Here is a 51,911-nt window from a genome sequence, read left to right on the forward strand (position 1 = left end):
GTAGTGCCGCGTCTTCGGGTCGAACGGGCCGCCGCAGGTGATCAGCGTCAGCCGGACGGCGCCGTCGCGGACGAAGTACTTGCCCAGCGGGATCGCCGTCTTGCGGTAGCGCTCACGGGCCGTCACCTGGAAGGTACGGGTCTTCCCGCCCGGGCCGGCCAGGGTGATCTCGTCGCCGTCCTCGAGCGAGCCCAGCCGGAAGAACGCGCCATTACCCTCGGCCGCGCTGTCCACGTGCCCGGCCACCACGATCGAACCGGCCGTGGCGGCGAAGCCGGGCCCGAACCGGTACCAGCCCACCCGGTCGACGCTCGGCGGCACCGCGAAGTCGCCGGTCTTCTCGTCGATGCCGACCGCGTCGACGGTGGCCGACAGCTTCAGAGCCGGGACCTCGAGCCGCGAAGGTGCGTCGGCTGCGGCTTCGGTCGGGGGCCGGCCGTCACTGATGGGTACGGACGGGAGCGCGGCCGCCGGGGCCGTCGGCGCCATGGCTTCCGGCGCGCCGAAGTCCCCGGGCGGCTCGGCGCGGCACGCCACGATCCCGAAGGTCGTGGTCAGGGCCACGCCGAGCACCAGGGGGAGTAACCCCTTCCTCATCGGCGGCCGGTCGCCAGCCGGGTCAGCCCGAACAGGGCGAGGAGGACACCGGCGATGCCGACGCCGTACCAGGGCGGGGTGAGCCCGCGGTCGGCCTGGCCACCGTTGCCGCTGGGCACGCCGCCCGGCGCCGAGTGCAGGCCGGTGATCGTCTGCGACACGATGTCCAGGGTCTTGTCCTCGGCCGAGCCCACGGCGTACACGATCGTCGCCGTGCCCTCCTTCAGGTTCAGGCCGGCCGGGCCGAGCACCCGGGTCGACGAGCCGGCCAGCACGACGTCGGCGGACACCGTACCCGCGTCGATGTCGGCCTTGGCCTCCTTCGGGTTGGTCAGGCCCTCGAAGACCGGGTCGCCGCCGGCGCGGACGTCGACCGCCGGCGCGGCCGCGGTGTGCCGGACGATCAGCCGGGCCTTGCCCGCGGCCAGCTTCTTGGTGTCGTTCACGAACGGGGTCAGCGTCGGCTTGCCGTCTTCGCTCAGGTGGGCGACCAGGCTGATGTTCGCGCCCCCGGGCACCTCGGCGTTGTCGACCTTCAGCAGCGCGCTGCCGATCGCGTCGCCGGGCTTGGTCAGCGCGATGTCGTACTCACCGGCGGGCAGGCTGAGCGGCCCCGCGACCTTGCCCGGCTGGAAGTCCGGGATCGTCTTCTTGCCGTTGACGTAGACGTCGACCGGCTGCCCGGGGATGCCGTGCACGACGGAAACCTTCGAGTTGGCCTTGGCCGCGGCCGGGCCGGACAGGAACGCGCCCGCGGTGCCGAAGGCGATCAGGGCCGCCGCGCCTACCGTGGCGGCGCGGCGGAGGTGCAGGATGCGCATCGGAACTCCTTCGGATGATCACGTGGTTGACTTTCGCCATGTCCTTCGTCGTGGCCGCGGCCGGCGGATGCGCCCCGACGGTGTGAGAAATCGGTGCATCCGGCGGAGGCCCGCCGAACGAAGGACTGGGGAAGGACCGATGTGCGGGAGGGAGGTCGATGGCTTCCGACGACGAGCTCGCCGAGCGTCTGCGCGACGGTGACGAGAAGGCGTTGCGGACGACGTACGAGCGGCACGGCGCCGCCGTGCTCCACCTGGCCCAGCGCCTGCTCGGGAACCGGGCCGACGCCGAGGACGTCACCCAGCTGACGTTCGTGGCGGCCTGGTCCGGGCGCGACTCCTACGACCCGCAGCGCGGCACCATCCTGGCCTGGCTGCTCGGCATAGCGCGGCGCAAGGCGATCGACCGGATCCGGTCGGCGGCGCGGGACGGCCGGGTGGCCGAGACGGTACGCGCGCAGGTCGCCCCGCCGGACGAGCCGGAACGGCCGGAGCGGATCCTCGACCGGCTGGTGGTGGCCGACGAGCTCGACCGGCTGCCGGCCGAACAGCGGCGCACCCTGGAACTGGCGTTCTTCGACGACCTGCCCCATCCACAGATAGCGGCCGTGACCGGGCTCCCGCTCGGTACGGTCAAGAGCCACATTCGCCGTGGACTGGCGAACCTACGTCGCCGATGGGAGGTGGACGGTGCAGCATCTGGATCCCGATCGGCTGGTCCTTCTCGCGCTCTCTGAGGAGCCCGAGGGGCCGGGCGACGCCGGCCATCTGGCCGAGTGCGCGGTCTGCCGGCACGAGCTCGACGCGTTGCGTACCGTCGCCGACCTCGGTGCCGAAGGCCAGGACCTGCACGACCTGCCGGCGCCGCCGGAGCGGATCTGGCAGCGCATCGAGGCCGACATCGCCGACCCCGCTCCGCGTTCCCTCCGGGTGGCCGAGCGGCCCCGGCCGTCACGTCCCCGCTGGCTGACCCCGGTGCTCGCCGCGGCGGCGGCCGCCGTGCTGGCGGTGGCCGGCACGGTCGCGGTCGACCGGTTCGTCCGCCGCCCACCGGCCGCGACGGTGCTGGCCCGGGCGACCCTCGCGCCGCTGGGCGCCATTCCCGCGTCCGCGGAGGGCAGCGTCCGGGTGCTGTCCGACGGCGAGATGCGCATCGAGGTGCGCAACCTGCCCCTGACCACCGGGTTCCACGAGGTGTGGCTGATCGACCCGGACGACCCCACGAAGATGGTCGCGATCGGCAACCTGCCGGACCGGCCGGACGCGGTGCTTCCGGTGCCGTCCGGCGTCGACATGAACCGCTACCGGCTGGTCGACGTCAGCGACGAACCGCACGACGGGGACGCCGCGCACTCCGGCCGCAGCCTGCTCCGCGGAACGCTCACCTATTAGCGCATCGGTTTAGCGCATCGGTTTAGTGCATCCAACGCGGTGCTTCCGCACGAAGGACCGGGTGGTGGCGACGAAGCCACCACCCGAACTTCGGAAAGGACGCACGTAGATGAGGTTCATCCGAGCCGCCGCGGTCGCGGCCGCCACGACTGTCGTCTCCGCTCTCGCTCTTGCCCCCGCTCCCGCCCAGGCGCACGGCCACCCCAAGCCCTTGGGCACCAGGTCGCTCGCCGCGGTGCTGACCGCGGACAAGAGCGGTTTCGACCGTAACGGCGGCGACTACGACATCCTCACCGCCGCCGTGCCGGCCGTCCTGAAGGCCAAGCCGTCCAGCCCCGTCGGCGTACTCACCGACGGCAAGGTGGCGCTGACCGCGTTCATCCCGAACGACCGCGCCTTCCAGACGCTGGTCGCCGACATCCAGAACACCCGCAAGCTGCCCGGCGAGAAGGCGGCGTTCACCGCCGTGGCCGGCCTGGGCATCGACACCGTCGAGTCGGTGCTGCTCTACCACGTCGTCCCCGGCGCCACGGTCGACCGCAGGGCGGCCCTCAAGTCCGACGGCGCCTCCCTGGCCACCGCGGCCGGCGCGTCGATCAAGGTCGACGTGTACGGCGGCTGGTGGAAGCGGGTCCGGCTGATCGACGCCGACCGCAGCGACCGCGACCCGCGCGTCGTCCGGTTCGACGTCAACAAGGGCAACAAGCAGATCGCCCACGGCATCGACCGGGTGCTGCGCCCGATCGACCTGCCCTGACGAAGGAGGTGAGGCGGGCGCAGCGCGCCCGCTTCACCTCCTTCCTCGCTTCACCGTCTTCCCCGCCTCACGTCTTTCCCGGTCGCGTGTTTCCCGGTTTGGAAGGACGCTGCTGATCCCCTGGATCTGGGCGGCGTAGGCCCGGCCGATCCAGGCCGGCGGGATCAGCCGCGTCACCGCGCTCAGCGGCCGGGGGAGGGGCTGGTTGGTGCGCTCGCTCGCGGCCCGGCGGGAAACCTTGCGTACGCGCCTGGCGCTGAGCTTCTCGTAGCGTCGCAACGCGGCCGGGATGTCGGGCGGGTCGGTGCTCAGAATGCGGCGAAGCAGCCAGGCGTCCTCGAACGCCTGGTTCGCGCCCTGCGCCTGGGTCGGCGGGAAGACATGCGCGGCATCCCCGAGCAACGTCGTACCGCCGCGCCCCCACCTCATCGGGACCCGATGCGTGACGTGCTCAAACGGCTCCGGCCCGGCCGGCCCGATCGCCCGGTCGGCCGGCCACCTCGCCGGCGACCTCATCGAGCAGGCGGTCGACGAGAGGGCCGTAGCCGCGGAAGCGCTCACGGTCGAACGGGCCACGGACGTCGAACCACCACATCAGGAGCCCGTCGCCCGCGGGCAACATGCCGACCAGGCCGGCGCCGCCGACGACGCAAACGCCGGTCGTGCCGGAGGCGACCTCGGGGAGGACCCGCGACAGCCCCTGCCACGTCGCCCAGCCGTTGGTCGCGGCGGGCGTGGGGTCGAGGATCGCTCGGCGCACGGCAGACCGGTGCCCATCCGCACCCACGACGACGTCGGCCGGGTGACGGCCGCCGGCGGCGTCGATCGCGGTCGTCCCGTCGATGTCGACGATCTCCACGCCGAACTCCACCGGAACGCCCCGCGCGAGATGGCGGATCAACCGGTCCCGAGGCACCGAGACGACCGGGAAACCGGTACTCCGCGCAAGCACACGCAGGTCGGCCTCGACCACGGTCCGCCCGCCGGCGTCGTCGAAGCGCAACACATCCAGCCGCCCGCCGATGCGCCCTTCCGCGCCGTCGGCGGGTATGGCCTGCTCATTCCCGACCGTTGCGACCTCCCGTCCGCGGACCGTTCCGGCGTTGCCGCCGCCGACCGTTCTGGGCTCACCGCCGACGATCGGCGCGCCGAGGGCGGCCAGGGCCGCCGTGCCGTTGCTGAAGATCGTGACGGCGGCGCCGCCGGTCCTGAGTTGGGGCGCCTTCTCGAGGACTCGGACGGTGTGCCCGTCGGCCAGGAGGCCGCGGGCCAGGGCCAGCCCGCCCAAGCCCGCTCCCACAATCAGGATTTCCATCGGCGGGTCTCCGTTCACTACGATCGTTGTACTACGGATGGTGTCATAGGATGGGAACGTGCCGCCACCCAACGAAGAGCGCCGGGCTCGGCTCGCGGATGCTGCCATCGCGCTGCTCGCCGAGTCGGGGGTTCACGGGGTTACGCATCGGGCCGTCGACAAGCGGGCCGGGTTGCCCGGGGGGACGGCGTCGAACTACTTCCGGACCCGGGAGGCTCTGCTCGTGGCGACCGTCCGCCGGGTGATCGAGCAGCATCGGGCCGACATGGACGCCGCGGTGGCGCCCGCTCGCCCGAGACGGGACGCGGTGTCGCTGATCGCCGAGTCGCTGCTGCTGGCGGCGGGGGAGCATCGGGCGCGGTATCTGGCGATCTTCGAGCTGCGGCTGGAGAGCCTGCGGCGCCCGGCGCTGGCCGCGGCGATCAGCGAGCTGACGGCCGGGATGGTCGCGTTCACGGGCGCGCACCACACCGCGGCGGGGACGCCGATCCCGCCGGCCGCGATCCCGGCGATGCTCGTGACCTACGGGGGCGCGCTCTTCGCCCTGGTCACCGGTCCGCCGGAGATCGTGACCCCTGAGGTGACCCGGCAACTCGCGGTCGCCATCGTGGAGGGCGGCATCGCGGCGGCCCGCGACCAGTCGAAGCGATGACCACCGGTCACATCATCGGCGAGCCGGGGCGGCCGGCACGCGCCTGGGGACGCTCGATGCCTGGGCGCAGGGGCAGAACTTGTGCGGCTGCTAGGCAAGATACTGGGCTAGCCTCCTAGGACGCCAGACACGCTATGCCACGCGACATGAGAGCTTCGCGGGGCTTCGAGACTTCAGCGGGTCTTCGACGATCGGCTGGGCAGATAGATCAGAACCGGGGCACCGAGGTCGAGACGGAAGGCGCGACTGGGCGCGAGTCGAACGACGACGCGGCGGAGCGGAGCGTCATCCGGGCCTTGGTGTCACGCGACGCGGCGACTGAGCGTCTCTGGGGTTCCGACTCGGGCGTGCGGGATTTGCCGGGGCCGGGCCATGCGCGGCGTGGCGCGGCCCTCACGCGAGACACGCGTTCACGGCCTGGGGATTCGCGAAGGTCGCGGTGTGCCACGGCTCCGCGGTGGTGCGTTTGGGCCGGCGAGTTGGGCGTACCCATAGCGGTTGATCTGAGGGTTGTGAAGGAGGGGCGGCGTGGCCAACGTCGCCCCTCCCGGAAGAAGAGCTACAGGCCTGCGGAGTGGGCGGCGGGTGTGCCACCGACGATGGGGAGCAGGATCTTGCTGGAGCGGAGCTGGTAGGTGATGTGGGCGTTGTTCGGGTCGGACTGGCTGGAGTACTGGGGGTAGCTGCCTACGACGATGACGCCGAGGCGGTGGCCGGCGGGGAAGACGTAGTCCTCGGGGAGGAGGGGGAAGTCGTAGTTGTAGGCCGTGCCGGGGGTCAGGGGGGCGGCTACGCGGAGGGACTGGCGGTTGGCGGCGTCGTGGATGCCCTTGGTCACCACCTCCAGGTCGGCGGTGGCCACGCGCTTGGCGGTCTGGCGGTAGCAGCCGTCGTCGGTGGCGCTGGACTCGCCCCAGCAGTCGGAGGTGGTCAGCGTGGTGATGCCCTCGCCGGAGGCTCGGTGGGCCACGCGTTCGGCGGAGCCGTAGTCGACCAGGATGACGCCCAGGTTGGTGTCGGTCTTGTCGGCGGCGGCGCGGACCTGGAGGCGTGCGGTGCCGGAGATGTGCAAGGGTGCGGTCAGCGGGTCCGAGACGTAGGCCAGGCGGTTGGGCTGGACCGTGTCGGGGTTGCGGATCATGGTGTCCTGGGACTGGGTGGTGCTGTCCTGCAGCGACTCCGTCACCGGGCCGGTGGCCGGGACGAGGCCCAGGTCGCCGCCGGGCTGGAGGTAGACCTCGGTGGGGGCGGCGCCGGGGACCGGCCAGTCGGCGAAGGTCTCCCACGTGTCGGCCGAGCGCTCGATGTCGATTCTGGGCTCGTCCATGATGCCGTTGGCCACGCCGTGCAGCCAGAAGTCGAACCAGCGGTGCAGGGTGTCCACCCAGACCGTGCGGCGCACGTCGAACGGGTCGACGTGGCCCTCCTGGGACAGCCAGGCCTTGCGCGGGATGTTGTTCTCGGCGAGCGCCGCCCAGTACTTGCTGAAGTGGTCGGGACGGACGTTGTCGTCGTTGAGGCCGTGGTAGAACAGCACGCTGGCGGTCTGGTTGGGGACCTTCTTGACGTAGCTGCGCTCGTTCCAGAACGCCGTGTAGTCGCCGGTGTCGTCGCCGTCGGCCGCGCCGATCTCGGCCCGCACGGGCGCGCAGTAGGCCCGCCGGTCGGGGTTGGTGACCGTGTTGGCCAGCCCGGACACGTAGTCGTTGCCGCGGGTGACGACGCCGTTGGAGCGGACGTAGTCGTAGTACTCGGTCGGCGGGCTGATCGGCACGACCGTGGTCAGGCCCTTCACACCGGTGACGGCGGTGGCCAGGGCGAGCGACCCGTCGTAGGACTTGCCGACCATGGCGGCCTTGCCGTTGTCCCAGTCGGCCTCGACGACCTGGCCGGCGGCGTTGCGGGCGGTGGCCCGGCCGTTCAGCCAGTTGATCGCCTGCTTGGCGCTGAGGTTGTCCTCGTTGGCGTTGGTGGTCGGGCAGCCGGTCGAGCTGCCGGTGCCGACCATGTCGAGCAGGATCATCGCGTAGCCGCGCGGCACGAAGTAGTTGTCGTAGAACAGCGGCCACTTGTCCAGCAGCCCGTCGCCGTCGAGGTCCTGCTTGCACTCGGACTCGTTGCCGCGGCACACGGTGGTGTAGTACGGGCTGGCGTCCATGATGACCGGCACCTTGAGCCCCTGCTCGGTGGCGCGGGGCCGGATCACGTCGAAGGCGATGATGTCGCGCCGGCCGTCGTGGTCACTGTCGAAGGTGGAGTCGATGAACAGCTTCTCGCGGATCGCGTCGGAGTAGCCGAAGACCGGCTGGGTCACGCCGTTGGCCACCACGATCGTGGGGGTGTCGGCCGCGACCGCCGGTGAGGCGCTCACGACCAGCGCGGCCACCGCGATGATGGCGGTCATCCATGGCAGTCGTTTCATGTACGCAGGCTAGGGGCCACCCCGGACCGTGACCATATGCACGTGTCGGATCAGCCGCGCAGCGAGTCCAACGCTTTGTCGAGCGGCTGATCGGTCTCCACCAGCACCGGATCGGTCCCGACCTGCTTGACGGCGGCGCCGTTCTCGAGATCTTTCGCGGGCAGTTCGACGGGTACGGGCGCAGCCGTCGACCACGCCACGATGCGCGTCCCGTCACCACTGAACGCGACGCCGGTCAGCCCGTCCTGGGCGACCGGGCTCGCCACGGCGCCACGGCCCGCGCCGGCCAGCCCGGCCAGCGCCGCCCCGGCCGGACGTTCCGCGCCACCGGGTTCGAGCAGCCCGGCCCGGACCTCGGCGCCGGCCCGGTTGCCCGGGTTGAACGCCAGCGGCAGCCACACCACGTCGACGATCCCGGCGGCGGCGAGCGTCGCGGTCACCTTGGTCATCTCGTCCGCGACGACCGCGGGGGCGGCGTCGGCCGACTTCTCGAACCGGCCGACCTCCCAGGCCGAGATCGGCACCCCGGCCGGCGTGGTCGCCTTGAGCAGGTCGAGCAGCGGGGGCACGCCGTCCGGGTGTTCGTAGAAGTGCAGCTGGCGCACCTGCACGACCTTGTCGGCGAGCAGCTTGTCGGTGACCGCGAGGTAGGCCAGGTTGCGCTGGTTGACCTGGTTGCCGAGCGCCTTCTGGAGCCCGGCCGGGTCGCTGACCTGCGGGATCTGCCGGCCCCGGGTGCCGACGCGCCGGGCGAAGTAGGCCGTGTACGCCGCCACCGCCTGGTCGTTCTGGCCGGCCTCGAGCAGCCGGTCGGCGATGCCCATGCCCATGGCGACGCTGCTGATGCCGGAGTCGACGACCTGGGCCGCCGGGTCGGCCGCGTGCACCGCCTCGGCGGCCGCGCGGACCAGGGTCTCGTACTCCTCGGGCGTGCCGGCCCAGTACTGCTGCGCGTTGACCTCGTTCTCGATCGCGTAGCGGGTCACGCCCAGCGGCTTGTACCGCTTGACCAGGGTCTCGACGAAGGTCCGGTAGGCCGCGAGGTCTTGCGGCATCCGGGATTCGGTCTTGCCGGCCTCGCCGCGGGTGTGTTGTGCGGTGCCGCCGGTGGCCCAGCAGGTTCCGATGCGGATCTTCAGGTCGAGGTGGATGCCCAGGTCGCGGCTCTTGGCGGCGATCGCGTCGAGGGGCGCCCAGTCGGGCGAGCCCTGGGTCTTCTCGATGTCGCACCAGCTCAGCTCGTAGTAGGTCGAGGAGCCGGCGAGCTTGCGCAGGTAGGGCTCGAACTGCTGGTAGCGGTTCCAGTCCCAGTGGGCGCCGAAGACGGTGCGTCCCTTTTGCGACGGGGCTGGGGCCGGGGCCGGGGCAGCGGATGTGGGAGGCGGCGGCGGGGGAGCGGGGTCGGAGGTGCACGCGGCCAGCAGGAGCAGCGCGAGAACCGGCAGGACGCGCTTCATCGGTAACCCAGCTCCTTGAGCATCGGGCCGGAAAAGACCAGGACCAGGAGGCGGAGGAACGGATCGAGCTCGCGGCGGTAGCTGCCCACGCGCGACGCGTAGATGGCCGCGTCGGTGCCGGCGGCGGCCCGTCGCTTGTCGGCCTCCACGGTGTACTTGTCGGCCACGTCGTGGGTGCGGTCGGCGTACTCGAGCACGCCTTCCTCCCACTCCTCGCCCAGGAACTCGAACAGCGACCGCAGCGTCTTGTCGGGCTGGGCGACCGCCTCCTCGTAGCGCAGCTCGTGGTACTGCCCCGGCGGCAGCTGGGCGCCGAACGCCCGGGCGGTGCGGATGTAGCGCGGCCACTTGACCACGCACTTGACCGCCGACCAGTAGCCGAACCGTTTGCGGTGGGAGACGACCACGTCGCGGGCGTCGCGGATGACGTGCACGATCTGCGCGTCGGGGAACACCTCGGTGACGAAGTCGATGCTCAGCGCGTACAGCGGGGTCTTGTCGGCCCAGCGGACCTTGCCGCGCTTGGCCGCGTAGTCGGCGTGCACCCCGCCGAAGAAGCCGGCGATGCGCCGCAGCCAGTCGGCGCGGTCGAAGCCGAAGCGGGCCAGCCGGGGCCAGTCGCGCTTCTCGTCGACGATGCGCCGCAGGTCGGGCAGGAACCGGGTCTCGGGGCCGCAGCTGATCCGCGAGTGCGAGTCGAGCACCAGCCGCAGCATCGTCGTGCCCGACCGCTGGCAGCCGACGAGGAAAATGGGACTATCCACGCTGTGTCACCCCTGCGGTCAGGCGTCCGGTCAGCTCGTCGCACATCGCCCGGACCCGGGGGTCGATGGTCAGCTTCTCGCGTGCGGGCCCGGCCACCACGCCCGCCGCGAACGACGGGCGGTAGGGCAGGTCGAGGAAGGCGCACAGGCGGCGGGCGGTGGCCTGCGGGTCGCGGACCATCTCGCCGTACGAGACCAGCAGCACGTCGGGCCGCCGGTCGAGGCCGAGGCGGAAGTAGAGGTCGTTGCGCACGTACCAGAACAGCGCGGCCGCCGTGTGGTGATCCATGGTGTCGTAGTCGAAGCTCGCGATCAGCTGCTTGGCGGCCGGGCCGAGCCCGCCGCCCTGCCAGCCGGCCCCGATCGTGCCCTCGGCGATGCCCCGCAGCGCGTTGAGGGTGGCCGGGCCGAACTTGGCCACCTCGGAGCGGGCGCGGTCGTCGACGTCACGCCACATCCACAGCGCCCGGCCCGGCCGCGGCCCGGGCAGGGCCAGCAGCTCGGTCACCCGGTGGCTGTCGCACAGCGGCTTGACCAGCACCACCCGGTGGCGGCTGCGCCCCAGCACCCGGAGCAGCTCGGCGTCGGAGCGCAGCCGGAACCGGCGGAACACGGCCGAGTCGTTCTCGTTGCGGGCCTCCACCTCGGGCGCCTCGTCGAGGCCGCGGACCAGCATGTTCGTGCCCGAGCGCTGGAGACCGACCAGGTAGACCGGCTGGGCCTGACCGGGCGGGGCGCCGTGGGCGCGGCGCCAGCGCCACTTCGACCACGCCGTCCGCAGACGCTCGCGCGGGTCGAGGCGGTCTTCGGCGATCAGCCGGCCCAGCCCCTCGCGTCGGGCCCAGCGGACGTGACGGACCACGCGGCGGGCGAAATATCGCAGCGCGGAAGGCTCGTCGCCGGTCACTCGTCCTCCTCGATGCATCAGGCTTTGGCGGCTGAATGCTAGCGTGACCGCGCTCGATCCCCGCGACCCTCACGACAGGCCTGTGGATAAATGCGCGTCCTGCACGTCAACAAGTTCCTCTATCGGCGCGGTGGCGCCGAGGGCTACCTGTTCGACGTGGCGCGCCTGCAGGAACGGGCCGGCGACGAGGTGGCCTTCTTCGGGATGGCCCACGTCGACAACGACCCTGGCCTGCGGTTCGAGGAGCACTTCCCGTCGCAGGTGGACCTGGATCCGCCGCCTCCCGGCGTGCGCGGCCGGGCCGAGGCGGCGGCCCGGATGATCTGGTCGACGTCGGCGCGGCAGGGTCTCGCCCGGACCCTGAAGCAGTTCCGGCCCGACGTCGTGCACATGCACAACGTGTATCACCAGCTGTCGCCCTCGGTGGTCGCCGCCTGCCGGGACGCCGGGGTGCCCGTGGTCATGACGCTGCACGACTACAAGCTGGCCTGTCCGAGCTACCAGATGCTCGACCGGGGCCGGCCGTGTGACGCGTGCGTGACCGGTGGGCCGTGGCAGGCGGCGCGGCGTTCCTGCAAGGACGGTTCGCGGTCGGCCAGCACGCTGCTCGCGGTGGAGTCGTGGTTGCATCGGCGGTTCCGGGCGTACGACGGGGTCGGTGTGTTCATCGCGCCGAGCGACTTCCTGGCCGGGGTGATGACCCGGGCCGGGGTCGGCGCAGGGCGGCTGCGCGTGCTGCGGCACCCGGTCGACGTGGACACCATCAAGGTCAAGGAGAAGCCGGGCGGCGGCGTGGTGTTCGCCGGGCGGCTGGCCCATGAGAAGGGTGTGGACACGTTGATCGAGGCGGCCGACATCGCGGGTCTGGACATCGACATCGCGGGGGATGGACCGGCGCTCGCGCAGCTACCTCGGACAAAAAGGACACATTTTCACGGCCGCCTGCCGAAGGGCGAGCTGCACGAGCTGATCAGGAGCGCGGCGGTGGTGGCGGTGCCCTCGCGCTGGTACGAGAACCAGCCCCTGGCCGTGCTGGAGGCCTTCGGCTGCGGGGTGCCGGTCGTCGGCACGGATCTCGGTGGGCTTCCCGAGCTGATCACCCCGGGCGTGGACGGCGAGGTGGTTCCCCCGGACGAACCATCGTCACTGGCGAGCGCGCTGCAGCGTACCCTCAAAGATCTTGATCTTGCGTTTTCCATGGGCCGGGCCGGCCGCAGAAAGGTCGAGCAGCACTTCAGCCCGGCCGACCATCTGGCCGGGCTGAACGCGGCCTACGGGTCGGTGGCAGGGTGATCCGCGTCCTCTACCTGGCCGGCAGCGGCCGCAGCGGCAGCACCCTGGTGACCACCGCGCTGGGCCAGGTCGACGGGCTGTTCGCCGCCGGGGAGCTGCGCTACCTGTGGCAGCGCGGGCTGGTCGAGCAGCGGCCGTGCGGGTGCGGTCAGCCGCTGCCGGACTGCCCGATGTGGAGCGCGGTGCTGGCCAAGCTGCCGCCGCGCGAGCCGGCGTCGATCGCGGCCGGCCTGCGGGAACGCCTGCGGATGCGGAACCGGCTGCGGGTGCCGCCGAGCCCCGACGACGCCACCATCACGGCACTGTACGAGGCGATCCACGCGCACACCGGCGGCGCGGTCATCGTCGACTCGTCCAAGCTCCCGCCGTACGGCGTGCTGCTCGCCGGTCTCCCCGGCATCGACCTGCGCGTGCTGCATGTGGTGCGTGACCCGCGCGCGGCCGCGTTCTCCTGGCGCCGCCGCCGCTCGCTGGACGGCGACGACCGCCTGATGACCCGCCACCCGGTGTGGAAGGCGGCGCTGCTCTGGACCGTCTGGAACGGCGCCGTGCTGCGCCGCTGGTCGCGCGGCGCCTACCTGCGCGTGCGCTACGAGGACCTGGTTCAAGACCCGCAGGCTTGGGTACGCCGGATCGCCGCCTTCGCCGGCGCCGCGCCTTCCTCACCACTGCCCTTCACCGAGGACGGCCTGCTCACGCTGGCGCCCACGCATTCGGTCGCGGGCAACCCGGTCCGGCACCGCACCGGCGGCGTCGAGGTGCGCGCCGACGACGAGTGGCGCACGGCCATGTCGCCGCGGTCGTTCGCCCTGGTGACCGCCCTGACCAGCCCGTTGCTGCGACGCCTGGGCTACCCCTTCGGACGGAGGGCTCGATGAGTCTCGCTGTGGTGGCCGGCACCGGCCGGTGCGGGTCGACGCTGGTGCAGGAGCTGCTGTGCCGGCACCCCGGCATCGGCTTCATCTCCGGGGTCGACGACAAGCTGCCGAAACTCAACCTGACCGGCAAGCGCAACGGCCGCCTCTACCGCCGCGGCGCGCCCCGCCCGTCCGGCATGACATCCCTGGCCTACAGCCGCAGGCTGCTGGAACGCGGCCGGGTCCGGGTCGCGCCGTCGGAGGCCTACCGGCTGCTCGACCGGCACGTGACGCCCGGCTTCAGCCGCCCCTGCCGGGACCTGCTGGCCTCGGACATGACGCCGTTCTTCTCTTCCAGAACGCGCGCGTTCTTCGATAGCCGGATCGCCGCCCAGCGCTGTGACCTGCTGCTCCAACACGTGACCGGGTGGCCCCGCACCGGCTTCCTCAGCGCCGCGTACCCCGACCTCAAGGTGGTCAACGTGGTGCGCGACGGCCGCGCGGTGGTCAACTCCTGGCTGCAGATGGGCTGGTGGGACGGCTGGAGCGGGCCGGCGAACTGGTACCTCGGCCCGCTGCCGCGGCCCCTGCAGGAGCGGTGGGAGGCCTCCGGGCGATCGTTCCCGGTGCTGGCCGGGCTGGGCTGGGCGATGCTGATGACCGCGTACGCCGACGCGCGCGCCCAGCTGCCGGGCCAGTGGCTCGACCTCCGGTACGAGGACGTGGTGCTCGACCCGCGCAAGGAACTGACCCGCGCCCTGGAATTCCTCGGCCTCGACTGGACCCCCGAGTTCGAACGAGGCTTCCAGAAGCACCAGCTGCACGGCGGCCGAGGCGACGCGTACCGCCACGAACTGACCCCGCGCCAGGTGACCGACGTCGAATCCGTGATCGCCGACCACCTGACCCAGTGGGGTTACGCCGTCTGACCCAGGCAGAGGACGTAGTCCAGGTCGTCGGTGTCGCTGTCGTAGAAGTACCACTTGTCGTAGCCGGAAACGCCTTGGCACGCCTCCTCCGAGACCGACTGCCCGCGTCACCACAGCCTGCTCGCGCCGAGCGGCCTGCTCGCGCCGAGCGCCGGCCAGGTGGCGGAAGGTGCTATCTCGTTATCCGGCAAACACATGCTCGAATATTTGCGTCGAGATGTTATTCGATCGCCGGCTTGGTGTCAGCAAGTGCGGACATTCTTCAGGGCAGCGGCCGACCCGCACTGTGGTACATGTATCGAAGCGAGGCCTAGGCGCAAGGGAACTCGCTGCACCGAAGGGCTACCCCACCCTACATTGCGCCCACGCCGCGAATAGCGCTTGAGGACGACTACTGGACCGAGCGCGAGACTGTGGTCCGCATTGTCACGAGCACTCAAACAAGAGATTGGCCGACAGCTATCAGGGCGCCGGAGAGTTGACCTATTGCTGGAGTCACCGATCCGACACTCGAGACGCATTGACTGCGCAGCTCCGATGTGGACTGCACGCAATAGATCATGAGGCAGCGGTCGCCGATCTTGGCCGGCAAGCCGAGAGCGCGCAAACTCTGGAAGCGTGTTCGACGGCGTACTAATATGACCTCTCCCCATGGCCATCACTGGACCGGCTGTGAAGATCTATTCTGCTTAGGGAGTCTGGCAGTCGATGAGGGTCGTTACATTCATCGCGATTGCGGTCGTCGTGATGGCAGCAGTCGCGACCTTGGTCGGCAGCCAGGCCCCGCTGAGCAAGCCTAGTGCGGTTGCCTCTGCGGCATTGGTGGCTGCGGTTGCCGTTCAGCGGATCAACGGCGTACAGCGATGGCTGGGCGCTCCGAAATCCCGGCGTCGAGAGCAGGTGGACGTCTTGGCGCAGCAGGTCCTTATTGATCTATGCATGAACCGCCTCGTCACCGCTGAGCTCTTGGAGCTCCGCGTTCACGTATGGGAGGTTCCGTTATGGTATCGCCGGATTTTTCCCTACGCCCTGCGTCTGCGATTTAAGGAAATGGCAAAGAAGCGACAATTCAGATTTTTGGCGACCTGGGCAATTACTCCGACTTTCAAGCGAGTGGCCGCCGTCGGACTCTACAAAGCGCCGCCGAGTGGTGTTCGCTTCCAAAAGGGCGTCGGAATCGTCGGCGTGTGTCTCGCCAACAACGACCGGGCAGAGGTTTTGACCGTGAGTACCGCAGACCGACGGTACCGACATGCCTTGCAGGCGGCCGATGAGGCCAAGTGGCAGACCTATGATCCGAAGCTAACACACAGACTGCCCTTGCGTGACGCCCAGAAACTGGCCCACTCGTATGGTCAGGTAATTGCCAGGGTCGTGCAAGATGCAGAATCAGGGGAGGCGATCGGATGCGCCACGATCAGTCTGAAACAGGCGACTCCAGCAACCATCGGCCTTACAACTGGAGAGGAGTTCAAGCGCAAGCTTATTGATCTAGCACGCGGAGTAGCGACCCTGCTGCGGTAGGACTACAATCCATACCATGCCTCTAGACTAAGGATGCTCTGTTGATCCAGATAAGGCGGCTGTTGCCCGGAGAGCTCGAAGGGAACGTCAACCCGGAGGACTACGGATTTGATGTAATCGACGATCTTCCCCCATCAGATGACGAGGCTGATCGCCGAGTGGGCGAGCTCTATGCGCGGGCGAAGGAACGTACTGGCATCGTCATCCCGGCGCTTGAGCCTTACCTTCAGATGATCAAAAGCATGACGACAGTTCCTCGTCCACCCGGTCGGCGCTCCGGCGGGCGGCGTCGGCGTGGAGACGATCGCCGCCGCTAGTTGGCCCCCAACGCGCCGCGCGGGTGCTTGCAATCTGATGATGGTTCCTCATAATAATGCCCATGTTTCGTGGGCATTGTCCTTTTCTGGAATTGTCGTCGCCGTGTTGAGCTGTGAGCATGGGCGACCGACGAGCCTTGGCGGGGTCTCAGGAGTGTTCAACTATGACCGCGCGCCAGCTACGGCTCTCATCGCCCGACACGCAGCCGCCACGTATCCATACGAGTGCGACTTTGGCGGCGCCCGACTCTCTATCGACGAGGGTGTGTTCTGCCCGACACTAACCAATGCGTCGCCATTGCTTCTGCAATCTCTGCAATTTGCTCCTTTTCAACGTGTGATGGACGTCTTCGCCGGCTGCGGCGCTTTCGGCATCGTTGCTGCGATGCACGGCTCGTACGCGGTTACGATCGACGTGTCGGTCAAGGCGGTAGCATGTACGCTGCGAAACGCCACGATGAACAGCGTAGAGGACCGCGTTGATGCCCGCGTTGGAACGCTGGCTGACTGCGTAGCGCCGAACGAGACTTTCGATCTCGTCGTCGCCAATCCACCGCTGCTTCCGGGACAGCCGTTCGATGACCTGACCGGTGCCCTCTTTGATCCTGGTCTCCAGGCCACGGTCGATCTGGTAATGGCGCTTCCTTCACTCCTGAGCCTGTCAGGCCGGTGTTATCTGTTGACCTCGGACGTAGCAGACCGTCATGGGTGCGACGTGGCGCAGTTGTGCGCCGAGGCTCGACTCAAGCATGCTGTTGTTCAAACCGCTGATGTTGGGTACGAGCGGTACCGTGTACATCTTATTGAGCGAACCCAGAGCGGCCTACGAGCGCATTCTCCAGGACGTGACACCTTTAGAGACTGCTGCTCAGCCCGGCGTCCCTGAGTGACCAAGTGTTAGCTCGATGTTCCGTGGAGCGGCAATAGCCGTTGCGATGAGCCGAGCGTTCGGTGGCATGAGTAGCATCGCAAGTCTGAGTGTCCGGAGAGCGGCGGCGGAGGCCGGCATCGGGGCGACCCGCGCTAAATCCGCCGTGGGCTTGCCAGCCGGTAGGAGTCCTCTGACCGGCCGGCTGTCCGGCTAAAGCCTTCCCTGGGCTCGGAGCAGTAGTACGGCCAATAACCCGGCGACCGATCCGGCGCCGATGATTGATCCATCGTCCAAGTGCCGCTGTACATCGGTGAGCGGAATCCACGAGATCCGCTCGGCTTCGTTGATGTCCGAGGTTGAGCCGGTGTAGTCCGCGCCCCGGGCGAGGTAGACCACGTTCTCTTGGTCAATCGTGCCGATCATGGGCTGGAAGGTGAGGACCTTCTCCATGCCTCGTGGCCGCCACCCGGTCTCTTCCTCGACTTCGCGGGCAGCGCATGTCTCGGGACCCTCCGCTGGATCCAGGTAGCCACCCGGCAGCTCCCAGACCCACCGGTCGGCAATGAAGCGGTGCCGCCAGATCATGAGGACTCGCTCGTCGTCGATGACGGCGACCATGGCGGCTCGAGGAACCCTCAGGACGTACTGCTCGAATCTGACGCCGTCGGGAAGCTCCACGTCGGCGATGCTCAGGACGGCTTTGCGGGTGTCGTCCAGAACTCGCTCTCCGTGGATGGTCCATTCGCTTGCCCGTTTCGGTCCCGTGCCCATGACCGGAACCTAGCCGCACCGCCACCCGCGCGCGGACGCGGCCTGACCACACCGACATGCGGTGATACGAACAACGAGGTTTGCGTCACCGCCGACACTGCGGGGGCTCAAGGCCCGGTCACCCGGCATCGAGTGTGGTCAGGCAGAGGACGTAGTCCGGTTGTAGTAGCCGGAAACGCCTTGGCAGGCCTCCTCCGAGACCGACTGCCCGTCACCGTCGGCGATCGTCACGGAGACGCGTTCCAGCACTTCGTACGTCGTTCCCTCCTAGTCACACGGCACGACCGTCATCGACGGGCTGTCCTCGCCGCCGTCGTTGATCACACAGTCACCGGGCTGAGGTCCGGCCGCCTCCTCTGGCTTCTCGGCCTCTTCGGTCTCGGCCGGCTCCTCCGTTTCCGCCGGCTCCTCCGCTTCGGCTGGCTCCTCGGCTTCGGCCGGCTCACCGGGCTCGTCGGTCGCCGTCAGGGCGATCTCGGCGGTCGTGCCCTCCGGGACCGTGACGTCGAGGCGGCCGGTCCCGTTGCCCGAGACGGTGACCTCGCCGCTCAGCCTGCTGTCGATGGTCAGCGCCTCGGCGCTGCTGACCTGGTAGACCTTGGTCTTTCCGGCGTGGTTCTCGTCGGTGTAGCTGACCGCGACGGTGGGTTCGCCGGTGCGCTGTCCGTCCAGCTTCTCCCGGACGTACTCCGCGCCCCTCGGCGATGACCACCCGGGTGCCGACCTGGAGAACGATCCGGGCCGCCGCGGCCACGACCGGACACCCGGACAGCATGATCAGGGCCACCGCGCCGAAGATCAGGAGGGCGGCCCGGCGCCATCCGTGTTCTGCTCGCACGTGAGGTACTGACGGACGGCGCCGGGTGTCCGAAAGCTCGCTCGGGCCGGTGCGGCCGTCGGTATGGTGGCGGCACTGATCATGACGTCCGGGACCGCGGCGCTCGCCGCCCCGACCTCCTTCGGCACCCAGCTGACCCACTCCACCGGCGTCATCGCGGTGCAGACCACGGGTTCGGTCGGTTGGTCGTCGTCGCTCAAGACTGTCACCATTTCGAACACCAGGTTCTTCGTTCGCGGTGGCGAGTGCGCGACGTTGTACATCGCCGGCTACCAGGGCGCCAACACGCGGGTGACCAACTACTACCGCTACCCGACGCTGACGGCAGCGACTACTGCCCGGCCAACAACATCTGGATTCCCGTCGGGACGGTCAACTTCACGTCAACGGTGCCCGGCGGTGTCACCTACCTTTTGATCGAGCTCCAGGACAAGAGTCACCCGACGACCCGCTGGGATGAGTGCCACGAGGCCGAGTTCGATCCCAAATGCAGATCCACCAAGTGATCGGCGGCCTTGCGGGGGTTCCCCACCGGAACCCCGACGAGGCTGACGCGTCGTCTGTCCCACGGAGTCACCGTGGGGCAGACGGCCGGCGTGGCCCCGAGCGTCATCCGGCCGGCTGGTCGGCGAGGAGCGCGGCGCGGACGCCCGCGGCGCCCTGATCGACGTCCTGGCCACGGCCGATGGCGAGGGGAACCGGCCGGCCGACGGGATCGGGCCGGCGGGCCGGGATGCGGGTCAGGGCGGTGGCCGCGGCCAGCAGGCCCGCGGCGCCGGCCAGGATGAAGGCGGCGGCGGGAGACACCGCGTCGATCAGGGCGCCGCCGGCCGCCGCGCCCAGGGCCGAGCCGACGGCGGTTGCCGTGGCCAGCCAGGAGAAGGCCTCGGTCGCGGTGCCCTCGGGGGCGGCGTGGTCGACCATGCCGTAGGCGCTGGCCAGGATGGGGGCGATCATCGAGCCGGCCAGGGTGATCAGCACGGCGAAGGCGACCGTGCCCAGCGAGCCGGCCACCAGGGCCAGGTGACCGGCGCCCAGGCCGGCCAGCAGCAGCACGAAGCCGCGTCCGGCGGCCGCGCCACCACCGAGCCGGGTCACCACCACGCCGCCGGCCAGCGAGCCGACGCCCCACAGGCCGAGCAGCAGGCCGGCCGACGAACCGGCGGCGGCCGCCACGCCCACCTCGGTCGCCCCGAAGACCACGCCCACCGCGACCAGCACGACGACCAGGACGCGCATGGCCGGTGAGGAGAGGGCGCCCTGGCCGGCGGCGACGCGTGGGCCGGGGCGCCAGGCGCGGGATGCCGGAGCCAGCGCGAAGAGGCCGGTCGCGACCACGAGCACGACGGCGGCGAAGGCCAGGGCCGCGCCGGTGCCGGCGAGCGCGCCCAGGGACAGGGCCAGGGGCGGGCCGGCCACCCAGGTCAGTTCGGTGGCGGTGGCGTCCGCGGCGTACGCGCGCCGCTGGCTCTTCAGGACCGGGAAGCGGGACGGGATCAGGGTGCGCATGCACGCGCCGACCGGCGGGGTGGCGAAGCCGATCACCGCGGCCAGCAGCAGCAACGGCAGCAGGGCAGTGCCGACCGGCAGCGCGGCCGCGGCGAACAGGGCGCCGCCGGCGACCAGGGCCGAGGCGAGCAGCACCGTGGTCTGGCCGCGGCGGTCGACCAGCCGGCCGAGCAGCGGGCCGCCCGCGCCCTGGGCGACGGCGAGGGCTCCGGCCACGGCGCCGGCGGCGGCGTACGAGCCGGTCAGGTGGTGGGCGTGGACGAGCAGGCCGATGCCGAAGGTGGCCAGCGGGAGCCGGGCGAGGACCGAGGTGGAGAAGAGCATGTAGCCACGATCGCCTCGGACTGGTACCAAAGACAGGTCCAGTCACACGGTCGAGGAGGGGACCAGTTGGAGTTACTCCTCTCGGTGTCGCGCGAACGGCCGGGCACGCTCCGCAGCCAGGTGGAGAACGACCTCCGAACGGCCGTCCGCGACGGCAGCCTGCGCGCCGGCGTCGCCCTCCCGTCGACCCGCGACCTCGCCGCCCAGCTCGGCATCTCGCGCAAGGTGATCGTCGACGCGTACGCCCAGCTCGCCGCCGAGGGCTACCTGACCATGCGGCAGGGCGCCCGGCCGCGGGTCGCCTCGGGTGAGATCGTCCGCACGGCCGAGAACGGCCCGCCGCGGGAGGACGCCTACCGGTTCGACTTCCGCCCCTCCCGCCCGGACGTGTCGGCCTTCCCGCGTGAGGCCTGGTCACGCTGCCTGCGCGAGGCGGTCGGCGAGATCAACACCGAGGAGCTGGGGTACGGGGACCCGCTCGGCGTCCCGGCCCTGCGCGCGACCCTGGCCGGCCATCTCGGGCGTACCCGCGGGGTCGTGGCCGCACCGGCCCTGACCGTCGTGACCAGCGGTTATCTCCACGGCCTGGGCCTGATCTCGCATGCCCTGAGGTCCCGCGGGGCGCGGAAGATCGCGATGGAGCACCCCAGCAGCGCGGACATGGCCGTCATCGTCGCCCGGGCCGGCCTGACCCCGGTCCACGTGCCGGTCGACGACCTCGGCCTGCGCGTCGGCGACCTGCCCGCCGACGTCGACGCGGTCGTGCTCACCCCGGCCCACCAGCACCCGACCGGCGTGGTGCTGGCCCCGTCCCGCCGCGCCGCCCTGGTCACGTGGCTCCGCGCCCACCGGGCCCTGGCGATCGAGGACGACTACGACGCCGAGTACCGCTACGACCGCCCCGCCGTCGGCGCGCTGCAGGGGCTCGACCCGGAGCACGTCGTCTACTGCGGCACGACCAGCAAGGTGCTGGCGCCGGCGCTGCGGCTGGGCTGGCTGGTGGCGCCGCCGTGGCTGGCCGCCGCCCTGCGTACCGTCCCCGACCTGGGTTCGGCCCGGGTCGAGCAGCTGGCCTTCGCCCGGTTCGTCGAGCGCGGCGACCTCGACCGGCACCTGCGCCGGATGCGCCTGCGCTACCGCCGCCGCCGTGACGCCATGGTCGCCGCCATCGGAGAACACCTCGGGGCGGCGAAGATCCACGGCATCGCGGCCGGCCTGCACGTGACCGTGACCCTGCCGCGCACGGTCGACGAGGCGGCGCTGCGCCGCGCCGCGCATCGGCGGGGCATCGCCCTGGCCACGATGGCCGACTACGCCCTCACGACCGGCCCGCCGACCCTGGTGCTGGGCTACTCGCAGATGACCGAGAACCGCATCGCGGCCGGCGTGGCCGAGCTGGCACAGTGTTGCCCGTGACGACCATCGAGGAGATCGGGGGAATGCGGGAGCCCGACCCCGGCCCCGGCGCCACCACGCTGATCCGTCGCTGCACCGAGCTGCGGCGCAAGCCCGTGGCCGGCTTCACCGCCGAAGATCTGCGGATCATGCTGGGCCAGCGGATCGCCGTGCCGATCCTGCTGCCCCGCGCCGTCGACGTCCTGGTCCGCGACCCGCTGGCGTCCGGTGACATGTACACCGGCGACCTGCTCACCACGGTCCTGCGGCTGCCCGACACGGATTGGCCCGCCGGCCTCCGCGACCGCCTGAGCACCGCCCTGCGCGGCGTCCGCCTGCCCGGCAGTGACCTGCGACGCGCCTTGGCCGCCTTCCTCGATGCGGGCTGACCTGGGACGGAACAATTCCAGGCATGCCCGCAACCACCGTGGTGACCGTGCTCGAGCTGGTCGGCCTCTACGTGTTCGCCACGTCCGGCGCCCTGCTGGCCATCCAGAAGGGCTTCGACGTCGTCGGCATCCTGATGCTGGCCCTGCTCACCGCCCTGGGCGGCGGCATCCTCCGCGACCTGATCATCGGCGACACCCCACCGGCCGCGTTCACCGAGGTCACGTACCTGATCATCCCCTTGGTCGCCGCGGCCGTGACGTTCTTCGCCCACCCGCTGGTGCAGCGCCTCTCCTTCACCATCGCGGTCTTCGACGCCGCCGGCCTGGGCCTGTTCTGCGTCACCGGCACGATCAAGGCCCTCGACTACCACCTGGGCCCGATCCAGGCCGTCCTGCTCGGTGTCACCACGGCCGTGGGCGGCGGCGTCCTGCGCGACATCACCGCCCGCGAGACCCCGAGCCTGGTCAAGACCGACTCCGACCTGTACGCCATCCCGGCCGCCTGCGGCGCCACCCTGGTCGCCGTCGCCCATTCCCTCGACCTGAACGTCCCGGCCGTGGCCACCGGCGCCGCCGTCTTCGTCGTCACCTTGCGCATCGTCGCCATCCTGCGCCACTGGCGAGCCCCGCACGCGAAGGTCCGGGTCTGAACTCGGGCGCCTCCGGGCACGTTGGGAGAGGCATGAGTGAACGCGTTCTGGTGACCGGTGGGTCGGGCTTTCTCGCGGGGTGGTGCGTTGTCGCGCTTCAAGAGCGGGGGTACGACGTACGCACGACGGTGCGGGATCGCAGTCGGGCGCCGCAAGGGACCGAAGCGATCGAGGCCGACCTCACCCGGGACGAGGGGTGGGACGAGGCGGTCGACGGGTGTGACTACGTGTTGCACGTGGCGTCGCCGGTGACCACCGGGGAGGCCGACCCGGGTGACCCGGACGCGCTGGTCGCGCCGGCCCGGGAGGGGACGCTGCGGGTGCTGCGGGCGGCCGTCGCGGCGGGGGTTCGGCGGGTCGTCGTGACGTCGTCGGCGGCCGCGGCCTCGCCGCATTCCGAGACGCCGGACGGGGTCACCGACGAGACGCTGTGGACCGACGTGAGCGACCCGCTGTCGACGCCCTACCGGCGGTCGAAGCCGCTGGCCGAACGGGCCGCCTGGGACTTCATCGCGGCGAGCGGCGGCCCGACCGAGCTCAGCACCGTGCTGCCGGGGTGGGTGCTCGGGCCGGTGCGGGGGCCGCTGGCCAACCTCGGGTCGCTGCGGGCGGTCGACGACCTGATCACCGGACGCATGCCGGGGCTGCCCCGGGTCGGGTTCGAGGTGGTGGACGTGCGGGACATCGCCGATCTGCACCTGCGGGCGATGGTCGACCCGGCCGCCGCGGGGGAGCGGTTCCTGGGCACCGGGGAGTTCCTGTGGATGGCCGAGATCGCGCGGCTGCTGCGGGAACGGCTGGGTGACGCGGCGAGCCGGGTGCCGACGCAGCCGTTGCCGGACGAGGTGGTGCGGCAGGCCGCGATCGCCGACCCCGACCTCGGCGCGCTCGTGGTCAACCTGGGGCACCGCCGGATCCGGTCCTCGGACAAGGCGCGCCGCCTGCTCGGCTGGGCGGCCCGCCCGGCCGCCGAGGCCGTCGAGGCCAGCGGCCGGACCCTGCCGGAACACCGGTAGCATCCACCGGCATGAGGGGCCGAAACGCTCGTCGCTCCACGACGGCGACCAGGAACTGACCTCGGCGCCGGTGTCCCTGAACCTGTTCGTGCGCAGCACGGCCGCCGACTTCGACCTCGGCACCGATTAGCATGGCCGGATGCTCGAGCCCAAGATCGGCAGGGTAGCCGCCGCAGCACTCTGCGTGGTTGCGCTGGCCGCCGGATGTGACTCGTCGGACGACGGACCGGACCAGCCGGACGGCGGGACCATCAGCGTGACCACCATGCGGGGGGCGTTGCTGCAGGCCAGTGATGTCGGCGGGTCGTGGGCGGCGCCCGAGGCGTCGACCGACGCGCAGCGGCTGGTTCCGCTCTGCGGCGGGTCGGCCACGGCGCCGCCGGTGCCGCCGGGGGCCGAGGTGGTCAGCGCGCCGCTGGCCGACGAGGGCACGAAGGGCGCGCAGACCCTCAACCAGACCGCGCTGGTGTACGGGGACGCCACCGGCGCCCAGGCCGCCCTCGCGTCGCTGCGGGCGGTCGCCGACAAGTGCCCGGCCACGGTCAGCCAGGGCCACCAGACCACCGCCGACCGCAACGAGCCGGCGTACACCGAGACGGCCAAGACCCAGGACATCAACGAGGGCGGCTGGTCCGGGTTCGTGATCACCCGGCACAAGGTGTACGAGGCGAAGCACCCGGGCACCGCCGATGTCGCGGTGTCCGTCGTCAGCAAGTCGAATGTGCTGGTCGTGGAGGGGTACGCGGTCTACCGGCTGGGCAACGCCAGCGGCTCGCCGCAGTTCGACACCGACTGGAAGAAACTCCTCGGCACAGTCCTGAACCGGGTGGGATAGACAGCGCCGAACCGAGTGGTCTAACGTGGCTCCAACGCCGTTGCGAGTTCTTCCCCCGTGGAATTCGCAGCGGCGCCTTATTTTGTCGAGCTGAGCTAGTTTGTGGCGACCGGCATCTCGGTGTATCCCCGCAAGGTCAGACTGTTCCGCCGCGTCGGCTCGGCGGTCAGCGCCAAATTCGGGTAGGCGGAACGCAGCGCGGGAAAGGCGATCTGCGCTTCGAGGCGGGCCAGGGGAGCACCCACGCAGTAATGGATGCCGCCGCCGAACGACAGCGGGCTGTTGTCCGTACGCCGAAGATCAAGGGTGTTGGGGTGGTCGAACCGCGCGGCGTCTCGATTGCCGGCGCCGAGATAGGCGACCACCCGCTCGCCCGGCTCGATGGTCAGGCCGGCCATCTCGACCGGCTCGTAGACCACACGCGAGACCAGCTGGACCGGACTGTCCCAGCGCAGCAGCTCCTCGGCCGCGAGCCCCGGGTCGGCGATCGTCGCGCCCGGGTTGGCCAGCAGCGCGACCAGCCCGTTGGCCAGCAGGTTGGTGGTCGTCTCGAAGCCGGCCGCGAACAGGAACGCCACCATGGTCAGCAACTCGTCCTCGGTCAGCCGGTCACCGTCGGCCTCGACCGCGACCAGCGCGCTGATCAGGTCGTCGCGCGGGTCCTTGCGGCGCTCGGCGACCAGCCCGGTCAGGTAGTCGCGCAGCGTCGCCGCGGCCGGGTCGGCCTTTTCCAAAGCGGAAGGCTCGACCGTCTCGAGCACCTGTGACCAGTCCCGGATGAGCGACTGGAACTGGGCCCGGTCGGCCGCCGGGATGCCCAGCAGCTCGCCGATCACGTTGACCGGCAACGGGAACGCGAACCGGTCGATGAAGTCGCCGGCACCGGCCAGGTCGGCCAGCAGGTCGTCGACCATCCGCTCGATCGACGGGCGCAGCGCCGCCACCCGCCGGGCGGTGAACGCCGAGCTGACCAGCCGCCGCAGCCGGGTGTGATCGGGCGGGTTGAGCGTCACCAGGCTGGTGAACAGCATGTAGGTGCCGGGGTGGTCGGCCCAGTCGGCCAGGCCGGCGAGCCCGAGCATGTCCGTGGGGAAGTGGCCGAGCCGGCTGTCGCGGACCACGGTCTGGCATTCGTCGTACCCGGTCACGACGAGCGCGCCGTCCTCGGCCCGGATCAGCCGGGAGATCTCGCGAAGCCGGTCGTACCGGGGATAGGGATCGTCCCGGCCGATCGGGTTGGTCAGCTCGTCGAGCAGGCGCGTGGTCTCCGGAGTCTCCACAATGGCGGTCACCCGGCAAAGCCTAACCGTGCTCGTTGGTGCGCGAAGAGAGCGCATTCCGTGCACCTTGAATCTCACACCTGTGGAATTCCGCACGGGCTGGTATTCGTCGGCCGGAAGGTCACCTAGCCTTCGGTTCCCGGGGCGTGAAACCGACCGCGCCGGGGTAATCGAAACCCGGAGGTGCGTTCGCATGGAAGGCAAGGGAGCCGACAAGTTCGTCTACGACTTCGCCGAGGGCAACAAGGACCTGAAGGATCTGCTGGGTGGTAAGGGCGCCAACCTGGCGGAAATGACGAATCTGGGGCTGCCCGTGCCCGCCGGGTTCACCATCACCACGGTGGCCTGTCAGCAATATCTGGCCTCCGGGGCCCATGTCGACGGGCTCGAGGAAGAGATCACCTCGCATCTGGAAAAGCTCGAGGAGGCGATGGGCAAGCGGCTCGGCGACCCGGCCGACCCGCTGCTCGTCTCGGTGCGCTCGGGCGCCAAGTTCTCCATGCCCGGCATGATGGAGACCGTCCTCAACGTCGGCCTCAACGACGAGTCCGTGGCCGGGCTCAGCGCCCAGGCCGGCGGCGACGACCGGTTCGCCTGGGACTCCTACCGCCGGCTGATCCAGATGTTCGGCAAGACCGTGTGCGAGGTGCCCGGCGACGAGTTCGAGCAGGCGCTGCACAACGCCAAGTCGGCCAAGGGCGTACGCGACGACACCGACCTGGACGCCGACGACCTGAAGGCGCTGGTCGGCGCGTACAAGGACGTGTTCGCCAAGCACACCGGCGACGACTTCCCGCAGGACCCGCGCGAGCAGATGGACCGGGCCATCGCCGCGGTCTTCCAGTCGTGGAACGCGCCCCGGGCCGTCCTGTACCGCCGCCAGGAGCGCATCCCGGCCGACCTGGGCACCGCGGTCAACGTGGTGGCGATGGTCTTCGGCAACCTCGGCGCCGACTCCGGCACCGGCGTCGCCTTCACCCGCGACCCGGCCACCGGCGAGCAGGGCATCTACGGCGACTACCTGCAGAACGCCCAGGGCGAGGACGTGGTCGCCGGCATCCGCAACACGGTCCCGCTGCAAGATCTCGAAGGGCTCGACAAGAAGTCGTACGACGAGCTGCTCGGCATCATGGCCACCCTCGAGGGCCACTACCACGACCTGTGCGACATCGAGTTCACCATCGAGCGCGGCAAGCTGTGGATGCTCCAGACCCGGGTCGGCAAGCGCACGGCGGCGGCCGCGTTCACCATCGCCGCGCAGCTCATCGACGAGGGTGTGATCGACCTCGACGAGGCGCTGCGGCGGGTCACCGGCGCCCAGCTGGCCCAGCTGATGTTCCCGCGCTTCGACCTGGCCGGCGACCCCGAGGTGCTGACCAAGGGGGTCGGGGCGTCGCCCGGAGCGGCGTACGGCGAGGTGGTCTTCACCGCGGAGCGAGCGACCGAGCTGGCGGCCCAGGGCAAGGACGTGATTCTGGTCCGCCGGGAGACCAACCCGGACGACCTGCCCGGCATGATCGCCGCCCAGGGCATCCTCACCTCGCGCGGCGGCAAGACCAGCCACGCCGCCGTGGTGGCCCGCGGCATGGGCAAGACCTGCGTCTGCGGCGCCGACCAGCTCGAGGTGTCGCCGTCCGCGTTCTTGGTGAGCGGGCACACCGTGAACGAGGGTGACGTGATCTCGATCGACGGCACCACCGGCCGCGTCTACCTGGGCGAGGTGCCGGTCCGGCCGTCCGAGGTCGTGCAGTACTTCGAAGGCGACCTCGACCCCGCGCTGGCCAACGAGCCGCTGGTCGCGGCGGTGCACCGGCTGATGACGCACGCGGACGAGCGGCGCCGGCTGGCCGTGCGGACCAACGCCGACACCGGCCCCGACGCCGCCCGCGCCCGCCGTTTCGGCGCCCAGGGCGTCGGACTGTGCCGCACCGAGCACATGTTCCTGGGCGATCGCCGAGAGCTGGTCGAGCGGCTGATCCTGGCCGAGGGGGACAAGGAGCGGCAGGCGGCGCTGGACGCGCTCAAGCCGCTGCAACGGGCCGACTTCCTCGAGCTGTTCCGCGAGATGAACGGCCTGCCGGTCACGGTGCGGCTGATCGACCCGCCGCTGCACGAGTTCCTGCCGTCGCTGGAAGATCTGGCCGTACACGTCGCGGTGGCCAAGGAGCGCGGCGAGAGCGCCAAGCGGTCCGAGAAGATGCTCGCCGCGGTGCGCCGGATGCACGAGTCGAACCCGATGCTGGGCATGCGGGGGGTGCGCCTGGGGCTGGTGGTGCCGGGGCTGTTCGGGATGCAGGTGCGTGCCATCGCCGAGGCCGCCGTCGCGCTCGCCCAGGAGGGCGGCCGGCCGCGCCCCGAGATCATGGTCCCGCTGGTCGGCGCGGTGCAGGAGCTCGAGACGGTCCGCGCGGAGGCGGAGAAGATCATCGCCGAGGTGGTCGGCGACTCCGGCGTCGAGATCGCCATCGGCACGATGATCGAGGTGCCGCGAGCCGCCCTGACCGCCGGGCAGATCGCCGAGGCGGCCGACTTCTTCTCCTTCGGCACCAACGACCTCACCCAGATGGGCTGGGGCTTCTCCCGCGACGACGTCGAGGGCGCGTTCTTCTGGCGCTACCTGGAACTGGGCATCTTCGGCATCAGCCCGTTCGAGTCGATCGACCGCGAGGGGGTCGGCCGGCTCGTCCGCATCGCCAGCGAGGAGGGCCGGGCCACCCGTCCCGACCTCAAGCTGGGCGTCTGCGGCGAGCACGGCGGCGACCCCGAGTCGGTGCACTTCTTCCACGAGGTCGGGCTGGACTACGTGTCCTGTTCGCCGTTCCGCGTCCCGGTCGCCCGGCTGGAAGCGGGTCGGGCCGCCCTTCCCGCTCAAGTCACCGGGTGATCGGCCGATCACTCAGCCGTGCTACTTCGGCAGCGGCAGGTGGCCACGCTGGTCGCGATCAGTCTCGCGACCGGCGTGCCGATCATCCTGCTCGCCCACACCGCCGCCGCCCCCTACACCCAGCTGGCCAGCAGCACCCTCGCCTGCGTGGCGGCGGTGCTGTGCTCCCTGGCCGCCCGGCGGGCGATCGGCCTCGCCCGGGGCGGCTGGGGCCTGATCGCCGCCGGCCTCGCGACCTGGGGCCTGGGCAACTTCTACTGGTCGTACAACGAGCTGATCGCCCACGCCGAGGTGCTGTTCCCCTCCTGGGCCGACCTGGGCTACCTGCTGTTCCCGGTGCTCGCCGCGGCCGGCCTGTTCCTGATCTCGGGCTGGACCACGGTCGGCTCCCGGCTCACCGTGCTGCTCGACGGCCTGATCGCCGGCTGCGCGCTGTTCGCGATCGCCTGGGCGGTCACGCTCCGGTCGGTCTGGGAGGCCGGCGCCGACTCGGCCTTCGCGTTCGTGGTGTCGCTGGCCTACCCGGTCAGCGACATCGTGCTGGTCACCATGGCCGTGCTGATCGCGGCCCGGACCCGGCGCGGCGGACGCGGCGTCGGCCTGCTGCTGATCATCGGCCTGGCCGGCCTGGCCACCTCGGACACCATGTTCGCCCTGGACACCTCGGCCGGTACCTACTACACCGGGCAGCCCACCGACGCCGGCTTCTTCCTCTGCTTCGCGGCGTTCGGCGCGGCCGGCTGGGCGGCGGCCCGGCAGCCGATGGTCTTCGACGAGACCGGCGTGATGAACCGGCTCCAGATCATGCTGCCGTACGTGCCGTTCGGGCTCGCCGCCGCCGTGGCCGTCGGACAGGTGCCGGCCGGCGTGACCTCGGACGCGGCGGTGGCCGTACCCATGCTGGCCGGTCTGGTCCTGATTCTGCTCCGGCAGCTCTCCACGCTGCTGCACAACTCGGCGCTCACCCGGCGGCTGCGGCACCAGGCGTACCACGACCCGCTGACCGGGCTCGGCAACCGCGCGCTGTTCAACGAGAGGCTGGACCAGGCCCTGTCGTCCGGCCGGCCCGCCGCGATCGTCTACCTCGACCTCGACGACTTCAAGATGATCAACGACTCGCTCGGGCACGACGCCGGCGACATCGTGCTGCGGACCGTCGGCGACCGGCTGGCCGCCTGCTCCACCGCCGAGGACACCGTCGCGCGGCTCGGCGGCGACGAGTTCGCCGTGCTCACCGGCCGGGTCGACGGGCTCGAGGCCCAGGCCGAGAGGCTGTTGTACGCGCTGCGCGAGCCGTTCGAGGTCGGCTCGCGCATGGTCCGGGTCAGCGCCAGCGTGGGCATCGCGGTCGCGGCCGGCCCCGAGGGCACCCGGCCCGAGGACCTGCGCAAGAACGTCGACCTCGCGATGTACGCGGCCAAGGGCCAGGGCAAGAACACGTACGCCATGTTCGAGCTGTCCATGCGTCAGGGCTTCGACCGCGAGATGATGTGGCGCGCCGAGCTGGGCCAGGCCCTGGCCGACCGGTCGCTGCACCTCGCCTACCAGCCGATCGTCGGGCTGGCCGGCCACCGGGTCGTCGGCGTCGAGGCGCTGGCCCGCTGGGACCACCCCGGCCTGGGACCGGTCGCGCCCGAGGTGTTCATCCCGGTCGCCGAGCGGGCGGCGCTCATCGGTGAGCTGGGCATGTTCATGCTGCGCCGGGCTTGCGCCGAGTTCGCGGCGTGGCCGGGCGCGCGGGACGCGTACCTGTCGGTCAACGTCTCGCCGCTGCAGATGCTCGACCCCGAGTTCACCGCGATGGTCGTCGCCACCCTGGCCGAGGCCGGCCTGCGCCCCCAGCAACTCGTGCTCGAGGTGACCGAGAACGCGCTCGCCGACGAGTCCGAGGTGATCGGCACCCTCGCGCAGCTCCGGGCCACCGGCGTCCGGATCGCCATCGACGACTTCGGCACCGGCTACGCGTCGCTGCGCTACCTGCACCTGTTCCCGGCCGACATCGTCAAGATCGACCGTACGTACGTGCAGGACATCGCCCGCGACCCGGCCGCCGTCCGGATCGTCGGCACGCTGTGGCAGCTGTTCGGCGCGATCGGCCTGACCGCGGTGGCCGAGGGCATCGAGGACCCGGCCCAGGCGGCCATGCTGCTCGAGCTGGGCTGCCCGTTCGGTCAGGGCTTCCTGTACGGCTACCCGGCGCCGCTCGGCTCGCTCACCTCCCTGGTGGTCGATCCGGTCAGCGTGTGAGTTACCGGGTGACACCTGACACACCGCCGGTAACCTCCGGTTCACACACGGGCAACGGGCGAGAAATGGCGCATTGGCACGCTTCCGGCGTCAGTACGGCGTACCTGGAGGATGTGGATCGTGAGCTTCAAGGCTGAATACATCTGGATCGACGGCACCCAGCCGACGGCCAAGCTCCGTTCCAAGACGAAGATTCTGGAGGACCACGAGAAGGGCGCCGACCTGCCCATCTGGGGCTTCGACGGGTCCTCGACCAACCAGGCCGTGGGTCACTCCTCCGACCGCGTGCTCAAGCCGGTCTTCACCTGCCCCGACCCGATCCGCGGCGCGGACCACGTGCTGGTGCTGTGCGAGGTCCTCAACATCGACATGACGCCGCACGAGTCGAACACCCGCGCCGTCCTGGCCGCTGTCGCCGAGCGGTTCGCCGCACAGGAGCCGCTGTTCGGCATCGAGCAGGAATACACCTTCTTCGACGGCGCCCGCCCGCTCGGCTTCCCGGCCGGCGGGTTCCCGGCCCCGCAGGGCGGCTACTACTGCGGTGTCGGCGCCGACGAGATCTTCGGCCGGGACATCGTCGAGGCCCACCTCGACAACTGCCTCAAGGCCGGCCTGAGCATCTCCGGCATCAACGCCGAGGTCATGCCCGGCCAGTGGGAGTTCCAGGTCGGCCCGCTGGCGCCGCTGGCCGTCGCCGACCAGCTCTGGGTCGCCCGGTGGCTGCTCTACCGCACGGCCGAGGACTTCAACGTCTCGGCCACCCTCGACCCGAAGCCGGTGAAGGGCGACTGGAACGGCGCCGGCGCGCACACCAACTTCTCGACCAAGGCGATGCGCGAAGGCTACGAGGCGATCATCGGCGCGTGCGAGGCCCTCGGTGAGGGCTCCAAGCCGATGGACCACGTCAAGAACTACGGCGCCGGCATCGACGACCGGCTGACCGGGCTGCACGAGACCGCCCCGTGGAACGAGTACAGCTACGGCGTCTCGGACCGTGGCGCCTCGGTGCGCATCCCGTGGCAGGTCGAGAAGGACGGCAAGGGCTACATCGAGGACCGCCGCCCGAACGCCAACGTCGACCCCTACACCGTGACGCGGCTGATCACCGACACCTGCTGCGCCGCGCTGGAGAAGGCCGGTCAGGTCTAGCCGTCGCTCAGGTACGCCGTGATGTAGGCCAGCGGCGCGTTCCACCGGATGCAGATGTCGTTGGTCGTCTCCGAGGTGTCCTCGTCCAGGTAGTGGCACTGCGGCGGCCGGCCGTCGAGCCGGGGGTCGCTCGGGAACCCGGGCGTGGGGATCGAGTTGGCGCCCCCGGCCAGCGCGCCGGGCGGGATCGTCGAGAATTGCCGGGTACGCAGGTGCCGGGTCGCGTCGGTGCCGTAGCCGGTGACGTAGCACTGTCCGAGCGCGTTGCGGCCGAACAGGTAGTCGGCGCCGGACACGACACCGTCCCGGTAGCGGCGGTCGCCGGTCTGCTCGTGCGCCCGCGCCAGCACGACCAGGTTGTTCAGGATCCGGCCGTTCGACCCCCAGTGCCAGCCCTGCTCCGGCGCGTAGGGCTGGCCCCACGGCTGGCCGGCCTGGAGCTCCAGCAGGCGGTCGGCCGGCGGCCGGAGATCCTGGCCCGAGTCCAGCAGCGCCGGGATCGTGACCCGGTCGAAGTCGAAGCCGTCGAGGTCCGCGGGCGGCGGGATGGTCACCGGCAGCCCCCATTCGGCGGTCGCCCACACCTCGTCGTCGGTGAGGTCGGGATCCCCGTACGGCCCGCCCCCGAACCGTCCCTCGTCGTCCGGGGCGATCAGGTCCGGGTGCTGTTTCGCCGCCCGCCAGGCGGTCCGGGCCACATCGACCAGCGCGGCGTCGTCCAGCACTCGCGACGCTTTGAGACTGACGGCGGCCAGATGAAGCGTGGCCGCCGTGGACGGCCGGTGCAGGACGCGGGTGGTCGGGTCGTCCTCGGGCCGCCCCGGGATCGGCGACCACTCGGTGCCGTGGACCCGGTGGAACGCCATCCCCGCGTACTGATGGCCGGGCGGAACCTGCATCCGTAGCAGCCAGTCGAGCTGAAACCGGCACTCGTCCACCACCACGCTCGCGTCACGGCCGCGCGCCTTCAGCAGCCGGGCGAGATCGAGCAGCTGCCAGAGCGCGATGGCGCCGCTGACCACGTACTTGCCGTAGTCCCCGGCGTCATACCACCCACCGGAGACGTCGAAGACCCCGTCCGGCCGCCACCCCGGGTAGAGCCGCTCGGCGTCCGGCCCGGTCCAGCCCGGCACGGCGACGTCCCCCGCGTGCCGGCACCGCAGCCGGGTGAACAGCTCTACCGCGTCACGGCTCAGCTCGTCGTAGAGCCCGGCCGCGACCCGGAAGGGGTGGCTGCGGTCGTCGCCGGCCACCACCCGGAAGCCGTCGCCCGGCGGCAGACCGCCGAGATCGAGAACGTGCACGGTCAGGCCCGACGTGGGTTCGGGCCGCTCCGGCCAAGGCTCGGAACGGCCCGCCCCTCGTTGCGCGCCGGCCGCGTCGAACACCACGAAGGGCCGCGGCGCGACCTCACCGGTGACCCACGTGGCGTGCTGTGGCCCGCCGGGCAGATAACCGACCTGATTGACCCGGATCGACGGTCGTCCTGACATCGGCCCAGTCTGGCCCAAGCAGGCTCGGGCCGGGAGCCCGACGGTCACTCCGTCGGGAAGGCCCCCGGGTCGACGTCGGTGGTCGAGGCGTTGCCGCCGACGACCTGGGTCAGGGTGATCGTCCAGATGACGCCGGGTTCCATCTTGAACTCGTCGTCGAACTTGGTGAACGAGCAGTCGCGGGTGAAGCCCTTCTTGCCCGCGTCCCAGTCCTTGCCGGCCGCCGCGAAGATCTCGTAGTTGCCGTTCTTGATGTTCTTGACCGTGTGCTTGGCGTTGCCGCGCACGTACACGGTGAAGTTCGGCTTCTTCGTGCCCTTGGGCACCAGGCTGACCGTGGTGTCGCCGGAGCCGTTCTCGATCACCAGGTCACCCGAGCCGTTGCCGGCCTTCTTGGTGACGAACGTGCCCGTGTTCAGGCGGCGGTTCTGCTCCTTGGGCTTGGCCGGGAGGAACGAGCCGACCTTGAACGTGGCGTCGCGGGTGGCCAGCGTCTTGGACTGCTCGCGGATGTCGTCGGCGGCGTCCGAGCCCAGCAACTCGGTCACCGGGGACGCCGCGGGACACTTCGGCTTGGCGGTCGCCGCGTCTTCGGCGTCGTCGGCCAGCCCGCGCAGCGCGGTCACCAGCGTGACGTGAGCGCCGGAGGCCGTCGTCGGCGGCACGATCGCGTCGAGCTTGTCGGCGCCCGCGCGCAGCCCGGAGGCCGACGTCGCGTACGACGCCTTGTCACCCGTCGCCATCTTGGCGAACGGGTCCTTCAGCGAGGAGTCGACCTCGCCGAGTGTCTTGGCGTAGTCGGCGGCGGACACCGCCTTGCCGCTGCCCGAACCGCCCTTGTCGTCACCCTGGTTGCGGACGATCAGCGCGCCACCGGCGCAGCAGCCCGCGACCAGGAGTGCGCCGACCGCGGCACCCGCGATCCAGACCTTCTTCTTGCTTTTCTTGGGCGGCGGAGGTGGGGCGAAGGCGGCGCCGTCACCCGGGGGCTGGAAGGGCGGCCCGGGAGGTCCCGGGGGGCCAGGAGGGCCAGGCGGTCCGTAATACTGCTCAGTCACGGCGAAAATTATGGGCGATCGGCGATCGGCCGCGCAGTCCCGTTTCGGCCAGGATCGATAACGTTACGGCAGCGTCAGGAACCCGACAGGACATGTCGGGACTTGCCGCTCGTCTTCGCCTCGTACATGGCCAGGTCGGCGGCGCGCAGGATGGCGTCGGCGTCGTCGCCCGGCCGGTTCAGCGCGATACCGATGCTGGCCGTGACCGACACCGTGCGGGAGCCGATCCGGATCGGCTCCCGCAGCGCGGCCACCATCCGGTCGGCGGTCAGGAGCACGTCGGCCGGGTCGGCCAGCCGTTCCAGGAGCATCGCGAACTCGTCGCCGCCGAACCGGGCCGTGGTGTCGCTCTCCCGCATGCACTCCTTGAGCCGGTCGGCGGTCGCGCGCAGCACCGCGTCCCCGGCGCCGTGCCCGAGCTGGTCGTTGACCTCCTTGAAGCCGTCCAGGTCGATGAAGAACACCGCGAACGTGTCGTTGTCGCGGGCGTGGGTGCGCAGCGCGTGGATCACCCGGTCGAAGAACAGGACGCGGTTGGCCAAACCGGTGAGCTGGTCGTGGAAGGCCAGCTCACGCAGCTGGGAGAGCTCCCGCTCGCGCAGTTCGGCCTCGACCGCCTGGCGCCGCTCGATGTCCTGGCGCAACGCCGCGGTGGCCCGGTCGGCCCGGTCCGTCGCCCGGATCCGCCCGCTCACCAGCACCCCGATGAGCACGGCCAGGAGCAGGGTGAACGCGCCGCCGGCGACCGGCGTCCAGGAGCTGAGGCGACGGTCCGACACCCCGAGCAGGGCGGTCGTCGGCTGCAGGTCGACGCGCCAGGTGCGCTGACCCACGTCGATGGAGCGGCTGCGGTTCAGCGCCGGCTCGTTCATGGGTACGCCGCCCGCGATGCGGACGAGCGTCCGGTCCACCGTCGGCTCCGAGTCGACCAGCTGCAGGTTGACGGCGTTGCCGAGGCGGCCGGCCAGCGCCGACCGGAGGAAGTCGACGCCGTGCACGCCCATCACCACCCAACCCCCGAACTGCCCCTTCCGGTCCAGCACCGGCACCGCCATGGTCACCGTCAGCTGCTGTTCGGAGACCGGCAGCTGGCGGTCCCGCAACGAGATGTGCGCGCCGCCGACCGCCAGGGTCGAACTGCGCCGGGCCAGGTCGAGCGCCTCCCGGGTGGCCGGCGTGCTGCTCAGGTCGCGGCCCGGCGCCGGCGGCAGCCTGGTGAACGACTTCATGTAGATCACGAACTGGTGCTCGACGCCGGTACCGGTCCGATAGAGCGTGAGCCCCTTCGCGCCCCGCGCCCGCCACTCCGCCTGGGTGGCCGCGACCGCCGGGTCCTTGGCCGGCACCACCCACGCGACGCTGGTGGCGCCGGGCAGCCGGTCCGCGGTCAGGGTGGACGTCATCCCGGCCCAGTCGGTCGCGGTCAGATCGTCGGTGGCTCCGATGCCCGACGCCACGTCCGCGATCGCGTCGGCGTAGTGGCTCATCTCGTCGTCCACCGCCTCCGCGGCGTCGTCGCCGGTCCGGGTCATCGACTGCTCGGCCAGCTGCCGCTGCCCGCTGCTCAACGCCGCGGTGGCCAGCCAGGTGGCGCCGCCGCCGGCGAGCAGCACGACGACCACCAGCACGACCCCGATCAGGCGTCGCCTGGCGTGCTCCCCGACGAGCCGCCCCACACCCTTTTGTTCGGCCACCACGAACCGGAGGTGAGCGTCACCGGGGTCCTGATGAAGGTGACCACCGTGACGGACGGTGCCGCCGTGACCACCGAACCGCTCGCCGCCGCCCGGCCCGCGCTCGATCGTGTCGGTCACGGGCGTCCGATCGGGCAGGATCAGCGGAAAGTTGCAAGCGCAAGCACTTCACTGAGCGACGGCCGTCGAGGCGGCCGGCCCTTCTCGCGGCGCGGGCGCCGCAGGGCCCGCGAAATGGGCATCTTCGGACCTGAGGAGCCGGCCGGCGCCGACCCGACACCGATCGAGCGAGCGCTTGGTCTCCGTGTTCATGACCTTGCGTGGATGGCGGCAATGAATAGACGGTCATACGATCAACCATGATCGAAGCACTCCGATGAGGGGGATGCAGTGTCCGTGCTGTCCGCGCTCGACCGAGAGAAGTCCGTCGCGCCGCCAGGCTTCAGCCGTTGGCTGATCCCGCCGGCCGCGCTCTCGGTCCACCTGTGCATCGGCCAGGCCTATGCCACCAGCGTCTACAAGAACTCACTGGTCAAGCACTTTGACGCCAGCCAGACCGAGATCGGCATCGTGTTCAGCATCGCGATCGTCATGCTCGGCCTGTCGGCGGCGATCGGCGGCACCTGGGTCGAGCGGAACGGGCCGCGCAAAGCCATGTTCGTGTCGGCGTCGTTCTGGGCGACGGGCTTCCTGGTCGGCGCGCTCGGCATCGGGACCGGCCAGCTCTGGCTGCTCTATCTCGGGTACGGCGTGATCGGCGGCATCGGCCTCGGCATCGGTTACATCTCGCCGGTGTCCACCCTGATCAAATGGTTCCCCGACCGGCCCGGCCTGGCCACCGGCCTGGCCATCATGGGCTTCGGCGGCGGCGCGCTGGTCGCCAGCCCGCTGTCCCGGCAGCTGCTGGGTCTCTACGACAGCGGCTACGACTCGTCGGTCGCCTCGTCCACGGCCAGCGGCAGCGCCCTGGTGCTGCTGTTCCTGACCCTCGGCATCGGCTACTTCGTGATCATGATGTTCGGCGTCGCCAACATCCGGGTGCCGGCCGAGGGCTGGCGGCCGGACGGCTGGGACCCGGCCTCGGTCAGGGCGAAGCCGCTGGTCACCACGGCCAGCGTGTCGGCCGCGAACGCGATCAAGACCCGCTCGTTCTGGCTGCTGTGGATCGTGCTGTTCTGCAACGTGACCGCCGGCATCGGCATCCTCGAGCAGGCCAGCCCGATGATCCAGGACTTCTTCCGGGAGAACGGCACGTCCACGGTCGCGGTGACCGCGGCGGCCGGCTTCGTCGGTGTGCTGTCGCTGTTCAACATGGCCGGCCGGTTCGCCTGGTCGTCCACCTCCGACCTGATCGGCCGCAAGCCCATCTACATGATCTACCTGGGCGTCGGCATGATCCTGTACGCCCTGCTGGCCGTCGCCGGGCACTCCGCCACCGCGCTGTTCGTGCTGCTGGCCGGCGTGATCCTGTCGTTCTACGGCGGCGGCTTCGCGACCGTGCCGGCCTACCTGCGCGACCTGTTCGGCACGTTCCAGGTCGGCGCCATCCACGGCCGGCTGCTCACCGCCTGGTCGGCCGCCGGCATCGCCGGGCCGCTGATCGTCAACAGCTTCCTCGACGCGCAGGGCAAGCCCGGCACCCTGACCGCCGAGGCCTACCGTCCGGCCCTGTTCACCATGGTCGGGGTGCTGGCCGTCGGCTTCGTCGCCAACCTGCTGATCCGCCCGGTGCCCGAGCAGTACCACGAGCCGGCCACGCCGGTAGAAAGGGAGGTGGCGGCATGAGGCTGATCATCTCGTGGGCCCTGGTCACGGTGCTTCTGGGGTACGGCATCATCCAGACGGTCATTACCGCCGCGAAGCTGTTCCAGTGAGGTGGTACGGGTTCTAACGTGCGGTCCATGACCTCACGACTGAACCCGTACATCAACTTCAACGGTGACGCCCGGCAGGCGCTCGAGTTCTACCAGGGCGTCTTCGGCGGCGAGTTCACCGCCATGACCTTCGGTGACATGGGCAACGACGACGCGGCGGTCAAGGACCGCGTCATGCACGGTCAGCTCGAGACCCCGGCCGGCTACACACTGATGTGCTCGGACATCATGCCCGGCATGCCGTTCACGCCGGGCACCACGATCACGGTCAGCCTGAGCGGTGGCGCCGACGACGGCCTGGCCGGCTACTTCGCCGCGCTCGGCGAGGGCGGCACGATCACGGTCCCCCTGGAGAAGCAGGTCTGGGGCGACGAGTTCGGTCAGCTGACCGACCGGTTCGGCGTGGCCTGGATGGTCAACATCGGGCAAGCGGCGTAACGACCCGTTCGGTACGGTGCGGGGCGATGCTCCCGCACCCGTACCGGATCCCGGCTCTCGTCACCGCCGTCGCCGCCCTCCTCGCGGCCGGCACGGCGGCCCTCGGCGGCGACACGATGTCCCGGCAGTGCGCGGCGGTGGCCTTCCTCGGGGCCGCGGTCTGCGCCGCGATCGGCCCGCGGTCGGCCCTGCGATGGTCGGTCGCCGCCGCGCTCCTGCTGTTGTCGGCCGGTCAGCTTCTTTCGATCCGGGGGTACGCTCCGCCGGCCGACGACCGGGATGCGTGGCTGGGCAGCTACGACACCGACGCCCTGCTCCTGATCCCCGCCCTGCTCGCCTTCGCGGTGGGGCTGATCTTCCTGCCCCGCGCCGGTTCCCGCCGGGCGGCGCCCGCGGCGATCGTGGCCGCCGTACCCGTCGTCCTGGCCCTGACCGATGTCCTCACCGACCTGGACGAACTCGCCTGGACCGGCCCGCTGCTGATCGGCACCTGGCCCGCCCTGACGGCGATGCTGCTCACCGCCGTGATCCTGTTCCTGACCGTCGAACGCGCGGCGGCGTCCCTGTGGCCCGCGGCCGGCGCCCTGATCCTGACCGTCCTGACCGCCTGGACCTACTCGAACGCCGCCGACATCTGGTCGTTCCTCTGGCGCCGCGAGCATTCGTCGGCGTTCCTCCAGCTGGGCGCCGTGATCAGCTATTCCCCCTCGGTCTCGGGGCTGGCCGCCGTGCTGGTCATCCTGACCCTGGGCGCGCCTGTCCTGCTGGCCTGGGGCCTGCTCCGCCGCCCGGCGTGACCCCGAGCAGCTCCCGGATCACGGCGAACTCCTCGACGTCCACGAACGACGGGTTGGCGCCCTGGGGCTGACGCAGCACCTCCAGCCCGGCCAGCCGGGGATCGGCCCGCAACTCCTCGCGGGGCAGGCGGCCGCCCGGCTCCGCGACGACGAGATCCAGCGGCATCGCCCAGCCGTCGTCCTGCCGGGGTGGTCCGGTCAGACGACCAAGACCCCAGATGCCGTACGCCAGGTCACGCCGCCGGCTGCCGCTGGCCCAGAACAGCACCGGCTGGCCCGCCCGCATCAGGCCGAGCCGATAACTCGGCTGCACACACCACCGGGTCACCCGCGGCTCCCGGGCGAAACGCCCGGCCAGGTCGACGTGGTCGGCGTTGCCTTTCACCAGCCAGGCCCCGAGGTCGTCGACGCCTCGAATTCGACGTGAAGAAACCACCGCCGAAGGCTACCGTCCGCGCCATGGCGGTCGTGGAGGTGCGCCGGGACCGGCCGGATCTGGTGGCCGCGCTCGCCCACCTGCGGTGTACCGAGTGGAACCACGCGGCGGCCGTCGGGGTTTCCGGGGTGACCACTCACGCCGAATGAAGGGTGCGCGGCTCTGTTCTGGCCGGTCACGGCCTTGGAGCCGGGTGACCGGCCTCGGCGGGAGCGACGGTCTGTGCCACTGACCGAGCTACGACATCCGGCTCTTGATCTTGATCGTTCCTCCCTGGCGGCGACTCACCCATCCGCTGGGGGATGCGTGCCGGCCGGAAGTACTGCCAGAAAACTGCAAGGTCGGCCCCGCAAGATCCGATGGCCTCGGTGGTGACTTCGGCGGCTGTGACGACATGCCGTCCGGGCCGGCCGACGTGTCCGGTTACCCGCGGTTGTCCGCGGAGTTGTCCGGGCGCGGCTGGCCGGGCGACGAGTTGGCCGCCCTGGCGGGTGGCAACGTGCTGCGCGTGCTGCGCTCGGCGGACGACACTGCGGCGGTCAGTTGATCGGGGGCGCAGTGACATCCCCAGCGGGCCCGCCAGGCGGCCAGCTCATCCTGCTCGCGTACGCCGAACCGGCCGAACGTGGCCGCCGCGGCCGACCACGCCGCGTGCGCGCCGGCATGGTCGCCGCTCGCGCACCGCGCCGCACCCAGGTCGCGCAGCGTGCGGGCGTGGCCGAGGTCGAGGCCGATCGCCCGCCACCCGGCCGCGGCCCGGTCCAGCTGCTCGGCCGCCCGGCCGAACCGGCCCGCGGCCAGGTGCATCTCGCCGACCGTGCGCTTGACCAGCGCGGCGCCCAGCTGGTCGTGGTGGGCGGTGACGGTGGCCGACGCGGCGGCCAGCGGCCCGGCGGCCCGGTCCGGCTCGCCGCGGCGGATCCACACCTTGGCCAGGGCCTGCGCGGTGTACGCGAGCAGATGCAGGTCACCGATCGTGGTGGCCCGCTCGTGGGCGTCGGCGCAGAACCGTTCCGCCTGGTCGAGGTCGCCGCGGGCCCGGTGCACCAGCCCGATGCCCCGGATGGCGATCATCTCGCCGCGCTCGTGCCCGCACGCGCGGTAGCGGTCCCGGGACTTCTCCAGGTGTCGTAGCGCCGCCGCGTCCTCGCCCAGCTCCCGGTACGCGAACCCGGCGCTGTAGTGGGCATGCGCCACGCCCGCGTCGTCGCCGAAGCCCTCCAGCATGGTCAGCGCCCGCTCGATCTGCGGCAACGCCTCCCGGTGCTCGCCCATCTCCCGGCCGACCGTGCCCAGCCCGTTCAGCGCCACGGCCAGCCCGCGGTTGTTGCCGGCCGCCTCGAACAGCTCGGCCGCCGCGGCGAACTGCTCCCGCGACTCGGGCATCCGGTCCTGCTTGTAGTGCATCTGCGCGATGCCGCAGGCGATCACCGCGGCAGCGGCCTGATTGCCGGTCCGGGCCGCGACGCCGGCCGCGGCGGCATGGGTACGCGTCCAGCCCGCAAAGTTGTTGACCTTGGCGAACGACGCGAAGACCAGCGCATCGGCCAGGGCGCAGGCCGGTTCGTCCAGGTCCAGCGCCGCGGCCCGCTCGACCGCGGCGACCAGGGCCGGCTCCTCGGCGGCGAAGAACACGCCCAGGTCGATCCGGTCCAGCGCCTCGGTCCAGGCCGGACCCGGCTCGGGCAGCCGGTCGGGCCGGTACATCCGGGGAATGGCCAGCGGCAACGGCTCGGCCAGGCGTTCCGCCATCCGCAACATCGCGGTCACCGCCCGGCCGACGTGGTCCGCGCTGGACTCGGCGAGCTCGGCCGCGTACAGCCGCACCAGGTCGTGCATCCGGTAGCGGGTGATCCAGCCGCCGGCCGCGGTCACGTCCAGCAGCCGGGCGTCGGTGATCTCCTCGACCAGGTCGGCCGCCTCGTCCAGGCCGGCGCCGAGCAGCGCCGCCACGGTCAGGGCGGTCAGGTCGGGCGGGTCGAGGGCGCCCAGAGCGCGGAAGGCCTCCTGCGCCCGGGGCCGCAGCCCTCGGTAGCTGACCGCCAGCCCGGCGCGCACCTCCAGCTCGTCCACGGCCAGCTCGTCGAGGCGGCGGCGCTCGTCGCTGAGCCGGTCGGCCAGTTGCGCGACCGTCCAGTGCGGACGGGCCAGCAGCCGGGCGCCTGCCACCCGGACGGCCAGCGGCAGCCGCCCGCACAGGTCGGCCAGCCGCGCCGTCTGCTCCGGGTCGGCGGCCGCCCGCTCGGCCCCGATCATCCGGGTCAGCATCGCCTCCGCGTCGGCCGCCGACAGCACGCCCAGCTCGACCCGCACCGCCGACGGCAGCGTGGACAGTCGCGACCGGCTGGTCACGAGCAGCGCCGAGCCCGGCGTGGTGGGCAGGAACGGCTGCACCTGCACGGCCGTCGCGGCGTCGTCGACCACCACCAGCACCCGGCGCCCGGCCAGCTCCGAGCGGTAGCGGGCGACGCGTTCCCGCAGGTCCGGGTTGCCCTGCGCGTCGGCGTCGGTGACGCCGAGCGCTCGCAGGGCCCTGCTGACCGCCTCCGGAGGACTGAGCGGGTCGGCCCCGCCGACGTTGAGGAACAGCCGGCCGTCCGGGAACTCCTCGCCCAGGCGGTGCGCGAGGTGGACGGCCAGCGCGCTCTTGCCGGCGCCCGGCGGCCCCGAGATCACCACGACGCTCGTACCCCCGGCCAGCGCCGTTCTCGCCGTCGCCACCACCGCCTGCCGGCCGGTGAAGTCCGGCAGATCCGGCGGAAGCACGGGTTCCCTCTTCTCGGGCGCCCGCAGGATCGCCGTGTGCGTCTCGCGCAGCAGCCGGCCCGGCTCGGCGCCCAGCTCCCCGGCCACCTTCTCGCGCGAGCGGGCATAGAGATCCAAGGCTTCCGGGGTACGGCCGGCCGCGTGCAAGGCGCGCAGCTGGATCGCGATCAGCGCCTCGGCCAGCGGATCCGCTGTGAGCGCGGCGGTCAGCCGGTCGATCACGTCGTTCTCGCGTCCCGCGGCCAGGCCCGCCTCGGCCCAGCCGGCCAGCGCCGCCTGCCGTTGCCGCTCCAGCCCCTCCCGGGCCCGCGCGGCCCACCCACCCGGCAGCCCGCCCAGCGCCTCGCCCCGCCACAGGCCCAGCGCCTCGTCGAGCAGCGCCGCCCGCTCGCCGGTCCGCGTCCGCGCCCGTTCGACCAGGGCCCGGAAGCGGAACAGGTCGACCGACTCCGGCGGGGCGTGCAGCTGATATCCGCCCGGCCAGCGGTCCACCCGTACCGCGTCGCCCTGCTTGAGGGTCCCGCGCAGCCTGGCGACGTACCCGTAGAGGGTTCCCCGCGCGTCGGCCGGCGGCTCGTCGTCCCAGAGCCGGTCGATCAGCGTGTCGAAGGTGACCGGCGTCCCGCCGTCGAACAGCAGCGCGGCCAGGAGATGTCGCTGCTTGAGCGCGCCCAGCTTGACGGGACGGTCGCCGGCCAGGACCTCCACCGGGCCGAGCAAGCGGAACCGCAAACCTCTACCTGCCCCCGGGAGACGTCAGAAGGGGGACAGGGTATCGGGTGTGACTACTCTTCAGGCATGAATGCTTGGGCCGACCATGTGATGTGGTGGCATCTCTACCCGCTGGGCTTCACCGGCGCGCCCGTGCGCCCGGCGGCCCCGGCCTCGACGCCGGTGCACCGCCTCGGGCGGATCGAGGCGTGGCTCGACCACGTGGTCCGGCTCGGCCTCAACGGCATCGCGCTCGGCCCGATCTTCGCCTCGGAGACCCACGGGTACGACACGGTCGACCACTTCCGCATCGATCCGCGCCTGGGCGACGAGGCCGACTTCGACCGGCTCGTCGCGGCGGCTCACGACCGCGGCGTCCGGGTCCAGCTCGACGGCGTCTTCAACCACGTCGGGCGTACGCATCCGGCGGCCCGCCGCTACGCCCTCGACCAGGTCTTCGAGGGGCACGACTCGCTGGTCGTCCTCGACCACGACCGGCCCGAGGTCGCCGACCTGGCGATCCGGGTGATGAACCACTGGCTCGACCGCGGTGTCGACGCCTGGCGCCTGGACGCCGCCTACGCCACCCCGCCGGCGTTCTGGGCCAGGGTCCTGCCCGAGGTCCGCCGCGACCACCCCGACGCCTGGTTCAGCGGCGAGGTGATCCACGGCGACTACCCCGAGATCATCCGCGTCTCGACCATGGACTCGCTCACCCAGTACGAACTGTGGCAGGCCATCTGGCACGGCATCGCCGACCGCAACTTCTACGAGACCGCCCACGGCCTGAAGCGGCACAACGACCTGCTGGCCACCTTCGTCCCCAGCACCTTCACCGGCAACCACGACGTCACCCGCCTGGCCTCGGCCATCGGCACCGACCTGGTCCCGCACGCCGTGGCCATCCTGCTCACGGTGGCCGGCGTGCCCAGCATCTACGCCGGCGACGAATACGCCTGGACCGGCGTGAAGGAGCAGCGCGAGGGCGGCGACGACGCGGTCCGCCCCGAGTTCCCGCCCCAGCCGCCGCCGGACAACAACACCCTGAACACCCACCGCGCTTTGATCGCCATCCGCCGCCGGCACCCGTGGCTGCTACGCGCCCACACCGACGTGGTCCACCTGGCCAACCACCAGCTGGTCCTCCGAACCGCAACCGACACGGCGGCCGTCATCACGGCCCTGAATCTCGCCGACAAGCAGGTGTCCTTACCCGCGGCCGACGCGACCACGCTCGCCGCCGGCGAAGGCGCCCTGTCCGACTCCGTCGTCACTCTGCCGGCCCGGGGCTGGGCCGTGCTCACCGCCTGATCACCGCGCCGCTGTGTTCCTAGGTGATCGAAAGCTGGAGGCCGAGTCGCCCGAAGGCGCAGTTGCTGGACTTCCGCCCTGATCCCGATGACACAGAGTCGCCCATCGATATCCTTCTGTGATGGCGTCGGGAATGTATGTCGAGGTGCCACGGGAGCTCAGGGCGGACCTTGAGGAGCTCGACATCGTCGTGTCCGGGCCGCACCGCGGAGCGGTTGCTGACGTTCTCGTCTCTATCGGTGTTGTCGGGGGTGCGCTCGGTGCCACGGCCGACGTTGTCACAGTTCTTATGGGCCGCGCCGAGGTAACTCGATTGGCACGGCGGATCTGGGCTCGTGCTCGACGCCGTGATGAGACGAAAAGGATCGTTCTCGAAGTTCGGCAGGGGGCGGACCGGCTGAACGTCACTTTCGAAGTGACTGGGCCTGAGACCAAGGTCGCGGCAGAAGTTTTCGCCCACGGATTGGCCGGGGCATTTGCGGCCGTTCTCGAGGACCACAACCGTGATCAATGACTTGGCCACCCTTGGCGAGAAGCTCGTCGAGCACGATCGTCTCGCGCTGCGTGCCAATGAGGCCAGAACGAACGCGAACCTGCGCGTCAGCAAGGTCAACGAGGCGATATACGCGGCTGCTGCCGTCACGGTCACCGACCGCCGCGTGATTGACCGCTTGGAAAAGGTCGCCAATCAGGCACAGAGTCAGGCGGATGCCTTGCACCGCCGAGTTGTCACCGCGGAGGCCGAGATCATCGAAGGAATCCAGGTTCTGCTCGCCCAGGCCCTCCGGCGGGAGGGCGAGACCCGGCAACAGCTCGCCGCCATGCGCTCCGGGCTCGATGATCTCGGCAAACGACTAGGAACGACCAATGAGATTCTGACGAGTCAGGGTGAGCAGCTGAACACGGTTGGCGGCCAGCTCACGAGCACTGTCAAGTACGTCATCACATCAATGAACCCCGTGCAGAAGGTTCTACGACTCAACACGGACGCTGTCCGTGAGGTCGTGGAGTCGGTTCGAGGGCTTGAGCAGCGTCGGGCCGGCGCAACACAGGCCTCCCCGCTGCCGTCTGGCCGACCGTCGACTCGCCAATTGCCGGCCGACGCGATCGACAACGCGGTCAAGGATGCGCTGCAGCCGTCCGTCGAGCAGGCTGCCGGGCTCCCCGAGAAGCTCATCGCGGTCATGTTCGCCTCCAACCCGGAGGGCCACGAGAAGGTCTCGCTGGATCACGAAATGCACGACATTCAGGAACAGCTCGCCGCCAGCAGGCACGGGCGCCTTGTGCAGTTCGAGCTGTGTCCGGCTACGCGGGTCACCGACTTGTTCGATCGGCTCAACCGCTTCGCGCCTCGCCTGGTGCACTTCAGCGGACACGGAACGGCTGAGGGCATTGTCCTTTCCACGCCCAACAACCTGCCGAAGCCGGTAGCGCCTGGTGATCTCATCGGCGTCATCCACTCGACGCTTGAGGTGTCACCGGTCATCCTCTTCAACATCTGCGACTCGGCCCAGTTCGCTGAGCAGGCCGCCCAGTCGGCCGAGGTGGCCATTGGCATGGCCGGGCCCATCTCCGATGCCGCGGCGCGTGCCTTCACCGTTCGGTTCTACGGTGGCATCGCGGCCGGCCACTCGGTGCAGACTGCCTACGCTCAGGCGGTTCAGGGGCTGCGGGCTGCCGGACATCCCGATGCCGGCCTGCCGCAGATGTTCTTCCGGTCGGATGTAGACCCCTCCCAAGTCTGGCTGGTGCGCCCGAGCAGCTGAACCCCCGGGGCGCCGATGACTCGGGTGTGGCGGGCCGTGAGGTCAGGGCGGGAGCTCGACGGTGTAGGAGACGATCTCGGTCAGCTTGCCGCCGGTGAAGGTGAAGAGGTCGCACGACGCGACCTGGGACGTGGCGCCGTCGGGGTCGGTGTAGGTTGCGGTGCTGTCGACGACGGCGAAGTCGGGGCCGCCGCGGGCCCGGAACTCGGTGAACTCTGTCTTGAGGGCGGCCAGGTGGGGCAACGACTCTTCGCAGGCGGCGATCACCGCGTCTCGGCCCTCGACATCGGCCGCGCCGATCAGACGCCAGCGGACGTCGTCGGCCAAGTGGGGGTAGACCTCACTGAAGGCGTGACGTGAGAAGGCCTCGGCTATCGGCGTCATGGCGTCACGGTCCGGCGGTCGGAAGCGGCGTAGGCCACCGCCGCGGTCAGGGCCGACACCGCGAGCACCGACGGCCAGGAGCCGATCCGCCGGGCCAGGGGATGGGACAGGGCGAAGGCGCCCACATAGGCTGTGACCAGGGCCGTTGTCACGGCCGGGCCGGTCTTGCGGTGCCACTCGCGGCCGGCCAGGACGCCGCCCGCGGCCAGGACCACGCCGCCCAGGGGGCGGATGCCGGTTCGGCGGGCCAGCTGCCAGCCGCCGATGAGGGAGCCTGCGGTGATCGCCGCGGTGGGAATTCGCATGGGCCGACCGTACCCGGTCCGCGGAGCCCGTCAGACGTTATCCACAGTGCCCATCCGTACAGGTTGACAGCGGTCGATCGAGGGACTGAGCTGAGTCCACATTCGTCACTTGGAGGCCTGGTATGCCGTCCCGGCGCAGCTCGGTGGTCATCGCCGCCGTTGCCGTTCTGCTCACCGGCGCGCTCGCCCACCCCGGCGCAGCGAACGCCGCCCCGAACCCTGACCTCACCCTGGCCGACGGCCAGACCGCCCTGGTGCGTTTCCAGCTCACCGGCGAGCAGCAGTTCACCGAGCTGCTCGAGAGTGGCGCCGACATCGCCGCGCGTCCCCGCACCACGGCGAACGCCGTGCTGGCCGACCTGGTCGTGACCGGCGCCGAGTTCGCCGCCCTGACGGCCAAGGGCGCGACCCCCGTGCAGATCATCCCGACGGGGTCGGCGGCGGCGGGCCAGCGCCCGAGCAAGCAGCGGGTCGCGGCCGACACCCTTCAGTTCCTCCAGGCGTACTGGTGGGCCAGCAAGGGCACCACCTTCCTGCAGACCCAGGTCGCGACCACGGCGAGCGACGACCCGAACGTCGAGATCACCGTCACCTGGACCACGGCCGACGGCGCCACCGGGTCGTTCCCGCTGGTGCGCTTCGTCGACTCGGGCGAATATCAGTACCACTGGGCGCTGCCGCAGAAGCTGCCGGCCCAGCCGGTCTCCGTGGTGGCCACCTCGTCGCTGGGCGGCCGGTCCCGCTCGATCGCCCCGGGCGTGTGGCCGGGCGCCACGCCGCCGCCGACGCCGTCCGGCTACCAGCAGGACTTCATCGACGCGTACATGACGCCGCAAGACATCACCGCCCGCGTCAAGCGGCTCAAGCGGCAGTACCCGGCCCTCGTGGACGTGCTCGACCTGCCCAACAAGACCCAGGGCTATCGGCGTACGGCGGTCGCCTACCTGGGCGATCCCAACGTGGCCGCGGTGGTCGTCGACACGGTCAAGTTCGGCGCCGAGAACCAGAACGGCATCCAGGCCCGGACGGTCGATCCCGGCCAGGCCAACCGGCCGCTCACCGTGACGTACCGTGATCGGGTCCTGACCGTTTCGCTCGCGACCGACAACGCCGGCAAGACGATCAGCACGACCACCGAGGTGGCGGCCGCGATCAACGCGAGCTTCCCGGACCGCTTCCGGGCCTTCGCCGAGAGCGGCTCGGAGGGCCTGCCGATGCCGGTGGTCGCTCCGGTGCGGCTCGACGACGGCCTGAAGGGCGCGGAGGTGCCGACGCGCCCCTGGACCGTGCAGGCGCTGCGCATCGGCAAGGTGCGCGACGGCTCGAAGGTCGGCGTCATGGCCTACTCCCAGGAGCACGCGCGCGAATGGGCGACGCCGCTGGTGACGATGGAGTTCGCGGAGCGGCTGCTGGCCAACTACGCGACCGACGCGGCCACCCGGGAACTGCTCGACTCGGTCGACGTCTTCATCATCCCGACCGTCAATCCAGACGGCGCGAACTACGCGTTCAACGACTTCAATTTCCAGCGCAAGAACCTGAGCAATCACTGTACGGGCGCCGCCCGCGACCCGCGGAACCGTGATGCGTGGGGCGTGGACGTGAACCGCAACTACGCGGTCGGCTCGCTCTTCGACGGTTACGTGGGCGCCAGCACGAACTGCCTGTCCGGCACCTATGCGGGCACCGCCGAGCTCTCCGAACCCGAGAGCCGCAACGTGGTCGCCCTGGCCGAGTCCCACCCGAACATCAAGTACTCGCTGAACGTGCACTCGTACGGCGGCTACTTCATGTGGTCGCCGGGCGCCTACAAGGCGGCGGGACGGGTCACACTGCCGCGGCCGTCGATCGACGAGGCGAAGTACTTCCAGGACTCCGCCCGCCGCATCGTCGGGGCGATCGCCGCCGAGCGGGGCACGGTCACCTGGCCGTCGTACACCGGTCCGGTCGCCGACGTCCTCTACAGCGCGGCCGGCAACTCGGCCGACCACCTCTACTACGACCTGGGCATCACGGCCTGGAACTTCGAGGTGGGCAACGACATCTGGAACGACGCGACCGAACAGTGGGAGGGTGTCGGCTTCCAGCCGCCGTACGACGAGGCGCACGGTGAGTCCCAGGAGTACGCCGCCGGCCTGGTCGAGCTGGTGCGGATCGCCCGGGACAAGGGCCTCTAGGTCGCGGCGGCCCAGTCGCCGACGGTCGTGACGTCCGCCTGCCTCGGGAACACCTTCGTGGTGAGCACGCTGTGCACCTCAGGGTCGTTGTCGAGGCAGGCGCCGGCGGTGGCTGAGGCGTGCGATGACTGCTCCGGCCAGGATGAGCAGGGTGCAGGCGGCCAAGGCGGTTCGCTCCGCGAACAGGGCGATGGTGAGGCCGCAGGCGATCTTTCCGGCGTACTCGGATTGGGCCAGCAGGGAGTGAACGGTGGCCCGCACCGCGCCGACGGTCTCGTTGTTCACCCAGATCGTGCCGAAGCTGCGGGTCAGCGGCAACGCGCCCGCGGCCAGGAGCACGGCGAGGCTGCCGCCGACGACGCCCGGCGCCAGGGCCAGGCCGGCCACGCCGACCACGGCGATCACGCAGGCGAAGACGTAGCCGTTGCGCACCGCGCCCTCGCCGCCGATGGGGCCCGCCGCCGTTGTGCTCTCTCCGCCGGTGGGGGCTGGCGGCATCGTGTCGTCGCCACCGATCGGCGCCGGCGCCGGCCTGGCCTGGCCGCTGATTCGGGTCTGCGCCAGGCGCAGGGCCGCCGCGCCGCCGAGGCACATGAGCACGCCCAGGCCGGTGAGCCAGACGACCGGACCGACCGCGGGGCCGAGGGCGAGCAGCTGGAGCGGGTACAGCCGCCCGAAGGCGTCCGCCGCGCCCTGGACCAGGAAGGTCGCGCCGAAGGCGGCCAGCAGGGTGCGGCTGTCCAGCACGCCCTTCAGGATCGGCCACTGCTGCGCGCTCGGGGCGGGGACGAAGCGCCGCTCCGGAAAGCCGGCGATCACGTACAGCCCGAGCAGCACCATGACCGCCCCGGCCAGCACCATCGCCGGGCCGCGCCCCACGAGCCAGGCCAGCCCGCCGACACTCAGCAACCCCGCGACGGTCCCGAGCAGCTGCGCCTGTTCCGCCCGGATCAACACCGTTCGCGCGTACGCCGGATCGCCCAGCTCATCGCTGACCCAGGCCACGTCGGCGCCGCTGGCGAACGTCCAGGCCAGCCCCCACACCATCTGCGTGGCCAGCAGCGGCAGGAACCCGTCGGCCAGCCCGGTGGCGAGCATCGCCCCGCCCATGAGCACATGCGACACCACCAGCGACCACTTCCGGCTGACGTGGTCGGCGAGCACCCCGGCCGGAACCTCGAACACCAGCGCCACCACGGCCTGACCGACGCCGATGAGCACGAGCTGCGACGCCGGCAGCCGCGCGTCGACCACCAGATAGACGCTGGTGACCAGCCACCACCCGCGATGCAGCACGGCCCGGCACCACACCCACCGCACATAGGTGCCGCCGAGGTTCGCCATCCCGGCAGTCTCGGGACGCCACGTCCGAGGCCGCAACGGATTTGGAGTGCTCAAGGCTCGAACAAGTGCGGCCGGAGCGGGCGCAGCGGTAGCGTGGTCGCCACGCGACGTGTTCAAGGAGGTCTCGATGAGTGACCACACCTACCGGGTGACCGAGATCGTCGGCAGTTCGCCCGACGGCATCGATCAGGCGGTCCGCAACGGCATCACCCGGGCGTCGCAGACGCTGCGCAACCTCGACTGGTTCGAGGTCACCCAGATCCGCGGGCATCTCGAGGACGGCGACGTCGCCCATGTCCAGGTGACCATGAAGGTCGGCTTCCGCCTCGACGACCTCTAGGCCGGGTTGGAAACGAGGCTAGGCCTGGCTGCGGATCCGGGCCGCCGTGGCCCGGATGAGCCGGTCGTATGCCCGGTAGGCCTCCCTGTTGTGGAACGTGGCGTGGTCGACGATCTCGGCCTCGTGGGCGATGGCCTTGGTGAAGCGCAGCAGGCCGTGGAAGACGGCGCTGCGGATGATCGCGTACAGGATGATCAAGCTGACCGGGATCGTGACCAGCACGACGACGATGATGATGAGAAGGCCCCCGCTGTCCATGCGGCCGATTATTCCCCCATCAGGGGGACAGGTCGGACGTAGGAGTGGGCCGCCCGCCCGTTCACCACGGTCGCGGTGGTGGGGGTGAAGCCGTTGCGGAGCAGGACGGTGCGGGACGCCGGGTTGTCGGTGGTCACGACCGCGTGCAGCCGGGTCAGGCCGTAGGCGGTGCGGGCCAGGTCGCAGGCGGCCCGGACCGACCGGGTGGCCACGCCCCGGCCGGTGAACTCCTGGCCGACCCGGTAGCCGATCTCGGCTTCGCCGTCCTCGATGTGGACCAGGTTGACGCGGGCGGCGACCGTCCCGTCGTCGGTGACCATCACGTGGAAGCGGTCGGTTCCGGCGTCCTGCATGGCCAGCAGGGCGGCGTGGCGGTCCGGGTAGGCGGCGAAGTAGTCGTCGCCCCGGTCGGGGATGCTGGTCGCGAAGTAGGCGCGGTTGCGGGTCTCGAACGCGAGGACGGCGTCGGCGTGCTCGGCGGTCAGCGGTTGCAACTTCACCTCGGCAGGTTATGCGGGGACGGGCGGCCTACCGGGCATACGACCGGCTCATCCGGGCCACGGCGGCCCGGATCCGCAGCCAGGCCTAGCCTCGTTT

49 protein-coding genes and 1 pseudogene (1 of these 50 only partly in view) are annotated in these 51,911 nt (G+C 70.9%); 29 read left to right on the forward strand and 21 right to left on the reverse strand.

Annotation, left to right across the window (positions count from 1 at the left end; all coding sequences use genetic code 11):
- Positions 1-597: the 5' portion of a class F sortase gene (locus AB0M54_RS39010; protein WP_364476999.1), read on the reverse strand. The gene continues 36 nt to the left of window position 1, outside the view; the window shows 597 of its 633 coding nt (coding positions 1-597); it begins with the start codon at positions 595-597; its stop codon lies beyond the left edge, outside the window.
- A complete protein-coding gene (locus AB0M54_RS39015; protein ID WP_364477001.1) occupies positions 594-1,418 on the reverse strand; it encodes a DUF4397 domain-containing protein in 825 nt (274 codons plus the stop codon). Before AB0M54_RS39015 ends, AB0M54_RS39010 begins: the two co-directional genes overlap by 4 nt.
- Positions 1,419-1,576: 158 nt before the next feature.
- Here AB0M54_RS39015 and AB0M54_RS39020 point away from each other — a divergent pair, with 158 nt between their 5' ends.
- From AB0M54_RS39020 to AB0M54_RS39030, 3 genes are all read left to right on the forward strand, one after another.
- Positions 1,577-2,155 (forward strand): sigma-70 family RNA polymerase sigma factor, encoded by a 579-nt coding sequence (locus tag AB0M54_RS39020; RefSeq protein WP_364477003.1) that lies wholly within the window; start codon positions 1,577-1,579, stop codon positions 2,153-2,155.
- Positions 2,109-2,810: an anti-sigma factor gene (locus AB0M54_RS39025; RefSeq protein WP_364477005.1), complete on the forward strand. Its 702-nt coding sequence runs from the start codon at positions 2,109-2,111 to the stop codon at positions 2,808-2,810. Before AB0M54_RS39020 ends, AB0M54_RS39025 begins: the two co-directional genes overlap by 47 nt.
- Positions 2,811-2,919: 109 nt before the next feature.
- The gene (locus tag AB0M54_RS39030) at positions 2,920-3,567 is read left to right on the forward strand and encodes a fasciclin domain-containing protein (RefSeq protein WP_364477007.1); all 648 of its coding nucleotides are present in this window, start codon (positions 2,920-2,922) and stop codon (positions 3,565-3,567) included.
- A 33-nt stretch (positions 3,568-3,600) separates the two neighbouring features.
- Here the strand turns inward: AB0M54_RS39030 and AB0M54_RS39035 are convergent, their stop codons facing one another.
- Positions 3,601-4,083, reverse strand: a complete 483-nt coding sequence (locus tag AB0M54_RS39035) for an FAD-dependent monooxygenase (protein ID WP_364477009.1) — start codon at positions 4,081-4,083, stop codon at positions 3,601-3,603.
- Positions 4,019-4,882 carry an NAD(P)-binding protein gene (locus AB0M54_RS39040; RefSeq protein ID WP_364477011.1) on the reverse strand — a complete coding sequence of 288 codons (864 nt, stop codon included), beginning with the start codon at positions 4,880-4,882 and terminating at the stop codon, positions 4,019-4,021. The genes AB0M54_RS39035 and AB0M54_RS39040 overlap by 65 nt, the downstream gene beginning before the upstream one ends.
- Positions 4,883-4,940: 58 nt before the next feature.
- On the opposite strand from AB0M54_RS39040, the gene AB0M54_RS39045 reads away from it, so the two are divergent.
- Positions 4,941-5,534 carry a TetR family transcriptional regulator gene (locus AB0M54_RS39045; RefSeq protein WP_364477013.1) on the forward strand — a complete coding sequence of 198 codons (594 nt, stop codon included), beginning with the start codon at positions 4,941-4,943 and terminating at the stop codon, positions 5,532-5,534.
- Positions 5,535-6,093: 559 nt separating this feature from the next.
- Here the strand turns inward: AB0M54_RS39045 and AB0M54_RS39050 are convergent.
- The 4 genes from AB0M54_RS39050 to AB0M54_RS39065 are packed head-to-tail and all read right to left on the reverse strand — an operon-like array spanning position 6,094 to position 11,084.
- Positions 6,094-7,956, reverse strand: a complete 1,863-nt coding sequence (locus AB0M54_RS39050; RefSeq protein WP_364477015.1) for a CocE/NonD family hydrolase — start codon at positions 7,954-7,956, stop codon at positions 6,094-6,096.
- Between the two features lie 50 nt (positions 7,957-8,006).
- A complete protein-coding gene (locus tag AB0M54_RS39055) occupies positions 8,007-9,413 on the reverse strand; it encodes a hypothetical protein (RefSeq protein ID WP_364477017.1) in 1,407 nt (468 codons plus the stop codon).
- A complete protein-coding gene (locus tag AB0M54_RS39060) occupies positions 9,410-10,177 on the reverse strand; it encodes a sulfotransferase (protein ID WP_364477019.1) in 768 nt (255 codons plus the stop codon). Before AB0M54_RS39060 ends, AB0M54_RS39055 begins: the two co-directional genes overlap by 4 nt.
- Entirely contained in the window at positions 10,170-11,084 is a 915-nt protein-coding gene (locus AB0M54_RS39065; RefSeq protein ID WP_364477021.1) for a hypothetical protein, read from the reverse strand. The genes AB0M54_RS39060 and AB0M54_RS39065 overlap by 8 nt, the downstream gene beginning before the upstream one ends.
- A gap of 90 nt (positions 11,085-11,174) precedes the next feature.
- On the opposite strand from AB0M54_RS39065, the gene AB0M54_RS39070 reads away from it, so the two are divergent.
- The 6 genes from AB0M54_RS39070 to AB0M54_RS39095 all read left to right on the forward strand — a co-directional run bounded on the left by AB0M54_RS39070 (position 11,175) and on the right by AB0M54_RS39095 (position 16,890).
- Positions 11,175-12,377, forward strand: coding sequence for a glycosyltransferase (locus tag AB0M54_RS39070; RefSeq protein WP_364477023.1), 1,203 nt, complete (start codon positions 11,175-11,177; stop codon positions 12,375-12,377).
- On the forward strand, positions 12,374-13,255 hold the full coding sequence (locus AB0M54_RS39075) for a sulfotransferase (RefSeq protein WP_364477025.1): 882 nt from the start codon (positions 12,374-12,376) through the stop codon (positions 13,253-13,255). The genes AB0M54_RS39070 and AB0M54_RS39075 overlap by 4 nt, the downstream gene beginning before the upstream one ends.
- Entirely contained in the window at positions 13,252-14,163 is a 912-nt protein-coding gene (locus AB0M54_RS39080; RefSeq protein WP_364477027.1) for a sulfotransferase, read from the forward strand. The genes AB0M54_RS39075 and AB0M54_RS39080 overlap by 4 nt, the downstream gene beginning before the upstream one ends.
- Positions 14,164-14,871: 708 nt before the next feature.
- Positions 14,872-15,687: a hypothetical protein gene (locus AB0M54_RS39085; RefSeq protein ID WP_364477028.1), complete on the forward strand. Its 816-nt coding sequence runs from the start codon at positions 14,872-14,874 to the stop codon at positions 15,685-15,687.
- 41 nt (positions 15,688-15,728) lie between these two features.
- Positions 15,729-16,004, forward strand: coding sequence for a hypothetical protein (locus AB0M54_RS39090; protein ID WP_364477030.1), 276 nt, complete (start codon positions 15,729-15,731; stop codon positions 16,002-16,004).
- A 37-nt stretch (positions 16,005-16,041) separates the two neighbouring features.
- Positions 16,042-16,890 carry a methyltransferase gene (locus AB0M54_RS39095; protein WP_364477032.1) on the forward strand — a complete coding sequence of 283 codons (849 nt, stop codon included), beginning with the start codon at positions 16,042-16,044 and terminating at the stop codon, positions 16,888-16,890.
- 195 nt (positions 16,891-17,085) lie between these two features.
- Here AB0M54_RS39095 and AB0M54_RS39100 read toward each other — a convergent pair whose 3' ends face one another.
- Positions 17,086-17,646, reverse strand: a complete 561-nt coding sequence (locus tag AB0M54_RS39100) for an NUDIX hydrolase (protein WP_364477034.1) — start codon at positions 17,644-17,646, stop codon at positions 17,086-17,088.
- A gap of 919 nt (positions 17,647-18,565) precedes the next feature.
- Between AB0M54_RS39100 and AB0M54_RS39105 the strand changes: the two genes are divergently transcribed.
- Complete coding sequence (locus AB0M54_RS39105; RefSeq protein ID WP_364477036.1) at positions 18,566-18,901, forward strand: hypothetical protein; 336 nt, start codon at positions 18,566-18,568, stop codon at positions 18,899-18,901.
- Between the two features lie 192 nt (positions 18,902-19,093).
- Here AB0M54_RS39105 and AB0M54_RS39110 read toward each other — a convergent pair whose 3' ends face one another.
- Positions 19,094-20,317 (reverse strand): MFS transporter, encoded by a 1,224-nt coding sequence (locus AB0M54_RS39110; RefSeq protein WP_364477037.1) that lies wholly within the window; start codon positions 20,315-20,317, stop codon positions 19,094-19,096.
- Between the two features lie 66 nt (positions 20,318-20,383).
- Between AB0M54_RS39110 and AB0M54_RS39115 the strand changes: the two genes are divergently transcribed.
- The 5 genes from AB0M54_RS39115 (at position 20,384) to AB0M54_RS39135 (ending at position 24,602) form a co-directional block, all read left to right on the forward strand.
- Positions 20,384-21,733: a PLP-dependent aminotransferase family protein gene (locus AB0M54_RS39115; protein ID WP_364319641.1), complete on the forward strand. Its 1,350-nt coding sequence runs from the start codon at positions 20,384-20,386 to the stop codon at positions 21,731-21,733.
- The gene (locus AB0M54_RS39120; protein WP_364477039.1) at positions 21,730-22,101 is read left to right on the forward strand and encodes a contact-dependent growth inhibition system immunity protein; all 372 of its coding nucleotides are present in this window, start codon (positions 21,730-21,732) and stop codon (positions 22,099-22,101) included. The genes AB0M54_RS39115 and AB0M54_RS39120 overlap by 4 nt, the downstream gene beginning before the upstream one ends.
- A gap of 23 nt (positions 22,102-22,124) precedes the next feature.
- On the forward strand, positions 22,125-22,751 hold the full coding sequence (locus AB0M54_RS39125) for a trimeric intracellular cation channel family protein (protein ID WP_364319637.1): 627 nt from the start codon (positions 22,125-22,127) through the stop codon (positions 22,749-22,751).
- Between the two features lie 32 nt (positions 22,752-22,783).
- Entirely contained in the window at positions 22,784-23,767 is a 984-nt protein-coding gene (locus tag AB0M54_RS39130) for an NAD-dependent epimerase/dehydratase family protein (RefSeq protein WP_364477041.1), read from the forward strand.
- 139 nt (positions 23,768-23,906) lie between these two features.
- Positions 23,907-24,602 (forward strand): hypothetical protein, encoded by a 696-nt coding sequence (locus tag AB0M54_RS39135; RefSeq protein ID WP_364477043.1) that lies wholly within the window; start codon positions 23,907-23,909, stop codon positions 24,600-24,602.
- A gap of 95 nt (positions 24,603-24,697) precedes the next feature.
- Here the strand turns inward: AB0M54_RS39135 and AB0M54_RS39140 are convergent, their stop codons facing one another.
- Positions 24,698-25,894 (reverse strand): cytochrome P450, encoded by a 1,197-nt coding sequence (locus AB0M54_RS39140; RefSeq protein ID WP_364477045.1) that lies wholly within the window; start codon positions 25,892-25,894, stop codon positions 24,698-24,700.
- Between the two features lie 181 nt (positions 25,895-26,075).
- Here AB0M54_RS39140 and ppdK point away from each other — a divergent pair, with 181 nt between their 5' ends.
- The 3 genes from ppdK (at position 26,076) to glnII (ending at position 32,162) form a co-directional block, all read left to right on the forward strand.
- The gene (gene ppdK / locus AB0M54_RS39145; protein WP_364477046.1) at positions 26,076-28,766 is read left to right on the forward strand and encodes a pyruvate, phosphate dikinase; all 2,691 of its coding nucleotides are present in this window, start codon (positions 26,076-26,078) and stop codon (positions 28,764-28,766) included.
- 18 nt (positions 28,767-28,784) lie between these two features.
- Complete coding sequence (locus AB0M54_RS39150; protein WP_364477048.1) at positions 28,785-31,013, forward strand: bifunctional diguanylate cyclase/phosphodiesterase; 2,229 nt, start codon at positions 28,785-28,787, stop codon at positions 31,011-31,013.
- Positions 31,014-31,133: 120 nt separating this feature from the next.
- Positions 31,134-32,162, forward strand: a complete 1,029-nt coding sequence (gene glnII / locus AB0M54_RS39155; RefSeq protein ID WP_364477050.1) for a glutamine synthetase — start codon at positions 31,134-31,136, stop codon at positions 32,160-32,162.
- Here glnII and AB0M54_RS39160 read toward each other — a convergent pair.
- The 3 genes from AB0M54_RS39160 to AB0M54_RS39170 form a co-directional block, all read right to left on the reverse strand.
- Positions 32,159-33,655, reverse strand: coding sequence for a glycoside hydrolase family 9 protein (locus AB0M54_RS39160; protein ID WP_364477052.1), 1,497 nt, complete (start codon positions 33,653-33,655; stop codon positions 32,159-32,161). The genes glnII and AB0M54_RS39160 overlap by 4 nt on opposite strands.
- A gap of 44 nt (positions 33,656-33,699) precedes the next feature.
- Entirely contained in the window at positions 33,700-34,713 is a 1,014-nt protein-coding gene (locus AB0M54_RS39165; RefSeq protein WP_364319622.1) for a hypothetical protein, read from the reverse strand.
- Between the two features lie 74 nt (positions 34,714-34,787).
- Positions 34,788-36,527 carry a sensor domain-containing diguanylate cyclase gene (locus AB0M54_RS39170; RefSeq protein WP_364477053.1) on the reverse strand — a complete coding sequence of 580 codons (1,740 nt, stop codon included), beginning with the start codon at positions 36,525-36,527 and terminating at the stop codon, positions 34,788-34,790.
- A gap of 276 nt (positions 36,528-36,803) precedes the next feature.
- On the opposite strand from AB0M54_RS39170, the gene AB0M54_RS39175 reads away from it, so the two are divergent.
- The 3 genes from AB0M54_RS39175 (at position 36,804) to AB0M54_RS39185 (ending at position 39,516) form a co-directional block, all read left to right on the forward strand.
- Entirely contained in the window at positions 36,804-38,192 is a 1,389-nt protein-coding gene (locus AB0M54_RS39175) for an OFA family MFS transporter (protein ID WP_364319751.1), read from the forward strand.
- 116 nt (positions 38,193-38,308) lie between these two features.
- The gene (locus AB0M54_RS39180) at positions 38,309-38,719 is read left to right on the forward strand and encodes a VOC family protein (RefSeq protein ID WP_364319619.1); all 411 of its coding nucleotides are present in this window, start codon (positions 38,309-38,311) and stop codon (positions 38,717-38,719) included.
- A 26-nt stretch (positions 38,720-38,745) separates the two neighbouring features.
- Complete coding sequence (locus AB0M54_RS39185; RefSeq protein ID WP_364477055.1) at positions 38,746-39,516, forward strand: hypothetical protein; 771 nt, start codon at positions 38,746-38,748, stop codon at positions 39,514-39,516.
- Here the strand turns inward: AB0M54_RS39185 and AB0M54_RS39190 are convergent.
- Positions 39,455-39,952: a hypothetical protein gene (locus AB0M54_RS39190; RefSeq protein ID WP_364477057.1), complete on the reverse strand. Its 498-nt coding sequence runs from the start codon at positions 39,950-39,952 to the stop codon at positions 39,455-39,457. The two genes, AB0M54_RS39185 and AB0M54_RS39190, sit on opposite strands and share 62 nt — an antisense overlap.
- Positions 39,953-39,975: 23 nt before the next feature.
- On the opposite strand from AB0M54_RS39190, the gene AB0M54_RS39195 reads away from it, so the two are divergent.
- Together AB0M54_RS39195 and AB0M54_RS39200 are read left to right on the forward strand one after the other, a co-directional pair.
- Positions 39,976-40,101 (forward strand): hypothetical protein, encoded by a 126-nt coding sequence (locus AB0M54_RS39195; RefSeq protein ID WP_364477059.1) that lies wholly within the window; start codon positions 39,976-39,978, stop codon positions 40,099-40,101.
- A 245-nt stretch (positions 40,102-40,346) separates the two neighbouring features.
- Positions 40,347-40,499 (forward strand): membrane dipeptidase, encoded by a 153-nt coding sequence (locus AB0M54_RS39200; RefSeq protein ID WP_364477061.1) that lies wholly within the window; start codon positions 40,347-40,349, stop codon positions 40,497-40,499.
- Positions 40,500-41,182: 683 nt separating this feature from the next.
- On the opposite strand, the pseudogene AB0M54_RS39205 reads toward AB0M54_RS39200, so the two are convergent.
- A pseudogene (locus AB0M54_RS39205) lies at positions 41,183-43,426 on the reverse strand (BTAD domain-containing putative transcriptional regulator); the annotation flags it as partial.
- A 90-nt stretch (positions 43,427-43,516) separates the two neighbouring features.
- Here AB0M54_RS39205 and AB0M54_RS39210 point away from each other — a divergent pair.
- From AB0M54_RS39210 to AB0M54_RS39220, 3 genes are all read left to right on the forward strand, one after another.
- Positions 43,517-44,740 carry an alpha-amylase family glycosyl hydrolase gene (locus AB0M54_RS39210; RefSeq protein ID WP_364477063.1) on the forward strand — a complete coding sequence of 408 codons (1,224 nt, stop codon included), beginning with the start codon at positions 43,517-43,519 and terminating at the stop codon, positions 44,738-44,740.
- 121 nt (positions 44,741-44,861) lie between these two features.
- Positions 44,862-45,254 carry a hypothetical protein gene (locus AB0M54_RS39215; RefSeq protein WP_364319610.1) on the forward strand — a complete coding sequence of 131 codons (393 nt, stop codon included), beginning with the start codon at positions 44,862-44,864 and terminating at the stop codon, positions 45,252-45,254.
- Entirely contained in the window at positions 45,244-46,506 is a 1,263-nt protein-coding gene (locus tag AB0M54_RS39220; RefSeq protein ID WP_364477065.1) for a CHAT domain-containing protein, read from the forward strand. The genes AB0M54_RS39215 and AB0M54_RS39220 overlap by 11 nt, the downstream gene beginning before the upstream one ends.
- 42 nt (positions 46,507-46,548) lie before the next feature.
- On the opposite strand, the gene AB0M54_RS39225 is transcribed toward AB0M54_RS39220, so the two are convergent.
- Positions 46,549-46,890, reverse strand: a complete 342-nt coding sequence (locus AB0M54_RS39225; protein ID WP_364319606.1) for a nuclear transport factor 2 family protein — start codon at positions 46,888-46,890, stop codon at positions 46,549-46,551.
- The gene (locus AB0M54_RS39230) at positions 46,887-47,195 is read right to left on the reverse strand and encodes a hypothetical protein (protein ID WP_364319604.1); all 309 of its coding nucleotides are present in this window, start codon (positions 47,193-47,195) and stop codon (positions 46,887-46,889) included. Before AB0M54_RS39230 ends, AB0M54_RS39225 begins: the two co-directional genes overlap by 4 nt.
- 122 nt (positions 47,196-47,317) lie before the next feature.
- On the opposite strand from AB0M54_RS39230, the gene AB0M54_RS39235 reads away from it, so the two are divergent.
- Entirely contained in the window at positions 47,318-49,372 is a 2,055-nt protein-coding gene (locus AB0M54_RS39235; RefSeq protein ID WP_364477067.1) for a M14 family zinc carboxypeptidase, read from the forward strand.
- Positions 49,373-49,450: 78 nt separating this feature from the next.
- On the opposite strand, the gene AB0M54_RS39240 is transcribed toward AB0M54_RS39235, so the two are convergent.
- Complete coding sequence (locus tag AB0M54_RS39240; protein WP_364477069.1) at positions 49,451-50,716, reverse strand: hypothetical protein; 1,266 nt, start codon at positions 50,714-50,716, stop codon at positions 49,451-49,453.
- Positions 50,717-50,843: 127 nt separating this feature from the next.
- On the opposite strand from AB0M54_RS39240, the gene AB0M54_RS39245 reads away from it, so the two are divergent.
- Positions 50,844-51,056 carry a dodecin gene (locus AB0M54_RS39245; RefSeq protein WP_364319598.1) on the forward strand — a complete coding sequence of 71 codons (213 nt, stop codon included), beginning with the start codon at positions 50,844-50,846 and terminating at the stop codon, positions 51,054-51,056.
- Between the two features lie 18 nt (positions 51,057-51,074).
- Here AB0M54_RS39245 and AB0M54_RS39250 read toward each other — a convergent pair whose 3' ends face one another.
- Positions 51,075-51,314 carry a hypothetical protein gene (locus tag AB0M54_RS39250; protein WP_364477071.1) on the reverse strand — a complete coding sequence of 80 codons (240 nt, stop codon included), beginning with the start codon at positions 51,312-51,314 and terminating at the stop codon, positions 51,075-51,077.
- Positions 51,315-51,322: 8 nt separating this feature from the next.
- Complete coding sequence (locus AB0M54_RS39255; RefSeq protein ID WP_364319595.1) at positions 51,323-51,814, reverse strand: GNAT family N-acetyltransferase; 492 nt, start codon at positions 51,812-51,814, stop codon at positions 51,323-51,325.
- Between the last annotated feature and the right edge of the window lie 97 nt (positions 51,815-51,911).

Source organism: Actinoplanes sp. NPDC051470, from assembly GCF_040682035.1.
In the GTDB taxonomy this organism is placed as follows: domain Bacteria; phylum Actinomycetota; class Actinomycetes; order Mycobacteriales; family Micromonosporaceae; genus Actinoplanes.

Bases quoted from the DNA above. Each gene is read 5' to 3' on its own strand.
- AB0M54_RS39130 (WP_364477041.1), top strand. From the start codon at position 22,784: ATGAGTGAACGCGTTCTGGTGACCGGTGGGTCGGGCTTTCTCGCGGGG.
- AB0M54_RS39080 (WP_364477027.1), top strand. From the start codon at position 13,252: ATGAGTCTCGCTGTGGTGGCCGGCACCGGCCGGTGCGGGTCGACGCTG.
- AB0M54_RS39105 (WP_364477036.1), top strand. From the start codon at position 18,566: ATGACGTCCGGGACCGCGGCGCTCGCCGCCCCGACCTCCTTCGGCACC.
- AB0M54_RS39050 (WP_364477015.1), bottom strand. From the start codon at position 7,956: ATGAAACGACTGCCATGGATGACCGCCATCATCGCGGTGGCCGCGCTG.
- ppdK (WP_364477046.1), top strand. From the start codon at position 26,076: ATGGAAGGCAAGGGAGCCGACAAGTTCGTCTACGACTTCGCCGAGGGC.
- AB0M54_RS39085 (WP_364477028.1), top strand. From the start codon at position 14,872: ATGAGGGTCGTTACATTCATCGCGATTGCGGTCGTCGTGATGGCAGCA.
- AB0M54_RS39225 (WP_364319606.1), bottom strand. From the start codon at position 46,890: ATGACGCCGATAGCCGAGGCCTTCTCACGTCACGCCTTCAGTGAGGTC.
- AB0M54_RS39250 (WP_364477071.1), bottom strand. From the start codon at position 51,314: ATGGACAGCGGGGGCCTTCTCATCATCATCGTCGTCGTGCTGGTCACG.
- AB0M54_RS39195 (WP_364477059.1), top strand. From the start codon at position 39,976: ATGGCGGTCGTGGAGGTGCGCCGGGACCGGCCGGATCTGGTGGCCGCG.
- AB0M54_RS39185 (WP_364477055.1), top strand. From the start codon at position 38,746: ATGCTCCCGCACCCGTACCGGATCCCGGCTCTCGTCACCGCCGTCGCC.
- AB0M54_RS39230 (WP_364319604.1), bottom strand. From the start codon at position 47,195: ATGCGAATTCCCACCGCGGCGATCACCGCAGGCTCCCTCATCGGCGGC.
- AB0M54_RS39055 (WP_364477017.1), bottom strand. From the start codon at position 9,413: ATGAAGCGCGTCCTGCCGGTTCTCGCGCTGCTCCTGCTGGCCGCGTGC.
- AB0M54_RS39100 (WP_364477034.1), bottom strand. From the start codon at position 17,646: ATGGGCACGGGACCGAAACGGGCAAGCGAATGGACCATCCACGGAGAG.
- AB0M54_RS39240 (WP_364477069.1), bottom strand. From the start codon at position 50,716: ATGGCGAACCTCGGCGGCACCTATGTGCGGTGGGTGTGGTGCCGGGCC.
- AB0M54_RS39035 (WP_364477009.1), bottom strand. From the start codon at position 4,083: ATGAGGTCGCCGGCGAGGTGGCCGGCCGACCGGGCGATCGGGCCGGCC.
- AB0M54_RS39040 (WP_364477011.1), bottom strand. From the start codon at position 4,882: ATGGAAATCCTGATTGTGGGAGCGGGCTTGGGCGGGCTGGCCCTGGCC.
- AB0M54_RS39110 (WP_364477037.1), bottom strand. From the start codon at position 20,317: ATGCTCTTCTCCACCTCGGTCCTCGCCCGGCTCCCGCTGGCCACCTTC.
- AB0M54_RS39070 (WP_364477023.1), top strand. From the start codon at position 11,175: ATGCGCGTCCTGCACGTCAACAAGTTCCTCTATCGGCGCGGTGGCGCC.
- AB0M54_RS39125 (WP_364319637.1), top strand. From the start codon at position 22,125: ATGCCCGCAACCACCGTGGTGACCGTGCTCGAGCTGGTCGGCCTCTAC.
- AB0M54_RS39215 (WP_364319610.1), top strand. From the start codon at position 44,862: ATGGCGTCGGGAATGTATGTCGAGGTGCCACGGGAGCTCAGGGCGGAC.
- AB0M54_RS39200 (WP_364477061.1), top strand. From the start codon at position 40,347: ATGCCGTCCGGGCCGGCCGACGTGTCCGGTTACCCGCGGTTGTCCGCG.
- AB0M54_RS39245 (WP_364319598.1), top strand. From the start codon at position 50,844: ATGAGTGACCACACCTACCGGGTGACCGAGATCGTCGGCAGTTCGCCC.
- AB0M54_RS39210 (WP_364477063.1), top strand. From the start codon at position 43,517: ATGAATGCTTGGGCCGACCATGTGATGTGGTGGCATCTCTACCCGCTG.
- AB0M54_RS39180 (WP_364319619.1), top strand. From the start codon at position 38,309: ATGACCTCACGACTGAACCCGTACATCAACTTCAACGGTGACGCCCGG.
- AB0M54_RS39020 (WP_364477003.1), top strand. From the start codon at position 1,577: ATGGCTTCCGACGACGAGCTCGCCGAGCGTCTGCGCGACGGTGACGAG.
- AB0M54_RS39235 (WP_364477067.1), top strand. From the start codon at position 47,318: ATGCCGTCCCGGCGCAGCTCGGTGGTCATCGCCGCCGTTGCCGTTCTG.
- AB0M54_RS39015 (WP_364477001.1), bottom strand. From the start codon at position 1,418: ATGCGCATCCTGCACCTCCGCCGCGCCGCCACGGTAGGCGCGGCGGCC.
- AB0M54_RS39095 (WP_364477032.1), top strand. From the start codon at position 16,042: ATGATGGTTCCTCATAATAATGCCCATGTTTCGTGGGCATTGTCCTTT.
- AB0M54_RS39030 (WP_364477007.1), top strand. From the start codon at position 2,920: ATGAGGTTCATCCGAGCCGCCGCGGTCGCGGCCGCCACGACTGTCGTC.
- AB0M54_RS39135 (WP_364477043.1), top strand. From the start codon at position 23,907: ATGCTCGAGCCCAAGATCGGCAGGGTAGCCGCCGCAGCACTCTGCGTG.
- AB0M54_RS39160 (WP_364477052.1), bottom strand. From the start codon at position 33,655: ATGTCAGGACGACCGTCGATCCGGGTCAATCAGGTCGGTTATCTGCCC.